Below are 40,835 nucleotides of genomic sequence, written 5' to 3'. Positions count from 1 at the left end.
GCCCCGAGCCCCGAGCTAGAGCCGGAGCCCGAGCCAGGGCCCGAGCCAGAGCCAGAGCCAGAGCCAGAGCCAGAGCCCCGAGCCCCGAGCCCCGAGCCCCGAGCTCCGAGCCCCGAGCCCCGAGCTAGAGCCGGAGCCCGAGCCAGGGCCCGAGCCAGAGCCAGAGCCAGAGCCAGAGCCAGAGCCAGAGCCAGAGCCAGAGCCAGAGCCCCGAGCCCCGAGCCCCGAGCCCCGAGCTAGAGCCGGAGCCCGAGCCAGGGCCCGAGCCAGAGCCAGAGCCAGAGCCAGAGCCAGAGCCAGAGCCAGAGCCAGAGCCAGAGCCAGAGCTAGACCCAGGGCCGGAGCCCGAGCCGGAGCCTGCCGCTCACCTAAGGCGAGCTGATCTGGGCCGTGCTGGGCCAATCCAGCCTGAGCCGAGCTGGGCCCCCACCCTCAACTGTGGAATTCCCCCGCGTCCACGTTCAAGCTCTGCCCCGTGATCGCCCCGGCCAGGTCCGAGGCCAGGAACAGCGCCGCGTTGGCGACCTCGCCCGGTTCCGGCAGCCGCCGCAGGTCGAAGTCCGCCGCGGTCTCGGCATAGATCTGCTCCAGCGGCACGCCTCGCTCAGTGGCCTGATACTGGAACCAGCCCTTCAGGGCGTCGGTCCAGATGTAGTTCGGCACGACCGTGTTCACGCGCACTCCGCGCGGGCCGAGTTCGGTGGCCAGGCTGCTGCCCAGCGAACGGAGGGCTGATTTCGACATCTTGTACGCGCCGAAGTTCGGGCGGGAGTGGTGGACCACGCCGGAGCTGATCATCACGATCGAGCCGTGGTGGTCGGCCAGGGCCGGGGCCAGGAGTTGGACCAGGCGGAGGGTGGCGAAGACGTCGGTTTCCAGGGCGGTGCGGAGTGCGTCGAGGTCGAGGGTGGTCAGGTCGGTCATGGCGGGGACCGCGAAGGCGTTGGCGACCAGGACGTCCAGGCGGCCGAAGGCCTCGACCGCGAGGTCGGCCAGGGCGCGGCGCGCGGTGTCGTCGGTGATGTCGGTCGGGACGGCCAGGGCGCGGCGGCCGGTGGCCTCGACCTCGGCGGCGACCGTCTTCAGCGTGGTCTCGGTGCGGGCCGCCAGTACCACGTCGGCGCCCGCCGTCGCGGCTCGGACCGCGATCTCGCGGCCCAGTCCCGGCCCGACGCCGGAGATCAGCACCACCTTGTCCTTCAGCAGTCCCGGAGTCGTCACGGCGGCCTCGGTCATGGGATCTCGTCCTCTCACTCTCGCTCGTCACCGGGAGCCGGTCAGGCGGGCCGGGGCCGGCGCGGCGGCGCCCTCCGCCACGGCCGGGGGCACGGCGGCCGGGCCGGCCGGGCCGCGCAGTGCGTTCAGCAGGACCCGGACCACCATGCCCGGGCGCATCAGACTCTCGGGACGGTCGAGCATCCCGGCCGCGCGCATGTAGGCGGCCGTCACCGAGCCGTCGCGGGTGGCGGCGACCTGGACCATCGCCAGGTAGCGCTGCCCCATCCGGACCTTGAAGTCCCGCTTGCCCTCGACGCCGGGGAAACCCAGGTCCACGGTGCGCGTCATCTCCCACGGCGGGTCGATGACGTCGCGCGCCAGGTCGCGGAAGTACTGCAGGGAGTCCGGCATCGCCCCGGAGTGCAGGTGGTGGCGCAGCGTCAGCGCGGACAGCGCCGCGACCGTCATGCCCTGGGCGTAGACCGGGTTGAAGCAGGACACCGCGTCGCCGATCACCAGCAGCCCGGCCGGGAACCGGCCCATCCGCTCGTAGTGGCGGCGCTGGGTGGTGGGGAAGCGGAAGGCGACCGGCTCGTCCAGCGGCTCGGCGTGCTTCAGCGCCTCGTGGATGTCCGGGACCGGCAGGCCCTTGACGAACTCGTACAGGCCCTGCTGGTCGGTCGGCGGGTGGTCGCCGAGGATGCCGTAGACGGTCAGCAGGGTCTTGCCGCCCTCGGTCTTGGTGAAGATGGCGCCGCGCGGCACGTCGGGGGAGGCGACCGGGATGATCGCCAGGTCGCCCGCGTAGGGGTCGGCCGTCATCCGGTAGTTCTGGGTGACGTAGCCCAGCCCGATGTTGGTCCGCTCCTCCTCGACCCGCGGGTAGCCCATCTCCTCCAGCCACACCGGGGTGCGCGATCCGCGCCCGGTCGCGTCCACCACCAGGTCGGCGGCGATCGTCTCCCCGGCCCGGCCGGCCGGCTGCACCTTCACGCCGGTCACCCGGGCGTGGTCGGCGGTGGCCTCCAGTCCCAGGATGTCGCAGCGCTCGACGAACCGGATGTTCGGCAGCTCGGCGGTGCGCTCGCGGATCCGGCGCTCCATCAGCGGCGCCGAGGCGGGCACCGCGATGTAGCCGATGTCGGCGCGCTTGACCGGGCGGCCGCGGAAGTACCAGCGCACCGAGCCGGAGAAGTCGCCGAACGGGGTGCCGTCGGCGATGAGCTGGTCGGTGATGCCGGGGTAGAGCTCCTCCATCACCACCCGGCCGCGCACGTGCATGGCGTTGATGTGCTTGCCCTGCGGACGTCCGCGGCGCGGGCCGTCGACGCCGGTGACGGTGTCCCGGTCGACGACCAGGACCTCGTCGTAGGCCTCGGCGAGCACCCGGGCCGCGAACAGCCCGGCGATGCTGCCGCCGAGCACGACGGCGCGGGTCGGATCGCCGTCGGACGCCGGCCGGGGGTCTTGGTCGAGCATCTCGCCCACCTCCTGGGGGATCGGGTCGGTCGGGTGTGGAATCGGGCGGGTGGTGATTCGGGCGGGGCGTGGGGATCGAGCGGGCTCGGGCGGTGGCCGCGTTCGCCCCTGGGCTTCACGATGTGGCCCGGGGCCCGGGACGGGCATCTCCTGGATTGCGGGCCGAAGTGGCACTGTCATCCCTGTTCAGAGCACTCCGGAACACGCCGAGCCGCCGGAGCGGGTCGCGCTCCGGCGGCTCGGCCAACGCCGATCAGGTCGATCAGGCGGATCAGGCGGATCAGGCGGCGCTGTTCGCAGGGCTGTTCTGATACGCGGTCAGCAGCCACTGGCCGTCCCGCTTGACGAGCAGCCACGAGGCGCGGATCGCCCGCTCGTGGGACACCTTCTCGTCACCGGGGTGCAGCACGCCGCCCGCGGTGACCACCAGGGCCGCGTCCTCGGTCAGGAACTTCACGCCGATCGGGGCCCCGGTCACCCGGGTGCCCTTGAACGGGCCCTGGAACCCGGCGGCCATGAAGGAGCGGATCTCCTCCCGGCCCTCCCGGTACAGCCCGGGCAGGATCATCGTGCCGTCCTCGGTGAACGTCTCGGCGAAGGCGTCGGCGTCGTGGTCCGCCCAGGCCTTGATGATCCGGCCCGGGACGGCGGCCACGGCGGCCTGGTCCTGGGGCGTCGGAGCGATGCTGTTGGTGCGGGACATGTCGGCTCCCTTGTGAGCGCGGTCGGGTTCTCGGCGGTCTGGAAGAGGTGCCAGAAAGAGACGCCGGGAAGAGGTGCCAGAAAGAGGCACCAGGAAGAGGTGCGATAAAGAGGTGCGATAAAGAGGCGGCGTCCGGGCCCTCACACCGCCGCGGCCTTCGCCGCGACGTCGCGCGCGAAGCTCGCCAGGTCCGGGTCCTCGAACAGATCGCCCATGTCGACCTGCACCCCCAGCTCCTCCTCGATCCGGGCGACGATGCGCACCGCCGAGATCGACTGTCCGCTGAGCTCGAAGAACGTGGCGTCGGCCGGGCTCCCCTCCGGAATGCTCAGCACGTCGTGCCAGATCTCGGCGACCCGGCGTTCGATCTCGGTCGCGTCCAGCGCTTCCGGCAGACCGTTTGCCATGACAACCTCCTACTGCGGGGTCGGATGAGTGCCGTACCGGATCCGGTCCGGCGGTCGGGGCTCGCAGAGGCGGCTGTTGCGGCCGACCGCGCCGGCGACCGCCCGCGTCGCCACGGGGCGTGCCGACGCCGGATGCGCCCGGCGGTTCGGGATCAGCGTCGCTCCGGAGGGCTCGCGGGGGCATCTTTGAGCTTGCGGTCGGAAAACGACGCGGCCACCGGGCATCGCGCACCACGAATATCAGGAGACTGACAAAAAGGCGCTATTCGTGGCCGGGCAGCGCCCAGGCCGCCACCGTCCCCATCAAGGCGACTCCCGCCAGCGCCCACGCCACCGGCACCACGGCCCCCGACGCCCCGTCGAGCCGCAGCTGGTGCCGGGCCACGACCAGGGCGCCGACCGTGGCGACCCCCAGCACCCCGCCGAACAGGTGCACGGTGTCCAGCAGCCCCAGGACCGGCGCCGACGCCCTCCGCCCCCTGGCTCCCACCCCTTCCGCGGCCTCCCGCGCCGCCGAGACCGCCAGCCCCGCCCCGAATCCGGTGGCGGTCAGCGCCCCGAGCAGCGGCCAGTGCCCCGGTCGGGGTCCGCCGGCCAGCGCCAGCCACACCAGCGCGAGTGTCTGGACCGCGAGCCCGGCCGCGGCGAGGCCGCGTGCCCCGGCCGTGGTGCGGCTCCCTACCGGACCGCGGCTCCCTACCGGACCGCGGCTCCCTGCTGGACCGCGGCCCCCACCCCGACCACGGCCCCCACCCCGACCACGGCCCCCACCCGGATGCCGTTCGCCGCCACCACCCTCATCGCCCCCGGGTCTCGCCCTCCGCCCCAGCACCGCGAACACCCAAGCCCCCGGCACCAGTGCCGCCGTGGTCGCGGCCAAGTCCAGCGCCGTCATACAGGGCCCGTCGCCGGTCACTTCGGGGAAGTACCGGGCAAGCAAAAACAGTCCGCCGCACAGCGACGCCGACACGCACAACTGCGCCGCGTTCACAGCGATGAACACCCGCGCGTGCAACCCGCCCAGCGGCACGTGCCACGCCAGTTGGAAGCCGGTCGCCATCAGTCCGACCGCCAGGGCGGTCAGTGTCTGCGTGCTCCACCACCCGGCGTCCTGTCCGTTCGTCACGGTCCAGGCCAGTCCCAGCACCCCGACCCCGATGGCCAGCCGCCCGGGCAGGTCCAGGCGCGGCTGCGGCCCGGCGAGGCCGGTGCCGGCCTGCGTCTCTCGCGTCCGGGCCGCTGCCGTCGGGCTCATCGATACCCTCGCCAGCGCCGACTCCCGCACCAGCGCCGCGGCCCCCACGGCGCCCACTGCCCCGAGCACCGCGCCGGCCGCGAACAGCCAGCGCCAGCCGCCGATCTCGACCAGCACCCCGCCGGCCAGCAGCCCGGCGGTGGGTAATGTCACTCCGGCGCCGCTGAACGGACGCCGGCCGGCCTCGGGCGGTAAGAGCCCGGCCGGCGGACTGGCGGCCGCGGACACCGCCAGCGCGCACGCCGCCCCCTGCACCGCCCGCCAGGCGATCAGGAAGCCGATGGTGCAGGCGGCGGCGCAGCCGGTCGAGGCGACGGCCGCCAGCCCCAGTCCCAGGCCGATGACGCATCCGTGCCCGTACCGCGCGCCGAGCGCCGCGCCGCAGGGCAGCAGCACCGCGTACGCCAGCGGGTACGCGTTCAGCGTCCACACCAGCGCCGCCGTCGAGGCGTGCAGATTCATCCGGAGCTTGTTCAAGGCCACGGCGATGGCCACGGTGTCGGTGACCGCCAAGGACACCGTCAGCCGCGCCACACCGAGCGCCAAGCGCTGTCGAGACGTCATACTCCCGCTTTCCCAGTCGCGATGGCTCCTGGCGCAGCCCAGCGTGAGTAAGCGCGAAGGCACCGCCGCTCCACGCCGCGGGATCTCCCGTGACGTGACATGCAGAAGTCGGCATCAGTAAACCAGCGCTCTGGTTCACCTTCCCGAGATATCCGCATCCAGAGCACGTTGGAACAAAACGCCTGCCGAGTCTTGCCCGCCCGGGGTTCCGGAGGTAGGCGGCGGCCTGCTCGGGCGCCGTGCCCCGGCCGCGATCCGGAAAGCGGCCCGGACCCCGCATTGGGCAATCCGGGATAAATCCGAGCCCTGCGAAGTTGCCAGACTGAGACCCGGCTCCCAGGAAAGGACTCCTCCGATGGCGCCCTCGCGTGCGACCCTCATCACCGGCTGCTCCTCCGGCATCGGCCGGGCCGCCGCCCTCCGCCTGCACCAGGCGGGCCTGCCCGTCTACGCCACCGCCCGCGACGTCGCCGCCCTCGCGCCGCTGGCCGCCGCCGGTATCCGGACCCTGCGGCTCGACGTCACCGACGAGGCCGCGGCGGACGCCGCCGTGAAGCGGGTCGTCGAGGACCACGGCGCCGTCGGCGTCCTGGTCAACAACGCCGGCAGCGGGATCCACGGCGCCGTCGAGGACGTGCCGCTGGCGACCGTCCGCGGCTCCTTCGAGACCAACCTGTTCGGCGCGCTCCGTCTGACCCAGCTCGTCCTGCCCGGCATGCGCGAGCAGAACGCCGGCCGGATCGTGAACATCTCCTCGATCCTGGGCCGGTTCTCGCCGCCCGGCGGCAGCCTGTACCACGCCACCAAGCACGCGCTGGAGGCCTACAGCGACTCCCTCCGCATGGAGGTCGCCCCGTTCGGCGTCCGGGTGTCGTTGATCGAGCCCGCGACCGTGCGCAGCAGCTTCTTCGCCACGGCGGTCATGCAGTTCGCCGGGCAGCCGGGCCCGGCCTACCAGCGCTTCTACGACGACCTCGCGGCCTGGGCCGTCGCCGTCCACGAAGGCCGCACCACCGCCGGCCGCCTCGCGGTGACGCCGGAGAAGGTGGCGGCGGCGATCGAGCGCGCGGTCCTGTCCCGCCGCCCGCGCGTCCGCTACCCGGTCGGCCCGCTGGCCCGCGGCGCGCTGAGCCTGCGCCGGCTCCTCCCGGACAGCGCCTTCGACCTGTTCGTGGCCCGACAGTTCCCGTCACAGCCGCGCTGACCGCGTCGTCACGGTGACATGCCCGAGATGCCGACCTACCGCTCCACATACCACCACGGCAACCTGCGCGTCGCGCTTACGGAGGCCGCGCTGGACCTGGCCCGTCGCGGGGGACCGCACGCGGTGACCGTGCGCGGCGCCGCCCGGCAGGTCGGCGTGACCCCGACGGCCGCCTACCGCCACTTCGCAGAGGTCGACGAGCTGCGCTCGGCGGCGAAGGACAGGGCTCTGATGTCGTTGTCGGAGGCGATCGACGGGGCGCTGCGCCAGGTGGGCGCGGACGCCGATCCCGGTGCGAACGCCGATCCTGTTTCCGGCGCCGATCCCGTGACAGCGGCGGTGGCCCGCGTCCGCGCCGTCGCCGACGGCTACATCGCGTTCGCCCGCGGCCGCCCGGGCCTGTTCGCCATGGCCTGCCACGGGACCGTCGAAGCTGTCAAAGCCCTGATGACGGCCCGCGTCGCGCCGTCGATGGAAGACCTGTCCGCGAGCCATCCCGGCCTCGACTTCGCGCTCTGGTCCTCCGTGCACTGCCTCGCCGTCCTGGGCATCGGCCAGGACCAGCCGGACGCCTCGGCCGACGCCGTCCTGGACGCCGTGCTGGCCTGGATCGCCGGGTCCTGATGCGGAACCGGGCCCGGTTTCTCATGCTCCTGTTATGAACCCGGGCCACACTTCTCGGATGCGCGTCCTGGTGATCGAAGACGACGAGGAGCTGGCCGAGACGATCGGGGTCGGGCTGCGCCGCCGGAGCATGGCCGTCGACCTGGCCTTCGACGGCCCCGCCGGCCTGGAGAAGGCCCAGCTCAACCGCTACGACGTCATCGTGCTGGACCGCGACCTGCCCGGCCTGCACGGCGACCGCGTCTGCGCGGAGGTCGTCGCGGGCGGGGGAGAGGGCCGGATCCTCATGCTGACCGCGGCCGCCGCGATCGGCGACCGGGTCGAAGGACTGGCCCTCGGCGCCGACGACTACCTGCCCAAGCCCTTCGCGTTCGCGGAACTGGCCGCGCGGATCCAGGCGCTGGGGCGGCGCGCGCATCCCGCCGTGGCGCCGGTGCTCCGGCACGGCGATCTGGAACTCGACGTGGCGCGGCATCGGGTGCGACGGGCCGGCCGGCCGCTCGATCCGGGGCCGAAAGAGTTCGGCGTCCTCGAAGTCCTGCTGGCCGCCGCCGGCCGCGTGGTGTCGGCCGAGGAGCTGCTGGAACGGGTGTGGGACGACCAGGCGGACCCGGTCACCACGGCGGTGAAGGTGACTGTCAGCAGGCTGCGTCGCAGACTGGGCGACCTGCCGGTGATCGAGACCGTGGCCCGATTCGGCTACCGGATCGGATCGGACCGCACCGCACCGGATCGCAGCGCGCCGGATCAAACGGAACCCGACTCGGTCTGATGGGCGGTCCGCGACGGCATGGGGCCCGCACGCGGCTCACGGCCTTGTACGGCGCGCTGTTCCTGGTTTCCGGCGGCGCCCTGCTCGCCGTCGTGAACATCCTCGTCGCCCGAACCGCCGACACCGCCGTCTACTCCGCGCGCCAGCCACCTGGCGTCACAGAATCAGAACCCGTATTCAAGGCCGAGTCAGTCCCGGCCTCGGCCCACGACCTCCAAGCCCGGCTGGGCCAACTGCACGCGGCCGACCTGCACCAGTTCGCCGTCCGGTCCGCTCTCGCCCTCGGCCTGACGACGCTCGCGGCGGTCGCCCTCGGCTACTTCGTCGCGAGCTGCGCACACCCCTGGCGCGGCAGCGCGCGATCGCGGAGGTGGCGCTCGACGATCCCGAGGCGTCCGCCGACACGCTGCGCGCCGCGCACGAGCGGATCGTGGTGGCGAACGCCCAGCAGGAGCGCGTCATCGAAGCCTTGCTCGCCCTGGCCCGCGGTCAGGCCGGCACCGACCGTCGCGAGCCCGTCGATCTTGCCGCCCTTGCTCGCAACGCCCTGACAGCGTGCACAGCGCATTCACCGGCCGACATCGCGGTCCATGCGGACCTGCGCACCGCGCCGACTCTGGGTGATCCGAACCTGGCCGAGCGTCTCATCGCCAACCTCATGGACAACGCGCTGCGCCACAACGTCCCCGGCGGCGACATCCGGGTCGAGACCCGGGTCGACGGTGGCCGAGCCGTCCTGATCGTTCGGAACAGCGGACCGGTGATCCCGGCGGACGCCGTCGACCGTCTCTTCCAGCCCTTCACCCGCCTGGACGAGGACCGCACGGCACGCGGCGACTCGGCCTGTCGATCGTGCAGGCGATCGCCGATGCCCACGACGCCGTGGCGTTCCGCCGCCGTTGCTGTGCCCGTAGCGGTCAAGGCCTGAGCTCAGGCCTCGCATAACGGGAAGGCGTACTGAGATCGAACATGCCGCCCTGCAAACCGTTGCGCCGCTGAAGTTCGGCCCAGTAGACGGGATCCAGATAGATGGCCGGGTTCGGACGCGACATCGTCAGGTCCTCGGGCCGGCCCGGATAGAATCCGGCGTCTACGAGGGCGCCGAGCGGTACCCCGCAGTCGACGTTGACCGGCCGGCCGGATGGTCCCGGCGCGACGATCGGGAAGACGTTCCCGGCGTCGAACGCCCCCAGCCAGGTGCCGGCGGTCGGGATGACCACGCCGCGCGGGTACGCCGCCAGCCTCGCGGCCAGGCCGCCGGGGTCGTCGGCCAGGGGCACCAGCGTCACGACCGAGAACACCCGCCGACCGGTCCGCTGCTCGATGAGCGACACCAGGCCGTCCGGCGCTGGGGACGAGGGCTGGGATGAGCGCTGGGCTGCGGTCTGGCTCGGGGGCTGAGCCACGGGTGCCCGGTGTGTCACGTGCCCGGCACCGTAGCAGATCAAGGCTCTGCGTCCCTTCTTCAGCACCTCGCGCTGGATCAGCGACGCGGCGAACGCGTCGCGCCCGTTGCGCAACGCGAGCACCTGGTCCGGCGTGGTGGTCGCCGACCAGTCGATGGGGGAGTCCCCGAGCAGCAGCCGGACCTGGCGGTTGTTCGGCCGCCGCCAGTTGACGGCTCGCAGGATCCTGATGAAGTCCTCATAAATCGGCTCGTCCCCGGTCGCCAGCGGCGAGTTCGTCGAGTCCCGCCAAAGCGGCCGCAGCTCGGCGGCGGCCACCGCCTGCCCGGCGACGAACCGGTCCGCGACCGGTTGGAAGCGCGCGTTGCCGCCCTCGATCACGATGTCGTCGACGAGATCGGGCAGGCGCGGATCGGTGAGCACCGACACCAGCGCGTCATGGTGCTCCCGAAGGCCGTGGACCTTGCCGAGGGCGACCAGGCGGTGCCGTTCCAGCGCGTCGAAGACGGTGTCCGCGAGGGTCGAGAGGCCCGCCGTGCTCGCGGTGTACTCGGCGTGCCCCGATCCGGTGGAGGCGGCCCGGGCGGTGTCGCCGAGGCCGCCGACCGCGCCGATCCCGGCCAGGGACGCCCCGATCAGTCCGCGGCGTGACAGCCGGGCGCCGACGCGGGGCGGGACAGAGTTCTGGTTCGTTGTCATGAATCGCGGTTCTACCGGCGGCGCGGTTGCGGCCCGGTGACACCGCCGCCGGAATTGGTCCAGACCGATTGGTCCAGACCCTTGACGACCGACCGGCCCCGGCAGTTCAATCACGTCGTAGCAAAAGGTGGTGAGAAGGGCTGCCCGATCGTTCCCCACCGATCATGCCCTGATCAAGCTGCGAACACCTACCCCCACCACATCCACCGCAAGGGGTGCTCCGTGTTCGAAAACTCCCCCCACCCGGACCGGGCGAACGGAAGGCGCCGACATCGACTCAGGACCCTGATCTGCTCCACGGCCGCCGCCGCGCTCGCCGCCTCCGGGCTGGCGCTGCTCACCGCGCCGGCCGCGCACGCCGCGAACGAGTCGGTCAACATCTGGCTGACCACCACCAGCGACTCCGGCGGCCGGAACGTCACCCGCGGGCTCCAGCAGCAGGCCCCGATCGCGTTCTCGGCCGGCACCAGCGGCGCCGGGCAGGCCGTCACGGTCGACGAGAACACCCGCTACCAGCAGTTCACCGGCGCCGGCGCGTCCTTCACGGACACCGCGGCCTGGCTGATCAACAGCAGCGGGGCGCTGTCCGCGTCCACCCGCAACACCCTGATGAACAACTTGTTCAGCCCCAGCACCGGCATCGGGCTGGACTTCCTGCGCAACCCGATGGGCGCCTCGGACCTGGCGCGCTACAGCTACAGCTACGACGACATGCCGGCCGGGCAGACCGACGCCTCGCTCGCGCACTTCTCGATCAGCCACGACCTGGCCGACGTGCTGCCGCTGACCAAGCAGGCCCGTGCGCTCAACCCGGACGTCAAGGTCATGGGCAGCCCTTGGTCCGCGCCGCCGTGGATGAAGGACAGCGGCGCCTACAGCCAGGGCTACCTGCAGTCGCAGTACTACGCCGCCTACGCGCAGTACTTCGTGAAGTACCTCCAGGCCTACCAGGCCCAAGGCGTGCCGATCGACTTCGTCTCCGTGCAGAACGAACCCACCTGCTGCTCGGGCTACCCCTCGATGCAGTGGAACGGCTCGGGGCTCGACTACTTCACCGGCACCAACCTGCTGCCGGCCCTGCACGCCGCGGGCCTGTCGACGAAGGTGCTGGCGCTGGACTGGAACCCCGACACCTACGCCTCCTACGGCGCGCCGACCGTCAACGACACCGCGGTCCGCAACGACCCGAACTTCGGCGGCATCGCCTGGCACGGCTACGGCGGCAGCGTCACCACGCAGACGGACATCCACAACCAGTACCCGTCCGTCGACGCCTACGACACCGAGCACTCCGGCGGCACCTGGATCGGCAACCAGCAGCAGGAGGACATGAACAACATCATCGACTACACCCGCAACTGGGGGAAGTCGGTGGTGAAGTGGTCGCTGGCGGTGGACCAGAACATGGGCCCGCACAACGGCGGCTGCGGCACCTGCTCCGGCCTGGTGACCGTCCACAACGGCGACAGCGTCAGCGGCCGGGTCGACTACAACATCGAGTACTACGACATGGGCCAGCTCACCAAGTTCGTCCGGGCCGGCGCCTACCGCGTCGCCTCCACCGCGAACAGCAGCGTCCCCAACGTCGCCTGGAAGAACCCGGACGGCTCCAAGGCCGTGGTCGCCTACAACGAGTCCGGCAGCACCCAGACCTTCACCGTCAACTGGGGCAACGAGCACTTCAGCTACCAGCTGCCGGCCCAGACCTCGGCGACCTTCGTCTGGAGCGGCACCCAGGGCACCGGCGGGGGCGGCGGCGGCAGCGGGACCGGCCAGATCGTCGGCTACGGCGGCAAGTGCGTGGACGTCGCCGGCGCCAGCTCCGCGAACGGCGCCGCGGTCCAGCTCTACGACTGCAACGGCACCGCCGCGCAGCAGTGGACCATCGCCGCCGACGGGTCGATCCAGGCCCTCGGCAAGTGCATGGACATCACCAGCGCCGGTACAGCGAACGGGACGCAGGTGCAGTTGTACGACTGCAACGGCACGGCCGCGCAGAAGTGGCAGCACCAGAGCAACGGCGAACTCGTGAACCCGAACTCCGGACGGTGCCTGGACGCCACCGGGCCGAGTTCGGCGAACGGGACCAGGCTCCAGATCTGGGACTGCTTCGGATCGGCGAACCAGCAGTGGACGATTCCGACCTGAGGGTCGGGATTGGAGGGTGGTGACGGTCGGGGGCTGGAGTCCCAGGGCTGAAGTCCCAGGGCTGGAGGTCCAGGCTGAAATACCTGGGCTGAGATGCCAGGGCTGAGATACCTGGGCTGAGATCCCAGGATCGGAGTCCCCCGGCCGAGGCCGGAACCGGGGCCGGAGTTCGGCGGAACGCTCGCCGGGCTCCGGCCTCCGCCGATGATCTGGCTGTTTCCTCTAGAATGTGGAGACATGCCTCGTACCATCGCCACGAATACCGCCGTCGACCTCGAAGGCCTGCTGGAGTTCGTCCGACCCCGGCACCGGGCCCTGCTCATCACCCGGCGCGCCGACGGCTCTCCGCAGGCCTCCCCGCTCACCTGCGGCGTCGACGACTCCGGCCGCCTGGTCATGTCGACGTATCCGGAGCGGGCGAAGACCACCAACGCCCGCCGCGACTCCGCGGTCAGCGTCGTCGTCCTGTCCGACGAGTGGAACGGCCCCTGGGTGCAGATCGACGGCGACGCCGAGGTCCTGGACCTGCCGGAGTCCGTCGAACCCCTGGTCGAGTACTACCGGAACATCGCCGGCGAGCACCCGGACTGGGACGAGTACCGCGAAGCCATGGTGAAGCAGGGCAAGTCCCTGATCCGGGTCACGCCGCGCCGCTGGGGCCCGGTCGCCACCGGCGGGTTCCCCGCGCGGCTCGCGGACTGAGTGCCCGGTGTACCGCTACCGTACCGCCGCGTCGATCAGCACCGCCGCGGCCGCCCGCGCCTGACCGGCCGCCTCCGGCGTGCCGTTCAGCGCCGCGGTGGCCATGGCGCCGTTCGCCAACACCAGCAGCTGGTCGGCCAGCGCCTCGGGCAGCTCCGCGGCGTCGACCAGTTCGCTGAGATAGTCGCGCAGCGCCAGCTTGTGACGGCGCCCGACCGTCAAGACGTCCTGCGACGTCCCACCGAGCTCGCCCGCGGTGTTCAGGAACATGCAGCCGCGGAAATCCGGCTCGGCGAACCAGCCCGCCAAGTAGTCGAACACCGCGAGAACGCGATCCCGCGGTGATCCCGACGCCGCGTTGGCGTCGACGAACCCGGTGATGGCGCTGCGGACATCGAGGTCACGCTTCTCCAGGACCGCGTGCAGCAGATCCGCCTTGGACGGGAACTCGCGGTAGAGCCGCTTGAGCGGCACGCCGGACGCGTCACGGATGGCGTCCATCCCCACGCCCTGCACCCCGCGCGCGTTGAACAGGCGCTCGGCGGCGTCCAAAGCCCGGTCGACATCGGCCTGATCGGTCATCAGCAGAACCCTCCTCCGCATCGGTTGCGGCGAGAACGATCGTTCCCCTACTCTACTCACAGACGCTGAGAACGCTCGTTCTCGCCGACTGAGAGAGGAACACCCCATGTCACAACGCCCGCCACTGCCGCCGTTCACCGAACAGACCGCCCGCCAGAAGGTCCAGATGGCCGAGGACGCCTGGAACACCCGGGACCCCGAGAGAGTGGCCCTGGCCTATACCGAGGACACGGAGTGGCGGAACCGCGACGTGTTCCTGAACGGCCGCGCCGAAGTGATCGACTTCCTGCGCGGCAAATGGGAACGCGAACTCGACTACCGCCTCCGCAAAGAGCTGTGGTCCTACACCGACAACCGCATCTCAGTGCGCTTCGAATACGAATGGCACGACGCCACCGGTCAATGGTTCCGCTCCTACGGCAACGAGCAGTGGGAGTTCTCCGCCGACGGCCTTATGAGCCGCCGCTACGCCTCCATCAACGATGTCCGCATCAGCGAGGCGGACCGGCGTATCGCGACCGGGAGCTGACACCGACCGGGAGCTGACACCGACCGGCCCCGATCTGCGCGTCGCGAGCCGCCAGGACATCCTGCTCGCCCACGCGAAGAACCAGAACCCTGTTGCGCCCCCGCAGCCGAACGAGCGCCCCCCGCCCCCTACCGCAGCCCTGCCCGCTCCTCGATCAGCGTCGTCGCCGCCTCGTCCAGCGCCATCCGCATCAGGGCCAGTACCGAGTCCAGGGCCAGGGGGCGCAGCCGGTCCAGGCCGCTGAGGATGTCGGGCCAGGAGTCGGCGGGGTAGCCGGCGGCTTCGAACGGGGCCCAGATCTGGTCCATGTACAGCTGGACGAAGCCGCGGGCTACCGCTTGTACGTGTGTGCGAGCCTCGGATGCCGCCTTCAGGGCGTTGGCCGGGGGGATGCCCAGGGCCATCAGTTCGGCGCCGATCCGGGTCAGGCGGGGTGAGCGCTCCTCGTAGCGGCCGTTGCCCAGCGGGCGGAGCAGGCCCAGGTCGACTGCCGCGTCCAGCAGGGCCGCGCTGGCGTCGGCGCGGTCCTCCAGGCCGGGGAACAGGGTGTGGATGTCCTCCAGGCGTACTACGCGCCGTTCTTCGTCGTCGAAGACCTGGTGCACGGCCGCGGCGAAGGACATGAACTCGGCGCCGCCGCCGAGCATCCGGCGGATCGACTCCAAGGTGAAGCCGTCGGCCTGGAGGCGCTTGATCTGCTCCAGCCGGGCCAGGTGCTCGGGTCCGTAGAAGCCGACCCGGCCGCGGACGGTGGGGGCCGGCAGCAGGCCGCGGGACTGGTGCTCGCGGATGTTGCGGACCGTCATCCCGGACAGGCGCGCGAGTTCGTCGACGCGGTACTCCTCGTCGCTCACCCCGTGCGCCTTCCCGCTGCGGTCCTGTCCCGTACCTGTAAGGGGACTGAGTTCAGGACATCACCCGATCCGCTGATGGCTGGTCGGAACTTGGTACCTGCGATGATACTTGATCTGATCTCTCGATCCAGGTTTGCGGAGTGGGGGCCATGAGCGACAGAGGAACCGTACGGTCCGGGCGGCGTGTCGATGCCGCGCGCCTGCCCGCCGACCTGGTGGAGCTCATAGCCGGGCTGGCTCCGGGCGAGGTGCTGACGATCACTCGCGACGGCGAGGACCTCGCGCGGGTCACCGGGGCCGGCGGTCCGCTGGAGGGCACGGTCATCCGGTCCGGGACCGGTTCCGGAACCGGTTTCGGGAGTCCGGCCGGTGACGTTCCGCAGCCGGTCCACCACGCGGAGGTGACGGTCGTGGCCACCGCGATGAAGCTCTCCGAGACCGTCCGCACCTCCCTGTCCACCGAGCTCGGCGCCGACTACATCGTGCTCGACATGGAGTCGGCCCCCGACACCGTGGACATCCTGCTGGTCCCGCCGATCAGCCCGCAGCTGCTCGGCAGCCTGCGCGAGCGGTTCCCCCGGGCCCGCGTGATGGTCGCCGAACTCGACGACCCGGAGCTCGGCATCAGCTACAAGGGCCCGGTGCAGCGGCTGCTCGACTCCGGCGCCGACGCCTATCTGGCCTCGACCACGCTGCCCCGCCTGGCCCGCCAGCTCGACCGGGCCATCACCCACCGGACGCAGCTCACCGCCGATTCCCCGCGCCTGGCGATCGAGCCGCGCGGCGGCTTCTGACGTTCCTGACGCGCGCCGGTTCTGGGCCCGCGCCGGTTCTTGGCCCGCGCCGCCCGGCCCGCGCCGGATCCTGACAGACGGGCACCGCCCGCGACCCGAGGGCCGCGGGCGGTGTCGAACAGTACTGACTCGCTCCGAGCGGATCAGGACACGGTCACGTCGTCATACAACGTGTAGGTCGGGTCCCCGGGGTAGTTGTCGTCCTTGCTGGTCAGCGTCAGCGTGTACGAGTGCCCGGCGGTGACCGCCTTCGTGACCTGCTTCCACCCGGCGCCCAGCGTGCACGTCTTGGCCAGCACCGTGGACGTGGTGCCCGAGGTGTTGTCCTTCAGCGTCACGGTGGCCCAGTCGTAGGCGACGGTGTCCGGGCAGGTCACGTTGTACCAGAACGCCAGCGTCGTCGAGCCGGTCGCCGCGGTGAACGTCTGCGCGATCGAGGAGGTGCCGCTCGGGTTCACCGAGCCGACCATCGCCGCGGAGGTGCCCGAGTGCGGGCCGCTGGTGGTGGCGGTGGCACTGCCGACGGTGGTCGTCCACCCGCTCAGCCCGTTGGTCTCGAACCCGCCGTTGGTGATGCCGCCGCCGCTGGTGCCGGTCACCGTGAAGGTGAACGACGTGTTCCCGGAGGCGTTGGTGCTGTCCTTGGCGGTCACCGTCACGGTGCTGGTGCCCGCGGTCGTCGCGGTCCCGGAGATCAGCCCCGAGGAGCTGATCGACAGCCCGGCCGGCAGCCCGGTCGCCGTGTAGGTCAGCGTCTGGCTGCTGTCCGAGTCATGACCGGTGATCTGCAGGTTCACCGCGGTGTTCACCGCGACCGACTGGTTGCCGGGGTTGGTCACGGTGACGGTGTTGCCCGCGTTCGGGTTGCTGAGCAGGCAGCCGGGCAGCGTCAGGTCGATGGCCCGCGAGGAGTTCAGGCAGGTGGTGACCCAGTACAGCTCCTGGCCGTAGCCCTGGCCCTTGGTGGCCGTGGTGGTGCCGTTGCTGTTCACCTCGCAGGGGTTGTTGAGCGTGCAGACCTGGCCGTCCTCGTTGATCGTGTTGTTGACGCCGATCACCGCGCCGGTGCCGGTGTCCACGACCGGGGAGCCGGAGCTGCCGCCGATGACCTCGCAGCCGCCGTTCATGTCGTAGCGCAGCGAGTCGTGCCAGGTCCACTGGTCCTCGCGGACCGTCCCGGCGAAGCCGTTCAGGTTGCAGGCCCAGATCCGCTTCCAGTACGCCGACGGGATCGAGATGGCCTCGGCCGAGGTCGGGTGGCTGGCCGATATCGTCATCGGCGTCGCGCCGTACTGGCTGCTGATGGCAGCGAAGGTCTTGGTGAGCTCGTAGATGGCGATGTCGGTGTTCGTCATCGTCGCGTAGAGCAGCTTGTCCGCCTGCACGGTGCCCAGTGAGCCGCCGGACGAGTTCAGCAGCGTCCCAGTACGGCTGCTGTTCACGTTCTGCAGCACCTGTCCGGCCGAGGGCTCACCGCCCTCCCAGCAGTGCCCGGCGGTGAGCATCAGAGCGCGGTCGCTGCTCTGCGAGGACGGGTAGCGGACGAGCGAGGCCGAGCAGTCGTCCAGGGCGATGGTGTTCGCCAGGGTGACGGCGGCCAGTGGCGCGGCCGCCGGCGCGTGGCCGGCGGTGGAGCTGGTGGCGGTGCCCGTGGTGCCTGCCGGGCCCGCCGAGGCGGCGGACGCGGTCAGGGCGACCGCGACGGTCACAGCCGTTGCGGCGAGCAAGGCCGCTGTTCGCTTGAGCATGGGATCTCCATGTGGCGATGGTGTGGCGATGATGTGGTGGCATGCCGATCGGTAGCCGGATCGTAGGGACGGATCGGGCGAGTGTCAACGAGTCCTGATATAAAGTGCCGCTGGCGTGCGCCTGCGCGGTTTCGACCCGTTTCGGCGAAACGATTTCGCGATCCGGCGGGAGTCGCGATCGGCCCGGGCGCGCGGCCGCCTGATCGGCATCGCGGTCGGCGCCATGGTGCGCGGCGCCTGCCGCCGGGCGCGCGCCCGCGGGCCGCGCCCCCGGCCCGGGAGCGAGCTTTCCCCTATTGGCCGCCGGGCCCCATCCGCCGATCAGTACTCTGACCAGTCGTCGGGCCCGGCCGGCCCGCTCCCGCCCCACCCTCCACAGATCGGGATCACATGGCGACGTTGTCGGGCAAGTCGGTGCTGGTGACCGGGGCCAACCGGGGAATCGGCAAGGCGGTCGTGGCCGAGCTGCTGGAGCGCGGCGTGGCCCGCGTCTACGCCGGCACCCGCCAGCCGCTCGACCATCCCGACGGTCGGGTCGTCCCGCTGACCCTGGACATCACCGACTCCGCGCAGGTCGCGGCGGCCGCCGAGACGGTGGGCCCGCTCGACCTGCTGGTCAACAACGCCGGCCTGGCGCTGCTCGGCGACGACCTGAGCGACGACGCGATGCTGGAGCAGCACATGGCCGTGAACCTGTTCGGGACGTACCGCGTCACGCAGGCGTTCCTGCCCGCGCTCCTGGAATCCCGCGGCGCGATCCTCACCATGCTGTCCACGTCCTCGTGGGCCAACATGCCGCTGCTGCCGGGGTACTCGGTCTCCAAGGCCGCCTCCTACTCGCTGACCCAAGGTTTGCGCGCGCATCTGGCGCCCCGGGGCGTGCGCGTGCACGCGGCGATCATCGGCGTCGTCGACACCGACATGACAGCACTCTTCGACATCCCGAAGGCCGCGCCGGACGACGTCGCGAGGCGCATCCTCGACGGCCTGGAGCGCGACGAGGACGAGATCTTCCCGGACGTGAACTCCGAGATGCTCGCCGAGCCCTGGCAGGGCGGCTTCCTGAAGGCGATGGAGGTCGAGTACGCGGCGCTGGTGGCCGCGCCCGCGCCCACGCCCGACGCGGCGGAGTGAGCCCAGCCGACTCGGCCGACCCGGCTGACGACGAACACCATCAGCACCCTCAGAGCAGCATCTCGGGCTCGCCGGCCTCCGCCTCCGGGCCCGCCAGCTCGGCGGCGAGCCGCTGCGCCAGCCCGGTGTTCCGGGGCTGGCCGGCGACCTCCACCGCCAGTCGCAGGGCCTTGCGCTGCCCGACCAGCACCACCGACGTCTTGGCCCGCGTGACCAGCGTGTAGAGCAGCGAGCGCCGCAGCAGCAGCCCGCCGGACTCGGTGGTGATCGGCGCCACCACGAACGGGTACTCGCTGCCCTGCGAGCGGTGGACGCTGATCGCGTACGCGTGCAGCAGGTCCTCCAGCTCGTCGAAGTCGTGGGCGACGGTCTCGTTGTCCTCGGTGAGCACGGTCAGCGTCCGGTCCTCGGGGCTGATCGCGGTGACGGTCCCGGTGGTGCCGTTGAACACTCCGGCGCGCCCCTTGAGGTAGTCGTTGCGGATCTGCGTCACCGCGTCGCCGACCCGGAACACCGTCGCGCCCGACCAGTGCTCCGGGCGGCCCTCCATCGCCGGGTTCAGCCGCTCCTGGATGCGGCGGCCGAGCTCGATCGTGCCGGTGTGGCCCTTGCGCGACGGGCACAGCACCTGGACCTGGGTGTGGTCCACGCCCTGCTTGGCCGGGATCAGGTGGGTGGCGATCTCCACCACGCGGTCGGCGACCGCCGCCGGGTCGTCGCAGTCCTCGAACCAGAAGCCGGGCGCGGCGTGCAGCACCGGCGGGCGGCCCTGGCGGATCAGGTGCGCGTTGGTGGTGATGGAGCTGCCGGCGGCCTGGCGGAAGACGTGGGTCAGCCGGGTGTGCGGGACCCCGGGCACCCGCAGCAGGTCGGCCAGCACCCGCCCGGCGCCGATCGAGGGCAGCTGGTCCTCGTCGCCGACCAGCAGCAGGTGGCTGCCCGGGACCAGGCGGGAGGCGAGCTTGGCGGCCAGCGACACGTCCAGCATCGACGCCTCGTCCACCACGATCAGGTCGGCGTAGAGCGGGTCGTCGTCGAACAGGGCGCCGCTGTCCAGGCCGTCCTTCTTGTCGGCGACCAGGCGGTGCACGGTCATCGCCGGGCGGCCGGTGAGCTGGGCCAGGCGCTTGGCCGCCTTGCCGGTCGGGGCGGCCAGCGTGACCTTGCCGCCGCCGGCGCGGACCAGCGCGGCGATGGTGTCGACGGTGCGGGACTTGCCGCAGCCGGGGCCGCCGGTGAGGACGGAGACGGTGTGGGTGAGGGCCATGCGGACGGCCGCGAGCTGCTGGGGGTGCAGCCCCTCCGCCGCCTCCCCCTCCTCCGCCCGCTCTGCCTGCTCCTCCCGCTCTGCCTGCTCCTCCCGCTCCGCCGCCTCCAGCGCGTCCATCCGCCGGAGCACCGCCTTCGGCAGATCCGACGCGGCCTGCGCCAACGCGCCCAACGCTTCGGCGACCCGCCGCTCGCGGTCCCACATCCGCCGCTCGTACACGGCCTGCCCGGCGCCGATCCCGGTGTCGATGACGATCCGCCGCTGCTCGGCCAGCGCGTCGACGGCCTGGCGCACCAGCAGCTGGTCCTGGCCGAGCAGCGCGACGGCGGCGGCCAGCAGCGAGGCGTAGGGCAGATAGCAGTGCCCGGAGACGGCGGCGGCGGCGTCCAGCCGGTCCAGCACCGCCGCGCGGGCCCGCACCGGCGAGTCCTCCGGAATGCCGGAGGCCATCGCGATCTTGTCGGCGGTCGTGAACCCGATGCCCCGCACCGCCTCGATCAGCCGGTACGGATCCCCGGTGACGATCTCCGCCGAGGAGTCCCCGAACTCGCCGTAGATCTTCACCGCGTAGCTCGGTCCGATGCCATAGCCCTGCAACAGCACCATCAGCTCGCGCACCTGCTTGTGGGCGATCCAGGAGTCGACGATCAGATCCTTGCGGCCCGGCCCGATGAGGTTCACTTCCAGCAGCCGCTCCGGCGTCTCGTCGATGACCTCCAGCGTCCGCGCCCCGAAGGCGTCCACGATCGCCGCCGCCAGCTTCGGCCCGATCCCGCGCACGATGCCCGAGGCCAGATACAGCCGGATCGCCCGCACCCCGGACGGCGCGGTCGGCTCGCAGACGTCGACCGCCAGCTGGTCGCCGTACTTGGCATGCGTGACCCACGCGCCGCGCACCCGCACTGTCTCGCCGGGCTGCACCCCCGACAGGGGCCGTCCGGAGACGATCAGCTCGGTGCCGTCGGTGCCGGTCACGCGCGCGACGGTGTAGCCGTCCGGGCGCACGGCGATGAGCCGGTCGACCGAGCATTCCAGCCATTCCGGCTCGTCCGGCACCGGCAGCCCTCCTCCGTGTACCACGTCACGCCACGTCCGACGGTAGCAAGGCGGACCCACGGACCGGCCGCCGGGCGGCCCCGACCCGCCCGGCGGCGGCGCGTTCCGAGCCGTCCATGAGCGATCGGCGCGCTCCGTGCATCAGAATGCACGTATGGGCGAGAGCTATGACCGGCTGGCGGCGATGATCGTCAAGGCCCGGGAGGCCAGGGGATGGACGCAGTCCGACCTGGCCGGCCTGGCCTACGTCACCGACACGGTGATAGCGAAGGTGGAGGCCGGGCGGCCGCCGAACCTGGTGGCGCTGCGGGCCGTGGAACAGGCGCTGGGCTGGCTGCCGGGCATGTTCGACTTCGTCCTGGGGCCGGACGCGGGGTCGTTGCCGGAGCCGGTGTCCGCCGAGGGCGCCGACGCCGAGGACGACGGATCCTCGGAGTTGCGCGAGCTCACCGCGGACAGCTCCATCGAGTGGGCCTGAGGGCGCCGGGCAAGGCCGGGCAAAGGCCGGGCAAAGCCTGGGCAAGGTGGTCCTGACGGCAGGCGCCGACTTCCAGGAAGTGATGTCCGTTGCCCGAATACCGGCTAGATTACTAAGGACCCTGAGCGTCACCCCGGGTCACGACACTGAACTTACTCACCCAAGCTCCGGTGGAATGGCGCTTCGCGGAGGGCGGATCTGGATGCAGACACGGTCGGCGCAGCCTCCGCAGGCGTTCCATCCGGCCCGGATCGGGCCGTACGAGGTGCTGCGCCGGCTCGGCGCGGGCGCGATGGGCGAGGTGTACCTGGCCCGGTCGGCGACCTCCCGGCTGGTGGCGGTCAAGACCATCCGCGCCGGACTGGCCGAGCACCCCGGCTACCGGCGCCGGTTCGCGCACGAGGTGGACGCCGCCAAGCGGGTCAGCGGCGCCTTCACGGCCGCCGTCGTCGGCGCCGACGCGCACGGCGACCTGCCCTGGCTGGCCACGGTCTACGTGCCCGCGCCGTCGCTGGAGGAGCTGGTGGCGGCCTGCGGGCCGATGGAGGTCGCGGCGGTGCGCTGGCTGGCCGCCGGCTGCGCCGAGGCCCTGGAGTGCGTGCACCGGGCCGGCCTGGTGCACCGGGACTTCAAGCCGGCCAACGTCCTGGTCACCGCGGACGGCCCCCGGGTCATCGACTTCGGCCTGGCCCGCTCCGACGGGCTGCCGCAGGGCACCGTCGCCGGGATGGTCCTGGGCACCCTGCTCTACATGGCGCCGGAGCAGGCCAACGGCGACCCCGCCGCCGGGGCGCCCGCCGACGTGTTCGCGCTGGGCGCGACCCTGTACTACGCGGCCACCGGCAACGCCCTGTACCAGGAGACGAAGGCGATCGGGCCGGTCCTGCAGATGATGCGGGAACCCCCGGACTTGTCGGCGGTCCCGGAGGAGCTGCGCGGCCTGCTGGGCGCCTGCCTGGCGCTGCGCCCGTCCGACCGGCCGACGCCGGCCGGGCTGATCGCGGCCCTGTCGCCGCACCTGTCCGCCGACCAGACCGCGCTGCCCCTGCCCGCGCCGGTCCTGGAGTACATCGAGGACTACCGCAGGGAGCAGATGGAGCTGCTGCGCAAGCCCCGGTCGCGGCCGGACGCCGACACCGTCGTGGTGGGCCAGGGCGTCGACGCCGACGAGGCCGGCTTCCCCCGCGCCGACGGCGAGGCCGCGGCGGACGGGGCCGAGGACGGCGCCGACGACCCGCGTCCCCGCCACCCCTCGCTGCTGCCGGTCCGCGCGCTGTCGCCGCGCAGCCGCGCCAAGAGCCGCGCCCGCGCCCGAACCCGCGGCCGAGCCCGCCGCCGGCGGCACTGGGCCACCGGCCCGGCCGTGGTCGCCGTCGGCGTCACCCTGGCCCTGGCCGCGGCCGGCATCGGCGCGGTGCTGCTGGTCGGCGCGGTCCGGGTCGGCGGCACCGACCACGCCCGGCTCACCGCCGCCGGCCCGATCAGCCCGGGGACCGGCTCCGCGACCGGTCCGGCGGGCCCGGCCACGGTCGCCCAGGCCCGGGCCCGGCAGGCCGCGCCGCCGCCGTCCCAGGCCGCCCCGCCGCCCGCCGGCCCGCCCCCGACGGACTCGCCCCCGCCCGGCAGCAACCGGGGCTCCGTGGTCCCGAACCCGCCGCCCCCGCAGAACGGCGACGGCCAGGGCCCGCCGCCGCAGGGGCCGCCGCCCGGCGCGGCCACCGAGGTCAACGGCGTCCGCCTCGGCGTCCGGCCACCCTTCGGCGACCCGACCACCACCTTCGTCCTCAACGGCCACGGCTGGCCGTCCGGCGCCCACATCACCGTGACGATCGTGGAGGCCCCCTCGGTCCCCGCGGTCGAGACCGTCGCCGACGGCGGCGGCGACTTCAGCGTCGCGGTCAACCAGGGCGCCGGCGCCGTGACGCTGGCCGACGGCCGCTATCACGTGCGGGCCTCGTCGAGCGCGACGACCGAGACGGTGTCGTTCGTGGTGGGTCCGCCGCTGACGCCGTGAGGGGCGCCGGTCCCGATCAGCCGCCCCCGATCTCGCCCATGATCAGCCGCCCCCGATCTCGCCCATGATCTCGCCCAGCAGGGTGCGACGCAGCTGCCCGACGACGTCCACCGACTCGGCGGCCAGCGCCAGCCGGCGGCCGATCAGCTCGTCCGCCTGCCGCGCCGCCAGCTGCACCTCGCGCGGCGGCAGCACGACCTGGAGCTCGCCGAGCACCGCCGTGGTGATCGACACCAGCTTGGTCACGCCCTGGGCCTGGTCGGTCAGCCAGTCGCCGACGTCCGGCCGCCCCAGGTACGCCGCGAGGTAGCCGGGCTCGACGACGTTGCCGCAGCGGATGCGGAAGCAGCCGGTGCCGAACAGCCAGCCGTCCTGCTCGGGACGCACCAGCGCCCGCCGGCCCATCTCGCCCCGGCGGGCCAGGACGATGTCGCCGGTGCGCAGCCGGAAGCTGTCCAGCCGGCGCGCGGTCTCCTCGGCGACGTATTTGACGCGGTCGGTGCACAGGACGTTGTCGCCGATGTCCTGGGGCATGACGACCGGAACACCGGTGGCGGTGTACATGGCGCCGGTGAGCGCGGTGCCCGAGGGGCCGCCGCGAATGGGCTTGTCGGGCCGGTCGGTGGGGCGGTCGGTGGCCTCCGACAGCAGCGTCGCCAGCCGGACGATCCGCCAGGACGAGGGGACCTTGCCGCCGAAGGGGTCGTCCTGGCGGGGCCCCGAGGTGTGCAGGCCCTGCCAGGACGAGGCGGCGCCGGAGATGAGCGCGTCCAGGCCCCTGGTCTCCTCCGCGATCTCCTCGTGGCGCCGCAGCAGGACCTCGGCCCTGGGCGGGGCGAGGGCGGCCGGGCCGCGCGCGACGTGCCGTCCGGGGGTGAGGACGAACCCGGACTTGTCCAACTCCTCGAAGGAGACCGACCCGGCCTGCACCCGCTGGTCCTTCCGGTGGTCGTCGACCCGCGCGGAAGTCCGCCATTTCATCAGCGCGTCGATGATGGCGGCGATTTCCTCTTTGGCGAGTTCGCGATCTCCGCGCGCTTTCCTGGTGCCGGCCCGGGTCGCGTCGATGAGGAGCACCTGACGCCGCCCCGCGGGATGTTTGCGATTCTTTGCCAGCACCCACATATGCGGCGCGACGTCGGTTCCGGGAAAGAGCTGAGGCGGAAGGGCGATCACCGCCTCGACGAGATCCTTTTCGAGCAGCCGGCCGCGGTGGGCGGCCTCGCGCGCCGATCCGGCCGCCGTGGCCGGCAGGACGATCACGGCGCGGCCGCCGTCGGCCAGCACGGCCAGCGCCCGGTGCAGCCATCCGAAGGCGCCTTCGGCGGCGGCGCCGGCCCGGTGGGACGACGGGTTGAACGGCGGATTGGAGAGCACGAAGTCGAACTCCGGGTACGACAGCGCCGTCTCCGGCCGCAGGACCTTGGCGACCTGGCCCTGCAGGTACATCGCCGACGAGGCCAGGGCCCAGGCGGTGGTGTTCAGGGCCTGGCCCACGACGGACTTCAGCCGGTCGTTCCCGCGCGCGGCCGCCGCCAGGATCCCCCCGCTGCCGCAGGCCGGGTCGTGGACCGTGCTGCCGAAGCCGGGCTGGACCAGCGTCACCATCAGGTCGGCGACGACGCGCGGGGTGTGGAACTCCCCGGTGCGCAGCTCACCGCCGCGCGCCAGGTCCACGAGCACGGCTTCGAAGACGTCCACGAAGCGCTCGGGGGAGTGGCGGTCGATGGCCCTGACGACCGCGGCCAGCCACGGCATGTCCGCGCTGAACCGCGCCGCCTTGGCCAGCTCAGGGGCCTGGCGGTGCAGCAGCTCCTCCAGCGCGCCGGCCAGGACGCGCTGGTCGACCGCCACCTTCTTCACCGTCTGCCAGTCGCTCCGGGACGGCGCGTGGGACCACGCGGTCCACCGCAGCACCATGATCGCCGCGATGGCCGGCAGGTCCCGGTTGGCGTCGCCCTGGCGGGCGTTCGTCCGGTACGCGGCCAGGACGTCCCTGGCCACGTCCTCGATCGTGGGCTGCTCCGGCATCGGCCCGGCTCCGTTCACCGCGCGCGCAGCGCCGCCGCGACGGCGAACGCGGCGACGGCCACCGGGACCGCGAGCGCGGCGAGGCGGACCGTGCGCCCGTTGTCGTTGATGGCGAATTTCAGGAGGTCGGCCAGATACTTCATGGTGGTCCCACTTCTGTCGGCGCTGCGAGAGTCGGGCTCGCAGCGACACTGCGACATTTCTCAGAGGCATTCGTTAGAGCGGGCACTTTGGTGTGCTTGAATGACGGATACCGTAACAGCGCTCAGTCGCTCTCGCGGCGCAACGGTCGAAGCGCGGAGAAATCGCAGAAGTGCTGCGACCAAAGAGATACTGGTCAGTGCGAACCAGCCCACGACGACAGCCTGCCGGTCTCGGCGACCCTGCGATTCCGCCGCGGGCGATGCGGGCGGGAGCATGGTCTGATCAGACCGCTGATATCTGGTGCTGTGTTGTGCTCAGCCACAGGTCCTGGCGGTTATGGCGATCTTGGCGCTCGTCGTGCTCGGCGGTCCTGGCGCTCATGGCGCTCGTCGTGCTCATGCGGCGCCCGCCGTGCCCGCCGTGCCCGCGCTACTACCCCTGCTACTGCCCCTGCTTCTGCCGCGCGACCGACAGGGCCTGCTGATCGGCCAGCGCGATGGCCAGCTCGCCGGCCGCGTTGGGGTGCAGCGGCGCGCGGTCCTTCGGCCCCTGCACGAACGACTCCGCGCTGCACAGCGTGTGCCCCGAGAACGACGGGCGCACCGACAGGAAGCCCGCCGCGTCGGCGCCCTGCCGCAGCGCGTCGTTGAGCTGGTCCAGGTGGTTCTGGAGCGTCTTGACCTTGGCCGGGTCGGCGCCCTGGCGTCCCAGGCAGCCGATGTCCGACCCGAACGGGTCGTAGTACTGGTTCACGATCACGGTCGGATGGTTCGGCAGCGCCGCGAGCTGGGTGAGCAGATCGCGGTAGTCCAGCACGAACTGGGCCATCTGCTGCTGGATGTAGGCGTCGGTGGCGCGGTCGTCGCAGCTCGGGCTGACCGCGCACAGCTTGGTCAGGTCCACCCAGTGCAGGTCGTCGGCGCCGATGCTGACCATCACCACCAGCGCCTTCGGCGCGCGCTCCAGCTGGGCGATCTGCGGCTGGGCGGTGAGGCCGCCGGACTCCTGGGGGCCGAGCAGCCCGGTGCGGATGGTCGCGCCGGAGCAGGCGAGATTGAGCACCCGCCAGGCGTTCACCGCCGCCAGCTGCTCGGCGTAGGAGTCGGCGCTGCGGCCGCAGGCCTGGTCCAGGGCGTCGGGCCGGGCCAGCGGCCGGTTGCCGATCCCGGCCGCCGTGGAGTCGCCGACCACGACCGCCTCGACGTCGCCCAGCGAGGGGCCGACGGCCGGCGAGCCGGGCGTGGAGACGCTGTGTCCGACCAGGTCGGACAGGGAGTGGACGTTCCGCAGGGCGTCCGGCGTCCCGGAGGCCAGCAGGCTGAAGCCCACGAGGTTGACCACCGTCATCGCGACCGTGCCGCTCGCCAGCACCGCCGCCGTCCGGCGCAGCGAGTAGCGGCGCAGCCCGGTCACCGCGGCCAGCACCAGCACCACCACGCCGGCCGACACCGCGCCCTCCCAGAGCGCGTACCGCAGCCACCCGGCGGCCAGCTGGCGGCCCATGGTGCCGGCGCCGCCGTGCTCGTCGGAGCCCAGCAGCTGCGCCAGCTCGGCGTTGGCGGTGATGTGGGTCAACCGCAGCCGCGGCCGGACCGGGCCCGGGAAGCTCGGCTCGGTGGAGATCGTCTGCCCGAACAGATCGAGCTCGCCCGGCCCGGAGAGCCCCCACCCCGGCGACGCCGCGCCCACCTCGACGGTCTGTCCCCCGGTGCTCACCGACTGCAACGGCGTGATGCGCACCGCGGTCCACAGCGCACCCATCAGCAACGCGACCGCGATCACGGGGACCACGAGGGCTTCCGCCCCCCGACGCCAGGACAGGAGCGTCGGACGCCGGCTGGTGATGGTCGTGAATCGGGCCGAGGACATGGGAGAGGCATACCCGCGTATTCGTGAGGCTCACGGTGATGATGGAGTCGGTGCTGCGTTCAGCCTTCGAAAACGAACCCGGCCAGGGGCAGATGCACCTTCCATCCGAGTGATTCGTACAGGGCGCGGCCCTCGATGGTCGCTCCGAGGACGGCGCTGTGCGCGCCGGCTGCGAAGGCTTCGTTTTGCAGGGTCCGCATGACGGCGCTTCCCAGGCCTTTGCGCTGGTGGGCGGGGTCGGTGGAGATCTGGTCGATGGTTACGGTGGCGCCGTTGGGGCTGTGGTGGCTGTGTCGGCTGTCGTGCCCGGCGTTGTTGTCGCGGTTGTCGCGGTTGTCGCGGTTGTCGCTGTTGCCGTGCCCGGCGTGCCCGTACTGCCCGGCGGCGGCGAGCGACCCGTCGGCGGCCAGGATCCGGACGCGGGTCACGCCGTCCGCCGTCCCGGTCGCCGCCGTGTAGCCGTCGGGCAGGCGGACGTCGCTCGGCGACAGGTCGACGGCCATGATCCAGCCCGGCGCGTCGTCCCGCCAGGCCGGCGTCAGGAACGGCCGGACGTCCTCGGGCTCGACGAACGTCTTCAACCACGTCGCCGGCTCGGACACGGCTGCCGCCAGCGAACGCACCACGGCTTCGCCGGGTTCGAACACGACATGCCGCACCACCTGCCGCGGCTGCCCGACGTCGACGCGCAGGCCCCACTCCGTCGGCACGGGCCGCGGCGTCCCCCGGGACACCACCCAGCCCCGCACCCACGCCGCGGCCAGCTCGGTCTCGACCTTGTCCACGACCCCTCCACTGTAATGAGCGAAATTACCTATCGCACATTACTAGAGCGTGCCCTCCGCATGGCTGCCCAGCAGGCTCATCACGGCGTCATACGCCTGCTTCGCCCCGGTGTGGATCTCCTCGCCCTGCCGGCGGTAGTCGGCGAGCACCTCGACGGCGTCGCCCAGCCGGTCCGACGCGATCTGCCGCTGCTCCTCCACCCGGCGGCGGTTCGCCTCCGCCTGCCGACGGCCGCTGCCGGGCGAGTCGGCCTCGACGGCGCGCTGGATGTCGGCGTGGACGGTGGCGAGGGTCTGCGCGAGCGGGGTGGCGTGGTCCAGGACGATCGGAGGCTGCCAGGGGATGGAGACGGTGAGGGTGGTGGGCAGTTCGGTGGTGCGGGCGAGGAGGGCGTCGGCGAGCGTCGCCAGCGGGCGGGCCAGGGCATTCAGAGCCGTGGTGCGTCGGCCGGCCGCCGCCTCGGCGGTGTCGAACAGGTCGGCAAGGAGAACGCCGGCCGGGAGGCCCACGCTCATGGTCCAGACAACGGGCTGCGGGGAGTCGTCGCGCAGCGCTGACCGGCGCGCGCGGGCTTCCAGCTCCGCAGCCCTGCGCAGAAGCTCGATCTCCGGAGTGCTTCCCTCTTCCACGAGGGCGGTGATGAGCGTTTCGAGCGATGGGTTCGGGGCGGGCGTGTCGTGGTCCTGAGCTGCCGCGTCGGCCGTTGGTCGCGGCGGCGTGCCGTTGAGCGCGTCGTACAGCGTCGCCAAGCTCCGGCCGGCAACAGCGGCATCGCGGAGGGAGTCCTCAACGGCCTTCGAGCGGAGGTTGCGAATGCGAGGGTCGTCGGCCTGGCGGGGGAGCGGGTCGGATCCGCCACCGAGCGCATCGAGCGCCTTCTCCAACTCCCCCGACTCGACCGACGCCGTCAGCCCGCCAAGCCATTCGCTCAACACCGCGCGCCCTGCCGGCCCATACGCGCCCGCGCCATAGGCGAGCCAGAGGCAGCGCGTCGCAAGGGTCAACTCCGCGGCGTCAGCCACCTTGGGCAACGCCACCCTGAGCCAGGGCTCTGCCTCTGCGCCAGCTCCGCGCGCGCCGAGAACCGCGACCAGGAAGACAGCGGTGCGATAGGCATCACGCCGCGTCGCCTCCGCGAGAAGCTCCGCCGCGGTGCTGTCCTGGACGCCCTCGCCATAACCGTCGCCCTCGCCCCCGCCCCCGCCCCCGCCGAGCAGCGCGATCAGCCCCCGAACCGCCGCCGGCAACCAGTACCCCGGCACATCAGCCACCCCACCCACCGCCGGCACCGCTCCACCCCGCCCGCTCAAAGCCCCAAGATGCGCCCGCACAAAACCCCGCACCGCGGCAGCCGACCAATACTGCTCACACTCACGCCGCAACGCAGCCGCATCCAGAAAAGCATCAAAAGCCTGCGACAACCCCTCCACCCGCGCCGCCAAAGCATTGATCCGCCCATCCGTGGTCCGAATCTGCCCCGCCAACCGCGCATCAGCATCAGCCGCAGCACTCGTCGCCGCCTCCGTAGCCCGCCGCACATACGCGTCCTCGGACTCAAAGTATCCCCGCCGCCCCGTCATACCCGTCCCCTTCGCCGATCGTGCCACCGCGTCCGTTCGTACGTTTATCAATCTGCCACGAACGGGGGAGGGCCCGTCCCCGGAGGGGGGTCTTATGATCAGCGTTACGTCGGGGACGGCTACGACTACCTCCGGCTTCTGCCAGGAGTGCTCTGCGATGAGGAGCGCGTGCCCGATCGGCGTCCGGTAGGGCAGGGTTCTCGCATAACCGCTGGTGAGGGGGGTGGTGTCGCTGGACTGCCTTTCGGGACCGCTACCCCCGTGGTCGGGGTCCCTAACCTCACCCACCCCCCTTCGTCGCGTACGCCAGCAGGCTGTCAGTCCGACTGTGCCGACGCTATCGGCCTGGTCCGACAGCAACTTGCGACCGTGGAGCAGTTGAGGGCTCCATAGGGCGTCTCCGAGCGGAGTCGGACGCCGGACTGATCGAGGAGGAGGCGGACTACGTAAGTCGCCTTCAGAAGCTCACGGCGCGGAAGCGTAGTCTGGCGATGCTGCCTCAGCGCGCGGACTCATGGGAGGAACGGCCGTCCGGCAAGACCTGGGGTCAGTGGTGGGCGGAGACCGACGATCCGCAGGCGCGCCGGGAACTACTGGTAGACGCCGGGGTGCGCGCCGAGGTCGGGACGTCGCTGGGCAGGAGCCAGGCCGGCCCGCTGAACCTCTTATTTCCGAAGCATCGCCTCGTTGACGCCGAGGTACCCGTGTTCTCGCCTGATGACCCGCAGTGGCACGTCTTCGACCTTGTGGCGTTCCGCGCGTCCCTAAGGGCCGTGGTAGCGCTGTGTCGGTCCTCCTTGAGTCCCCGTTAGCCGGTCGGCTGGCGGGGGCTTTCGCCGTTGCCGAGGAAGATGAGCACAGAACCTTAGCTGCCACGACGGCTGTTCCCCTTCTGACCGCGATTCCGTGGCAGACCGACACCCGTTCGTCTGCGTCGAACTCCAGCGGTACGCCGTGGTCCTCTATGACGAGGATGCGGGTCCGGCCGTTCGCGGTGGCCGACCCGATGACCTCAACCCACACGCCGGAACTCCAGTCGAAGACGAAGGCTCCAAGGGGCACTGATGGCGCCGGTAGCGTTACTCGGTCAGCGGGGAGGTTCATGCAGGCTCGCAGTCCGAGACCTTGACCCACTCCTCAACCCCGCCCAAGGGCGGCCGGAGGATGGCGCGGCCGTCCGCGAGGTAGCCGAGGACTTCGTACTCACGTCCGTTGAACCGAACGCGGGAACGAGCTGCGGTCACGGACTTCGCCGGCTGGAGGTTTGCTGCTGTGTCGGTCATGCCACTTAGCGTGATCTGACCCGAGTACGCTTCCCAATAGGCAGAGGTTTTCAGAGGTTTTCATCTTCCCGAGGTCAGGGGATGCCGGATCAGAACCCTGTGAGTGCAGAGGACCTGATGGCTGCTCGCGAGGCAGCCGGTATCAGCCTGTCTACCATGGCTGTGCGGTCGCACTTCACCCTTGGGCATCTGAGTAACGTTGAGGCTGGCAGACGCAGGCCAACGGCAGCCGTGATTGCTGCCTACGAACGGGAGACAGGCGGACCGGTGCAACGCAGATCGTTCCTGGCGCTGCCTTCCCTGGTGCTACTCCCAGACGTACCCGTTCCTCATGCTGAGTCCGGTCGGATCGGTCCGAGCACTATCACTCGTCTGAACGAGCGGACCGCGAGACTCCGTCAGATGGACAACTACCTCGGCGGAGCCGACACCTACCGCATGTTCCTTGCGGAACTGGAGTCCTCACGTCTGTTGGCCAGGACCGCGACCTATGACGAGCCGACCGGGAAGGCTCTGGGGTCACTCATCGCCGAGCAGGCGCAGCAAGCTGGCTGGTCTGCATTCGACGCGGGATGGCAGGCCCAGGCGCGGGAGCTGTACGCCTTCAGCAGAGGGACAGCGACGGAGGTCGGGGACGAAGCGCTCACCGGGAACGCTCTGGCGTTCTTGGCCTACGGTGCGGAGACGGATGCTGTCGCAACGGCTTCAGCAGCCGTGGAGCATGCGACCCCTGGAGTGCCGGCCACGGTGCGGGCTCTCCTGCTTGAGCGTCTGGCATGGGCTCACGCGGTTGCCGGGGAAGCGACCGAGACGCAGCGGGTTCTAAACGCGGCTCAGGAGGCCCTTGGCCGTGACGACGGCTCACCCGTCCCGGATTGGGCGGCATGGGCCGACGGCACAGAGCTTCAGATCATGACCGGCCGGTGCTGGGCTCAGCTCAGGCAGCCCAAGCGGGCCGTTCCTGTCCTGGAGGACGTCCTGAGCGGGTTCCCCAACGCCTATGGCAGAGACAAGGCGCTGTACCTGACATGGCTTGCCGAGGCGTACCGCGACGCTGGAGAGCCCGACCAGGCCGTTACCGTGCTGGGGAAGGCTCGTTCCCTGTCGGCTGAAGTGGCATCCGTCCGGCCGCGTCAGCGCATCGAAGAGGTAGCGGCAACCTTGATCAGGCGGTAGCAGTGACCGTGGTGGAGATCCACTCGCCGTAGTGCTTGGACACGGCAACGAAGGGAACCGCCACGACTTCGGGTTTCTGCCACGAGTGTTCCGCGACCAAGAGCGCTTCCAAGTCAGGGAAGCGGTCAACCGCGGTCTTCAAGATGAGCTGCCACTCTTCACCCTCGCCGAGTTCGCCGAGGTGCCAGAAGACGGAGCCAACCGGGCCGATGATCTGAGCCCCGGCCGCTAGCCGAGCGGCTACAGCCGACTTCCCAAGCCGTACAGCTTCCTCGCGGGTCTCGGTCGCCGTGGTTACCTGCACGTAGTCCGTCATGTGTCACGAGGGTAGCGCCCAGCTTAGGTGCTGTCCGAGTGCGCGTCATCATTCGCCATTTGCAGGGCCTCAAATGGCTGTACCTCAATATCGGCACCCAGTATCGCTTGCGGCTCGGCGTCGCCTCCGACCATCATGCAGTGTCTGCGACGGCCCCCGACGATTAGCCCGTACTGGGCAATCTCCAGGATGCCGCTGGTCAAACCTTTGATAGCGTCGCGCTTCGCCGAATGCGAGACGCCGACCCCGCCAACTACGTCGGTCCAGTCCGTAACGGAGTCGAGGAAGCCGGCGACAGCATCAGCCGCCTCCTCTGGCAGGCCACGGGGCCAGGCCGGGTAAATGACGAGGGTCCCATCAATAAGCGCCCACAGCCCCTCGCCGCTGGTGAACAGCTCAAGCTTCTCACTCAAGGGCTTCGTCGGGTCGGTGATAAACCTGGCCGGGCCTGCCCGCAGGTCCATGTCTTTCACCCACTTTTCGTGCTGGGTCTTGATGCTGCGGAGTCGGTCGCTCGTGAAGTGGTTGACCTGGTCATCGATCTGCTTGTGATGCTTGCTGCACAGCAAGATCAGATTCTCGTAGCCGTCAACGTCAGGGACAACTTCGCTGCCTCTGGGGCCGTTGGCCGACCTGCCAACGATGTGAGCCTCTTCGCCGAACACCGATGGATCATCGGCTGATTGTTCCTCGGTGGCGAGCATCTGACGGCACATGGAGCAGCGACCAGCAGCCCTCACCCAAAGGATCTTCCGAGTGCGGTCGGAAATCGTCACGAGACCACATTATCGGTTCGGGCACGAAGGAGCCGGGCATGCGAAAGGGCCGCCCGAAAGCGGCCCTGACCTGCTGCTACGCTACTTACGAACCCATCCCGATCCACTGCCCGCCCGTGACGTTCAGCACCTGCCCCGAAACGTAGTTCGACCACGGCGAGCACAGGAAGAACACCCCTCCCGCCGCCTCCTCCGGGGTCCCCGGCCGGCCCAGCGGGATCAGGAACGACGTCGCGCCGACCATCGCCTCCGGGATGCCCAGCTGTACGGTCTCGCCGCCGATGGTCATCGTGTTGTCGTCGGTCTTCGCGGCGGTGAGGCGGGTTTCGATGTGGCCGAAGGCCACCGCGTTGACGTTGACCTTGAACTGGCCCCATTCCTTGGCCAGGGTCTTGGTCAGGCCGACGACGGCGGACTTCGCCGCGGAGTAGTTGGCTTGGCCGGCGTTGCCCATGGTGCCGGAGACCGAGCTGATGTTGACGATCTTGCGGAAGACCTCGAGGCCTTGGTCGCGTTCCTGCTTCGCCGGGTCGCGGAAGTACGGGGCGGCGGCGCGGATGGTGCGGAACGGGACGACGGTGTGGATGTCGAGCATGCGCTGGAACCAGTCGTCGGTCATCAGGTGGATCGGGCGGTCCAGGGTGTAGCCGGCGTTGTTGACCAGGATGTCGATCTTGCCGAAGCTGTCGGCGGCCTTGGCGACCAGGGCCTCCGGGACGCCTTCGGCGGTCAGGTCGCCGCCGAAGACCGCGGTGTCGGTGCCGTGCGCCTTGGCGATCTCGGCCGCGGTCTCGGCCGCGACGTCCGCGTCCAGGTCGTTGATCAGGACGCTGGCACCCTGCGAGGCCAACAGGTCGGCGGTGGCCCGCCCGATGCCGCGCGCCGATCCGGTGACGATCGCGACCTTGCCGTCCAGGACTCCCATGCTGCTCCTAGGCTCTTTCGTGAGTGGTTGTGTGCGCGGTGAAGCGGTGAAGCGGTGAAGCGGGTGAAGCGCCGAAGGGCTGAATGGGTGACGGATCCTCCGAGTCAGGACCCTCCGAGTCAGGACCCACGAGTCAAGACCCGTAGACCGCCAGCCCGTCCTTGATCACCACCACGTCCCCCTCCGACGTGGTCTCGAACCCGAACGCGCGGTCGCCGCCGCCCTCGATCCGCCACACCCGGGTGGCGATGTCCCGCCCCGGCCGCACCGGCTTGGCGAAACGTACCGCCAGCCGCTTCAGGGTGCGAGGGTCGGCGTCCGCGACGCCGGTCACGGCGTGCGAGGCGAACGCCATCGTGCACAGCCCGTGGTTGATGATCCCCGGCAGGCCCACCGCGCGGGCGAAGTCCTCGTCCAGGTGGATCGGGTTGTGGTCCCCGGACGGCTCGGCGTAGCGGACCGGCTGGTCGGCGTCGACGTGCTGCTTGGCCTCGCCCGCCGGCTCGCCGGCGCGGACCGCCTCGGGCAGCGCGTGCCCGGGGGCCTGCTCGCCGGCCGGCTCCTGGTCCCGCGCCCCGCGGAAGAACGTGGACATCCACTGCTCGTTCACCGGCTCGCCGTCGGCGGTGCTGGTCAGCGACTTCACCGCGACCACGACGCCGGCCGAGGTCTGCCGCACGCCCACCGGCGCCGAGCGGGTCACCAGCTCCATCCCGGCGGTGATCGGCCGGTGGTAGACGAAGTCCTGCTCGCCGTGCACGAGCATCATCAGCAGCTCGGCCGGGGCCACCGCCAGCACCGCCTCGGCGCCGGACTCGAAGGCCGGCACCACGGCGAACACCGGCGGGGCCAGCTCGCCGGCGGCGTGCTCGGCGATCGGGTCGTTGGTCGCCGCGGCGTAGGCGGCGATCCGGTCCCGCTCGACGGTGAAGTGCTTCGGCTCGGTCCAGACGCCGAGCGCCTCCAGGTTGAAGCTCATTTCCGTTGCCCCCTTGCGGACGCCGCGTCGGCGGAGAACACTGTGACGCAACTGAACGTACCGTAGAACGACGTAACGTTCCAGAGGCCCTACGAGGGGAAAACCGCCATGACTGAGACGCCCGGGCTGCCCGTGGAACTGGCCGGCGCCGACCCGAACGCGCTGGCCGGCATGGTCGGCCAGTTGTCCGACGCCGAACTGCGCGAGGTGCTCGCCGACGGGAGCCTGCGCGGCCAGGTGCTCGACGAGATCTTCCGCCGGATGGGCGACCACTTCCGCGCCGACAAGGCCAAGGGCCAGACCGTCGCGGTGCACTTCGTGATCACCGGCGCCCCGGACGGCGGCAAGGACACCTACCAGGCCTTCATCAAGGACGGCGTCTGCACCACCTCCAAGGAGCTCACCGAGCACCCGCGGGCGACCATCACCGCCGATGGCGTGCCGTTCCTGCGCCTGGTCACCGGCGGTTCCGGCGGCGTGGAGCTGTTCCTGAAGGGCAAGCTGAAGGTCGGGGGCGACATGATGTTCGCCGCGTCCGTGGCGGGGTGGTTCGCGATTCCGGGCGGCAAGTAGCCGATCATGGAACGGACGCGGCGTGCGGACGGCCTCGGGGGGTCGTCCGCACGCCGTTCCGCGCCACGAGCGCGGCGGCCGAGCCATCCGCCGACCCCACCGCCGAGCCCCCCACCGACCCCACCGCCTCACCGATCCGCCGGCTTGATATTCGCGTTGTGCCGGAACACGTTCTCCGGGTCGTACCGCGCCTTGATCTTCGCCAGCCGCTGATACTTCTCCGGCCCGTACGCCGCCACGATCCGCTCCTGGTCCGGCTCGACCATGAAGTTCACGTAGCTGCCCTCGTCCCGGGCGAACGGCCGCAGCGCCGACCAGTACTCCTGCGCCCACGCCGTGTCCGCGCCCAACAAGTCCGGCGTCGGCGCCACGCACGCCAGGTTCACCGTGTACGCCGGCCGCCGCGACCCGCCGAACGCGGTCGCGTCGTCCGGGACCGCCGAGAAGGCGCCGTCCATGCGGAACACCGGGGCGAACGACATCGGCGAGTTCTTCCGGGCCGAGAACTCGGCCATCACCTCGATCGCGCCCTCGGTCATGTCGTTCAGATACAGAGCCCGCTCGTAGGCCAGGATTCCGGGCGGCGCGGCGTCGTCGAGCATCGACTGCAACGCCGTGTACGGCATCGGCGAGACGAAGTCGAACAGCGGGGGCAGCTTCGACCGCGCCGCGTCCACCACCGCCGCGTGCTCCTCGGCGGCGCCGAACCCGGCCAGCAGCAGCGCGTGGCCCGGCGCCAGGTGGTGCTGCTCCGGCACGAACGGCGCCGGCGGCGCGTTCAGCCCGACCCCGAGCAGCCCGCCGAGCCCCGGCGGCAGGTCGGCGATGGTGTCGCGCATCACCGCCAGCGCCTCGACGCCCTGGGCCAGCGGCCAGAACAGCATGGCCGCGTGCACCAGCGGGCCGACCGGGTGCAGCGCGAACCGGAACTCGGTGACCACGCCGAAGTTGCCGCCGCCGCCCCGGATCGCCCAGAACAGGTCGGCGTTCTCGTCCGGCGAGGCCTCCACGAAGGATCCGTCGGCCAGCACCATCCGCGCCGAGACCAGGTTGTCGATCGACATGCCGTGGTCGTGCGTGAGCCAGCCGAAGCCGCCGCCGAGGGTCAGGCCGCCGACGCCGGTGTTGCTGACGGTGCCGGACGGGGTGGCCAGGCCGTGCTCCTGGGTGGCGGCGTCGAGTTCGCCCAGGCGCGCGCCGCCGCCGCAGCGGGCCACCCGGGCTCGCGGGTCCACCGTCACCTGGTTGATCGCCCGCAGGTCGACGACCAGCGAGTCCGGCCAGACGGCATTGCCGCCGAAGTTGTGCCCGCCGCCGCGCACCGACACCTCCAGGCCCCGGTCCCGGGCGAAGGCCAGCGCGGCGGCGACGTCGTCGGCGTCCGTGCACTGCGCGACGATCGCCGGACGGTGGTCGATCGCGCCGTTCCAGACCTTGCGGGCGGCGTCGTAGCCGCCGTCCTCCGGTGTGACGACCCGGCCCTGGAACGCCGGGATGGCTGACCCGAGCTGATCGGACATGGTGCCGGTCCTTCCGCGAGCCCCCGAGACCACCCTGGCGAAGCTGCTTGGAGTGATTGTCCCACTTCGGAGCGTGGCGGGCCCTACTCTGCCGCCTCCGCCTCCTGGAGCACCGACAGCCAGTTCCCGGCCGGGTCCTTGAACCAGGCGATCAGCGGCCCGCCGGCCCGGCTGATCCCGTCCTCCCCGACGCCGGGCAGCTGTTCGAAGGCGACGCCGCGCTCCTTGAGGCCCTTCACCGCCGCCTCGATGTCCGCGACCGGGAAGTTCAGGATGGTGAAGGTCGCCGGCTTGTGCGCCGGGCCCTTGGGATAGACCAGGATGTCGGTGCCGCCGGCGACGTGCAGGTGCAGCATGCCGTTGGTCTCGGTGACCGGGACGCCGAGGACCTGGCTGTAGAACTGCTTGGCGGCCGGGATGTCGTCCACTGAGAAGCCGCTGAAGGCCTTCGTGTTCTCGAACATGATGCGACGGTACTCGCCCGGGCCGACGGATCCGGGGTGCGGCGGCCCGCGCGCCGGGCATTCGGGGGACACGCCGCGGGGCCCGGTCCCAGGTTCCCACCTGGTTCCGGGCCCCGCCGTGCGGTGTCCTTGCCTATTTGGTTTTGCTGTCCAGTCCTACCATGCGGTCCTGCTGTTCAGGCTCGCTGTTTCGTGCTGCTCGGCTCTGGTCACTTCGCCCCGACCGCGTCGGCCACGCCGCCCGGGACCACGTCGCCGACCGGCAGGATCGCGATGTGGTCGGTCTCCTCGGCCAGTTCGATCGCGTGCTCGTCGACCGTCGGCAGCGCGTTCTTGCCCGGGAGCAGGAACACAGTGGCGATCGCGGCCAGCACGCCCAGCCCCGCGCCGACCAGCAGCGCCGTGCCGAACCCACCGGACAGCGCCTGCGCCTGGTTGTCGCCGGTGGCGAACAGGTGCGAGGTGCGGGCCGAGGCCACCGCGGCCAGGATCGCCAGGCCCAGCGCGCCGCCGACCTGCTGGGAGGTGTTCAGCAGGCCCGAGGCCAGGCCGGACTCCTCCTCCGAGGCGCCGGCGGTGCCGGCGATGGTCAGCGCCACCCAGGCGTGGCCGGCGCCGAGGCCGATCACGACCTGCGGCAGCAGCAGGTCGGTGACGTAGCTGCCGTCGGCCGGCATCCCGGAGGCCCACAGCAGTCCGGCGGCCATCACGACCATGCCGGCCACCGTGGTGGTCTTGATCCCGATCCGGGCCACCAGCTGCCCGGCCACCGTGGCCGCGACCACGATCGCCAGCGCGATCGGCACCAGGGACAGGCCGGACTTCAGCGGCGAGTAGCCCAGGACCTGCTGGGTGTACAGGGTCATGAAGAAGAACGCCGGCATCAGGCCCATGACCTGGAGCACCGAGGCGGCGTTGGCGCCGCGCAGCACCGGCCGCCGGAAGATCGACAGCGGCACCAGCGGCACCCGGGTGCGGGCCTCGACCACCACGAAGGCGACCAGCAGGGCCACGCTCACCGCGCCCAGGCCCAGCGTCTCCGGCGAGGCCCAGCCCACCTTCTGGGCGTTGACCAGGACGAACACCACGCCGGCCAGGCCCGCGGTGACGGTGAACGCGCCGGCCAGGTCGAACCCGGTGCGCGAGCCGGTCGGGGCGCCGACCGGCAGCACCCGCGGCGCCAGCAGCGCGGCGGCCACGCCGATCGGGACGTTCACCCAGAAGCAGGCCTCCCAGCCGAACCAGTCGGTGAGCATGCCGCCCAGGATCAAGCCGACGGCGCCGCCGGCCCCGGCCACCGCGCCCCACACGCCCAGCGCCTTGTTGCGCTCGGCCTTCTCGGAGTCGGTGTTGTCCGGGAACGAGATCAGCAGCAGGGACAGCGCGGCGGGGGAGACCACGGCGGCGGCGAAGCCCTGGACCGCGCGGGCGCCGATCAGCCAGCCCGGGGACGGCGAGAGCGACCCGATCAGCGAGGCGACGGAGAACAGGATCAGGCCGCCCATGAACATCCGGCGGCGTCCGAAGTAGTCGGCGAGCCGCCCGCCCAGGAGCAGGAAGCCGCCGAACATCAAGGTGTAGGCGTTGGTGACCCAGGACAGGTCGTTCTGCGCGAAGCCCAGGCCCTTGACCAGCGAGGGCAGCGCGACGCCGACGATGCCGGCGTCCAGGACCAGTACGAACTGGGTGACGGCGAGCAGCGCCAATGCCGCGCCGCGGTTGACACCTCGGGTGCCGGACGCGGCCGGGGCTGCACTTGGTGCGACAGCTGACATGAGAGTGCTTCCCCCTGAAGCGGAAGGTGAATTTCGGTTCCGGTTTTAACGTTGTCGACAGTAGCGGAGGGCACCCTCCGGTTGTCAAGCGGAAACGGAACTCAACTTCCGTTTCTCATACGTCCGGTGTAACGTTCAACCATGGTCCTCACCCAGTCCCCGCCGAACCGCCCCCTGCGCGCCGACGCCCGGCGCAACCGGGAGGCGATCGTCACGGCCGCCGACGACCTGTTCCGCACGGAAGGCCTGGCCCTGCAGATGGACGAGGTGGCGCAGCGCGCCGGCCTCGGGGTGGGCACGGTCTACCGGCACTTCCCGACCAAAGAGGCGCTCACCGCCGAACTGGTCCAGCACCGCCTCGAAACGGTCATCACCCGCGCCGAGAGCGCGATGGAGACCGATGCCTCGGCCGCGGCCATCCGTGCCTTCATCCACTCCATGGCCCGGATGATGGGCGAGGACCTGGGCCTGCGCGAGACCTTCCAGGTCCAGTCGACCGCCGACGCCAAGCGCGAGGAGTGCGCGTACTACAACTGCGAGCTGCACGACCGCAAGTACGCCCTGGTCCGGAAGGCACAGGCGGCCGGGATCGTACGGTCCGACCTGGCGGTGGAGGACTTCGACGCGCTGATGTGCGGGATGGGGCAGTCGATCCTGGCCGGGGGCAATCCGGAGCTGATGGCCGACGTGCTGTTGGTGGGGATGCGGGTGCCGGCCGGTGACACGGCGGGATGCGCGGCGGGTGCGGACGAGGGCGTGGGCGCGGGCGCGAGTGCGGATCGGGCCGCGGCGGCCGCGGACGTCGCCGCAGCTCTGCTCTGAGCCTTGAGCCTTGAGCCTTGAGCCTTGAGCCTTGAGCCTTGAGCCTTGAGAGCCTGTTGTCTTTCCGAACGTGGCTGGTGGTGGGCCATGCTTTGGGGTGGTTCAGGGTTGATCGGTGCATGAGTGCAGGGCCTTCCGTGTAGCTCGATGAGTGTCTAAGTCCTCGAGCGGGAAGG

General features: G+C 71.2%; 38 protein-coding genes. 14 read left to right on the top strand and 24 right to left on the bottom strand.

Annotated elements, in window-relative coordinates:
• Window positions 1–432 precede the first annotated feature (432 nt).
• The 5 genes from ABD481_RS35005 to ABD481_RS34985 form a co-directional block, all read right to left on the bottom strand.
• Window positions 433–1,236, bottom strand: coding sequence for an SDR family oxidoreductase (locus ABD481_RS35005; RefSeq protein WP_344670135.1), 804 nt, complete (start codon window positions 1,234–1,236; stop codon window positions 433–435).
• A gap of 27 nt (window positions 1,237–1,263) precedes the next feature.
• On the bottom strand, window positions 1,264–2,697 hold the full coding sequence (locus ABD481_RS35000; protein ID WP_344670134.1) for an FAD-dependent oxidoreductase: 1,434 nt from the start codon (window positions 2,695–2,697) through the stop codon (window positions 1,264–1,266).
• Between the two features lie 280 nt (window positions 2,698–2,977).
• Window positions 2,978–3,400, bottom strand: coding sequence for an SgcJ/EcaC family oxidoreductase (locus ABD481_RS34995; protein ID WP_344670133.1), 423 nt, complete (start codon window positions 3,398–3,400; stop codon window positions 2,978–2,980).
• 140 nt (window positions 3,401–3,540) lie between these two features.
• On the bottom strand, window positions 3,541–3,807 hold the full coding sequence (locus tag ABD481_RS34990; RefSeq protein WP_344670132.1) for a phosphopantetheine-binding protein: 267 nt from the start codon (window positions 3,805–3,807) through the stop codon (window positions 3,541–3,543).
• Window positions 3,808–4,069: 262 nt separating this feature from the next.
• Window positions 4,070–5,626 (bottom strand): MFS transporter, encoded by a 1,557-nt coding sequence (locus ABD481_RS34985; protein WP_344670131.1) that lies wholly within the window; start codon window positions 5,624–5,626, stop codon window positions 4,070–4,072.
• Between the two features lie 355 nt (window positions 5,627–5,981).
• Between ABD481_RS34985 and ABD481_RS34980 the strand changes: the two genes are divergently transcribed.
• Genes ABD481_RS34980 through ABD481_RS34970 form a run of 3 tightly spaced genes read left to right on the top strand, consistent with a single transcriptional unit; the run spans window position 5,982 to window position 8,226 of the window.
• Entirely contained in the window at window positions 5,982–6,830 is an 849-nt protein-coding gene (locus ABD481_RS34980; RefSeq protein ID WP_344670130.1) for an SDR family NAD(P)-dependent oxidoreductase, read from the top strand.
• Window positions 6,831–6,848: 18 nt separating this feature from the next.
• Window positions 6,849–7,454, top strand: coding sequence for a TetR family transcriptional regulator (locus ABD481_RS34975; protein WP_344670129.1), 606 nt, complete (start codon window positions 6,849–6,851; stop codon window positions 7,452–7,454).
• Between the two features lie 58 nt (window positions 7,455–7,512).
• Complete coding sequence (locus ABD481_RS34970) at window positions 7,513–8,226, top strand: response regulator transcription factor (RefSeq protein WP_344670128.1); 714 nt, start codon at window positions 7,513–7,515, stop codon at window positions 8,224–8,226.
• Window positions 8,227–8,414: 188 nt separating this feature from the next.
• Here ABD481_RS34970 and ABD481_RS34965 read toward each other — a convergent pair whose 3' ends face one another.
• On the bottom strand, window positions 8,415–8,567 hold the full coding sequence (locus ABD481_RS34965; protein ID WP_344670127.1) for a hypothetical protein: 153 nt from the start codon (window positions 8,565–8,567) through the stop codon (window positions 8,415–8,417).
• Window positions 8,568–8,596: 29 nt separating this feature from the next.
• Here ABD481_RS34965 and ABD481_RS34960 point away from each other — a divergent pair, with 29 nt between their 5' ends.
• The gene (locus ABD481_RS34960) at window positions 8,597–9,154 is read left to right on the top strand and encodes a sensor histidine kinase (RefSeq protein WP_344670126.1); all 558 of its coding nucleotides are present in this window, start codon (window positions 8,597–8,599) and stop codon (window positions 9,152–9,154) included.
• Here ABD481_RS34960 and ABD481_RS34955 read toward each other — a convergent pair.
• Window positions 9,144–10,331, bottom strand: coding sequence for a hypothetical protein (locus tag ABD481_RS34955; RefSeq protein ID WP_344670125.1), 1,188 nt, complete (start codon window positions 10,329–10,331; stop codon window positions 9,144–9,146). The genes ABD481_RS34960 and ABD481_RS34955 overlap by 11 nt on opposite strands.
• A 285-nt stretch (window positions 10,332–10,616) precedes the next feature.
• Between ABD481_RS34955 and ABD481_RS34950 the strand changes: the two genes are divergently transcribed.
• On the top strand, window positions 10,617–12,479 hold the full coding sequence (locus ABD481_RS34950) for a ricin-type beta-trefoil lectin domain protein (protein ID WP_425559368.1): 1,863 nt from the start codon (window positions 10,617–10,619) through the stop codon (window positions 12,477–12,479).
• A 237-nt stretch (window positions 12,480–12,716) separates the two neighbouring features.
• Window positions 12,717–13,181 (top strand): PPOX class F420-dependent oxidoreductase, encoded by a 465-nt coding sequence (locus tag ABD481_RS34945; protein ID WP_344670124.1) that lies wholly within the window; start codon window positions 12,717–12,719, stop codon window positions 13,179–13,181.
• 15 nt (window positions 13,182–13,196) lie between these two features.
• Here ABD481_RS34945 and ABD481_RS34940 read toward each other — a convergent pair whose 3' ends face one another.
• A complete protein-coding gene (locus tag ABD481_RS34940) occupies window positions 13,197–13,763 on the bottom strand; it encodes a TetR/AcrR family transcriptional regulator (protein ID WP_344670123.1) in 567 nt (188 codons plus the stop codon).
• A gap of 106 nt (window positions 13,764–13,869) precedes the next feature.
• Here ABD481_RS34940 and ABD481_RS34935 point away from each other — a divergent pair, with 106 nt between their 5' ends.
• Window positions 13,870–14,292, top strand: coding sequence for a nuclear transport factor 2 family protein (locus ABD481_RS34935; protein ID WP_344670122.1), 423 nt, complete (start codon window positions 13,870–13,872; stop codon window positions 14,290–14,292).
• A gap of 128 nt (window positions 14,293–14,420) precedes the next feature.
• Here ABD481_RS34935 and ABD481_RS34930 read toward each other — a convergent pair whose 3' ends face one another.
• Window positions 14,421–15,146, bottom strand: a complete 726-nt coding sequence (locus tag ABD481_RS34930) for a MerR family transcriptional regulator (RefSeq protein WP_344670121.1) — start codon at window positions 15,144–15,146, stop codon at window positions 14,421–14,423.
• A 149-nt stretch (window positions 15,147–15,295) separates the two neighbouring features.
• Between ABD481_RS34930 and ABD481_RS34925 the strand changes: the two genes are divergently transcribed.
• Window positions 15,296–15,940, top strand: coding sequence for a hypothetical protein (locus ABD481_RS34925; RefSeq protein ID WP_344670120.1), 645 nt, complete (start codon window positions 15,296–15,298; stop codon window positions 15,938–15,940).
• A gap of 143 nt (window positions 15,941–16,083) precedes the next feature.
• Here the strand turns inward: ABD481_RS34925 and ABD481_RS34920 are convergent, their stop codons facing one another.
• Window positions 16,084–17,688: a putative Ig domain-containing protein gene (locus ABD481_RS34920; RefSeq protein ID WP_344670119.1), complete on the bottom strand. Its 1,605-nt coding sequence runs from the start codon at window positions 17,686–17,688 to the stop codon at window positions 16,084–16,086.
• A 390-nt stretch (window positions 17,689–18,078) separates the two neighbouring features.
• On the opposite strand from ABD481_RS34920, the gene ABD481_RS34915 reads away from it, so the two are divergent.
• A complete protein-coding gene (locus ABD481_RS34915) occupies window positions 18,079–18,822 on the top strand; it encodes an SDR family NAD(P)-dependent oxidoreductase (protein ID WP_344670118.1) in 744 nt (247 codons plus the stop codon).
• Window positions 18,823–18,871: 49 nt separating this feature from the next.
• Here ABD481_RS34915 and recD2 read toward each other — a convergent pair whose 3' ends face one another.
• Window positions 18,872–21,148: an SF1B family DNA helicase RecD2 gene (gene recD2 / locus ABD481_RS34910; protein WP_344670117.1), complete on the bottom strand. Its 2,277-nt coding sequence runs from the start codon at window positions 21,146–21,148 to the stop codon at window positions 18,872–18,874.
• A gap of 154 nt (window positions 21,149–21,302) precedes the next feature.
• Here recD2 and ABD481_RS34905 point away from each other — a divergent pair, with 154 nt between their 5' ends.
• Window positions 21,303–21,626 (top strand): helix-turn-helix domain-containing protein, encoded by a 324-nt coding sequence (locus ABD481_RS34905; protein WP_344670116.1) that lies wholly within the window; start codon window positions 21,303–21,305, stop codon window positions 21,624–21,626.
• Window positions 21,627–21,828: 202 nt separating this feature from the next.
• On the top strand, window positions 21,829–23,640 hold the full coding sequence (locus ABD481_RS34900) for a serine/threonine-protein kinase (RefSeq protein ID WP_344670115.1): 1,812 nt from the start codon (window positions 21,829–21,831) through the stop codon (window positions 23,638–23,640).
• A gap of 42 nt (window positions 23,641–23,682) precedes the next feature.
• Here the strand turns inward: ABD481_RS34900 and ABD481_RS34895 are convergent, their stop codons facing one another.
• From ABD481_RS34895 to ABD481_RS34870, 6 genes are all read right to left on the bottom strand, one after another.
• On the bottom strand, window positions 23,683–25,671 hold the full coding sequence (locus tag ABD481_RS34895) for an N-6 DNA methylase (protein WP_344670114.1): 1,989 nt from the start codon (window positions 25,669–25,671) through the stop codon (window positions 23,683–23,685).
• Window positions 25,672–25,685: 14 nt separating this feature from the next.
• On the bottom strand, window positions 25,686–25,814 hold the full coding sequence (locus ABD481_RS34890) for a hypothetical protein (protein WP_344670113.1): 129 nt from the start codon (window positions 25,812–25,814) through the stop codon (window positions 25,686–25,688).
• A gap of 442 nt (window positions 25,815–26,256) precedes the next feature.
• Complete coding sequence (locus ABD481_RS34885) at window positions 26,257–27,684, bottom strand: SGNH/GDSL hydrolase family protein (protein WP_344670112.1); 1,428 nt, start codon at window positions 27,682–27,684, stop codon at window positions 26,257–26,259.
• A 59-nt stretch (window positions 27,685–27,743) separates the two neighbouring features.
• Entirely contained in the window at window positions 27,744–28,469 is a 726-nt protein-coding gene (locus ABD481_RS34880) for a GNAT family N-acetyltransferase (RefSeq protein ID WP_344670111.1), read from the bottom strand.
• Window positions 28,470–28,511: 42 nt separating this feature from the next.
• Window positions 28,512–30,050: a hypothetical protein gene (locus ABD481_RS34875; RefSeq protein WP_344670110.1), complete on the bottom strand. Its 1,539-nt coding sequence runs from the start codon at window positions 30,048–30,050 to the stop codon at window positions 28,512–28,514.
• A gap of 1,100 nt (window positions 30,051–31,150) precedes the next feature.
• Window positions 31,151–31,333: a hypothetical protein gene (locus ABD481_RS34870; RefSeq protein ID WP_344670109.1), complete on the bottom strand. Its 183-nt coding sequence runs from the start codon at window positions 31,331–31,333 to the stop codon at window positions 31,151–31,153.
• Window positions 31,334–31,414: 81 nt separating this feature from the next.
• Here ABD481_RS34870 and ABD481_RS34865 point away from each other — a divergent pair, with 81 nt between their 5' ends.
• Window positions 31,415–32,509: an NsdA family TPR-like regulatory protein gene (locus tag ABD481_RS34865; protein WP_486323369.1), complete on the top strand. Its 1,095-nt coding sequence runs from the start codon at window positions 31,415–31,417 to the stop codon at window positions 32,507–32,509.
• Here the strand turns inward: ABD481_RS34865 and cutA are convergent.
• From cutA to ABD481_RS34845, 4 genes are all read right to left on the bottom strand, one after another.
• Complete coding sequence (cutA, locus tag ABD481_RS34860; RefSeq protein WP_344670107.1) at window positions 32,499–32,825, bottom strand: divalent-cation tolerance protein CutA; 327 nt, start codon at window positions 32,823–32,825, stop codon at window positions 32,499–32,501. The two genes, ABD481_RS34865 and cutA, sit on opposite strands and share 11 nt — an antisense overlap.
• Window positions 32,826–32,848: 23 nt before the next feature.
• Window positions 32,849–33,601 (bottom strand): HNH endonuclease, encoded by a 753-nt coding sequence (locus ABD481_RS34855; protein ID WP_344670106.1) that lies wholly within the window; start codon window positions 33,599–33,601, stop codon window positions 32,849–32,851.
• A gap of 85 nt (window positions 33,602–33,686) precedes the next feature.
• Window positions 33,687–34,526 (bottom strand): SDR family NAD(P)-dependent oxidoreductase, encoded by an 840-nt coding sequence (locus ABD481_RS34850; protein ID WP_344670105.1) that lies wholly within the window; start codon window positions 34,524–34,526, stop codon window positions 33,687–33,689.
• A 133-nt stretch (window positions 34,527–34,659) separates the two neighbouring features.
• Window positions 34,660–35,505: a MaoC/PaaZ C-terminal domain-containing protein gene (locus tag ABD481_RS34845; RefSeq protein WP_344670104.1), complete on the bottom strand. Its 846-nt coding sequence runs from the start codon at window positions 35,503–35,505 to the stop codon at window positions 34,660–34,662.
• Between the two features lie 108 nt (window positions 35,506–35,613).
• Between ABD481_RS34845 and ABD481_RS34840 the strand changes: the two genes are divergently transcribed.
• On the top strand, window positions 35,614–36,078 hold the full coding sequence (locus ABD481_RS34840) for an SCP2 sterol-binding domain-containing protein (protein ID WP_344670103.1): 465 nt from the start codon (window positions 35,614–35,616) through the stop codon (window positions 36,076–36,078).
• 128 nt (window positions 36,079–36,206) lie between these two features.
• Here ABD481_RS34840 and ABD481_RS34835 read toward each other — a convergent pair whose 3' ends face one another.
• The 3 genes from ABD481_RS34835 to ABD481_RS34825 form a co-directional block, all read right to left on the bottom strand.
• Window positions 36,207–37,598, bottom strand: coding sequence for an FAD-binding oxidoreductase (locus ABD481_RS34835; protein WP_344670102.1), 1,392 nt, complete (start codon window positions 37,596–37,598; stop codon window positions 36,207–36,209).
• 83 nt (window positions 37,599–37,681) lie between these two features.
• On the bottom strand, window positions 37,682–38,062 hold the full coding sequence (locus tag ABD481_RS34830; RefSeq protein ID WP_344670101.1) for a VOC family protein: 381 nt from the start codon (window positions 38,060–38,062) through the stop codon (window positions 37,682–37,684).
• A gap of 209 nt (window positions 38,063–38,271) precedes the next feature.
• The gene (locus ABD481_RS34825) at window positions 38,272–39,837 is read right to left on the bottom strand and encodes an MFS transporter (RefSeq protein ID WP_344670100.1); all 1,566 of its coding nucleotides are present in this window, start codon (window positions 39,835–39,837) and stop codon (window positions 38,272–38,274) included.
• A gap of 141 nt (window positions 39,838–39,978) precedes the next feature.
• Between ABD481_RS34825 and ABD481_RS34820 the strand changes: the two genes are divergently transcribed.
• Entirely contained in the window at window positions 39,979–40,659 is a 681-nt protein-coding gene (locus ABD481_RS34820) for a TetR/AcrR family transcriptional regulator (protein WP_344670099.1), read from the top strand.
• Window positions 40,660–40,835: the final 176 nt, after the last annotated feature.

This window comes from Catenulispora yoronensis (genome assembly GCF_039531695.1).
GTDB classification, from domain to species: Bacteria; Actinomycetota; Actinomycetes; order Streptomycetales; family Catenulisporaceae; genus Catenulispora; species Catenulispora yoronensis.
The sequence above is the reverse complement of the archived record's forward strand: the minus strand, read 5'-3'. Positions and strand labels throughout refer to the sequence as shown.

Excerpts from the sequence above, each read along its gene's own strand:
- ABD481_RS35005 (WP_344670135.1), bottom strand. The coding sequence starts at position 1,236 with ATGACCGAGGCCGCCGTGACGACTCCGGGACTGCTGAAGGACAAGGTG.
- ABD481_RS35000 (WP_344670134.1), bottom strand. The coding sequence starts at position 2,697 with ATGCTCGACCAAGACCCCCGGCCGGCGTCCGACGGCGATCCGACCCGC.
- ABD481_RS34995 (WP_344670133.1), bottom strand. The coding sequence starts at position 3,400 with ATGTCCCGCACCAACAGCATCGCTCCGACGCCCCAGGACCAGGCCGCC.
- ABD481_RS34990 (WP_344670132.1), bottom strand. The coding sequence starts at position 3,807 with ATGGCAAACGGTCTGCCGGAAGCGCTGGACGCGACCGAGATCGAACGC.
- ABD481_RS34985 (WP_344670131.1), bottom strand. The coding sequence starts at position 5,626 with ATGACGTCTCGACAGCGCTTGGCGCTCGGTGTGGCGCGGCTGACGGTG.
- ABD481_RS34980 (WP_344670130.1), top strand. The coding sequence starts at position 5,982 with ATGGCGCCCTCGCGTGCGACCCTCATCACCGGCTGCTCCTCCGGCATC.
- ABD481_RS34975 (WP_344670129.1), top strand. The coding sequence starts at position 6,849 with ATGCCCGAGATGCCGACCTACCGCTCCACATACCACCACGGCAACCTG.
- ABD481_RS34970 (WP_344670128.1), top strand. The coding sequence starts at position 7,513 with ATGCGCGTCCTGGTGATCGAAGACGACGAGGAGCTGGCCGAGACGATC.
- ABD481_RS34955 (WP_344670125.1), bottom strand. The coding sequence starts at position 10,331 with ATGACAACGAACCAGAACTCTGTCCCGCCCCGCGTCGGCGCCCGGCTG.
- ABD481_RS34945 (WP_344670124.1), top strand. The coding sequence starts at position 12,717 with ATGCCTCGTACCATCGCCACGAATACCGCCGTCGACCTCGAAGGCCTG.
- ABD481_RS34940 (WP_344670123.1), bottom strand. The coding sequence starts at position 13,763 with ATGACCGATCAGGCCGATGTCGACCGGGCTTTGGACGCCGCCGAGCGC.
- ABD481_RS34935 (WP_344670122.1), top strand. The coding sequence starts at position 13,870 with ATGTCACAACGCCCGCCACTGCCGCCGTTCACCGAACAGACCGCCCGC.
- ABD481_RS34925 (WP_344670120.1), top strand. The coding sequence starts at position 15,296 with ATGAGCGACAGAGGAACCGTACGGTCCGGGCGGCGTGTCGATGCCGCG.
- ABD481_RS34920 (WP_344670119.1), bottom strand. The coding sequence starts at position 17,688 with ATGCTCAAGCGAACAGCGGCCTTGCTCGCCGCAACGGCTGTGACCGTC.
- ABD481_RS34915 (WP_344670118.1), top strand. The coding sequence starts at position 18,079 with ATGGCGACGTTGTCGGGCAAGTCGGTGCTGGTGACCGGGGCCAACCGG.
- ABD481_RS34905 (WP_344670116.1), top strand. The coding sequence starts at position 21,303 with ATGGGCGAGAGCTATGACCGGCTGGCGGCGATGATCGTCAAGGCCCGG.
- ABD481_RS34900 (WP_344670115.1), top strand. The coding sequence starts at position 21,829 with ATGCAGACACGGTCGGCGCAGCCTCCGCAGGCGTTCCATCCGGCCCGG.
- ABD481_RS34895 (WP_344670114.1), bottom strand. The coding sequence starts at position 25,671 with ATGCCGGAGCAGCCCACGATCGAGGACGTGGCCAGGGACGTCCTGGCC.
- ABD481_RS34890 (WP_344670113.1), bottom strand. The coding sequence starts at position 25,814 with ATGAAGTATCTGGCCGACCTCCTGAAATTCGCCATCAACGACAACGGG.
- ABD481_RS34885 (WP_344670112.1), bottom strand. The coding sequence starts at position 27,684 with ATGTCCTCGGCCCGATTCACGACCATCACCAGCCGGCGTCCGACGCTC.
- ABD481_RS34875 (WP_344670110.1), bottom strand. The coding sequence starts at position 30,050 with ATGACGGGGCGGCGGGGATACTTTGAGTCCGAGGACGCGTATGTGCGG.
- ABD481_RS34870 (WP_344670109.1), bottom strand. The coding sequence starts at position 31,333 with ATGACCGACACAGCAGCAAACCTCCAGCCGGCGAAGTCCGTGACCGCA.
- ABD481_RS34865 (WP_486323369.1), top strand. The coding sequence starts at position 31,415 with ATGCCGGATCAGAACCCTGTGAGTGCAGAGGACCTGATGGCTGCTCGC.
- cutA (WP_344670107.1), bottom strand. The coding sequence starts at position 32,825 with ATGACGGACTACGTGCAGGTAACCACGGCGACCGAGACCCGCGAGGAA.
- ABD481_RS34850 (WP_344670105.1), bottom strand. The coding sequence starts at position 34,526 with ATGGGAGTCCTGGACGGCAAGGTCGCGATCGTCACCGGATCGGCGCGC.
- ABD481_RS34845 (WP_344670104.1), bottom strand. The coding sequence starts at position 35,505 with ATGAGCTTCAACCTGGAGGCGCTCGGCGTCTGGACCGAGCCGAAGCAC.
- ABD481_RS34840 (WP_344670103.1), top strand. The coding sequence starts at position 35,614 with ATGACTGAGACGCCCGGGCTGCCCGTGGAACTGGCCGGCGCCGACCCG.
- ABD481_RS34835 (WP_344670102.1), bottom strand. The coding sequence starts at position 37,598 with ATGTCCGATCAGCTCGGGTCAGCCATCCCGGCGTTCCAGGGCCGGGTC.
- ABD481_RS34830 (WP_344670101.1), bottom strand. The coding sequence starts at position 38,062 with ATGTTCGAGAACACGAAGGCCTTCAGCGGCTTCTCAGTGGACGACATC.
- ABD481_RS34825 (WP_344670100.1), bottom strand. The coding sequence starts at position 39,837 with ATGTCAGCTGTCGCACCAAGTGCAGCCCCGGCCGCGTCCGGCACCCGA.
- ABD481_RS34820 (WP_344670099.1), top strand. The coding sequence starts at position 39,979 with ATGGTCCTCACCCAGTCCCCGCCGAACCGCCCCCTGCGCGCCGACGCC.